A 57,671-nucleotide genomic window follows, 5' to 3' on the forward strand; every position below is an offset into this window, starting at 1 on the left:
GATTCCCTGAGTAGCGGCGAGCGAAACGGGAGGAGCCCAAACCAAAGGACTTCGGTTTTTTGGGGTTGCGGACCTGCAACAAATTTGGAACTTTAGTGGAAGTATCTGGGAAGATACGGCAAAGAGAGTGAGACCCTCGTACACGAAAGAGTGAAGAATGGGCAGGAATCCAGAGTACCACAGGGCACGAGGAACCCAGTGGGAAGCAGGGTGGACCACCATCCAAGGCTAAACATGACGAAACGACCGATAGCGGAAAGTACCGTGAGGGAAAGGTGAAAAGAACCCCGGGAGGGGAGTGCAAAAGAACCTGAAACCGTATGTCTACAAACAGTCGAAGCACTATAAATGTGCAACGGCGTGCCTATTGAAGAATGAACCGGCGAGTTGATTTATACTGCGAGGTTAAGCGGGAGACGCGGAGCCGCAGCGAAAGCGAGTCTTAAGAGGGCGAGCAGTAGTATGGATCAGACCCGAAACCACAGTGATCTATGCATGTCCAGGTTGAAGCTCAGGTAAAAATGAGTGGAGGACCGAACCGGTGAGTGTTGAAAAACTTTCGGATGAGGTGTGCATAGGGGTGAAATGCCAATCGAACGTGGAGATAGCTGGTTCTCCCCGAAATAGCTTTAGGGCTAGCCTTAAGCGAATAACCATAAAGACGGTAGAGCACTGATCGGGCAAGGGGGCGTAAAGCCTACCGACCCCAGTCAAACTACGAATGGCTTCTATGGGCAGCTTAGGAGTCAGCGTGCGAGTGATAAGACCCGTACGCAAGAGGGAAACAGCCCAGACCGCCGGCTAAGGTCCCAAATGCTGTGCTAAGTGGAAAAGGATGTAGGACTTCGAAAACAACCAGGATGTTGGCTCAGAAGCAGCCACCATTAAAAGAGTGCGTAATAGCTCACTGGTCGAGAGGCTCTGCGCCGAAAATATCCGGGGCTCAAGCACAGAACCGAAGCCGCGGCAAAGTACTAAGGTACTTTGGGTAGGGGAGCGTTCTTACTTGGAAGAAGGCAGACCGGAAGGACTGCTGGACGAGTAAGAAGTGAGAATGCCGGTATGAGTAGCGAAACGACAGGTGAGAATCCTGTCCACCGAAAGCCTAAGGGATCCTGGGCAACGCTCGTCGCCCCAGGGTAAGTCGGGACCTAAGCCGAGGCGTAAAGCATAGGCGATGGACAACCGGTGAAAATTCCAGTACCAGATAAGTTTGATTGAGGATGGAGTGACGCAGGAAGGAAGCTGAGCGCGCGAATGGAAGAGCGCGTCGAAGGCGGTAGGCTAGTACGGAGGCAAATCCCCGCACTATAAGGCCGAGAACCGATAGATAGAAGAGACTACGGAAAACCTGAATTCAGCCGCACTACACTGCCAAGAAAAGCTTCTAACGAGAACTGATCCGCCCGTACCAAAACCGACACAGGTAGGCGGGGAGAGAATCCTAAGGTGCGCGGGAAAACCCTCGTTAAGGAACTCGGCAAAATGCATCCGTAACTTCGGGAAAAGGATGGCCGGAGGTTGTGAAGTTACTAGCTAATGGAGCGACAGCCGGCGGCAGAAAAGAGGCCCAAGCGACTGTTTACCACAAACACAGGTGCCTGCGAAAGCGCAAGCTGAAGTATAGGTGCTGACGCCTGCCCGGTGCAGGAAGGTTAAGGAGAGTTGTTAGCCCTAAAGGAGAAGCAGCGAACTGAAGCCCCTGTAAACGGCGGCCGTAACTATAACGGTCCTAAGGTAGCGAAATTCCTTGTCGGGTAAGTTCCGACCCGCACGAAAGGCGTAACGATTTGGGCACTGTCTCAACGAGGGACCCGGTGAAATTGAAATACCTGTGAAGATGCAGGTTACCCGCGACTGGACAGAAAGACCCCATGGAGCTTTACTGCAGCTTGGCATTGGTCTTTGGCATATAACGTACAGGATAGCCGGGAGACTGGGAAAATATCTCGCTAGAGGTATTGGAGTCACCGTTGGGATACCGGCCTTTATATGCTAAGGATCTAACCGGAACATTAACAGTGTTCGGGACAGTACCAGGCGGGCAGTTTGACTGGGGCGGTCGCCTCCGAAAGAGCAACGGAGGCGTCCAAAGGTTCCCTCAGCGCGGCCAGAAATCGCGCGCAGAGCATAAAGGCACAAGGGAGCTTGACTGCGAGACTGACGGGTCGAGCAGGTACGAAAGTAGGGCTTAGTGATCCGGTGGAAAGAGAGTGGAATTGCCATCGCTCAACGGATAAAAGCTACCCTGGGGATAACAGGCTAATCTCTCCCAAGAGTCCATATCGACGGGGAGGTTTGGCACCTCGATGTCGGCTCATCACATCCTGGGGCTGAAGCAGGTCCCAAGGGTTGGGCTGTTCGCCCATTAAAGTGGTACGTGAGCTGGGTTCAGAACGTCGTGAGACAGTTCGGTCCATATCCATCGCGGGCGCAAGATACATGAGGGAGGCTGCTCCTAGTACGAGAGGACCGGAGTGGACGAACCAACGGTGTACCGGTTGTCCTGCCAAGGGCACGGCCGGGTAGCTGCGTTCGGAAGGGATAAACGCTGAAAGCATCTAAGCGTGAAGCCCGTCCCGAGATGAAGTATCTCATCTTTTTAAAAGAGTAAGACCCCTTGCAGAAGACGAGGTAGATAGGCTGGATGTAGAAGTGCGGCAACGCATGCAGCTGACCAGTACTAATCGGTCGAGGGCTTGATTTATGGTAGGAAAGCGCTGCGCGCTTTCCTTGATGACATGGTATTTCGCAGCTAATTTGCAAAAGAGTTTCTTCTGTCTAGTTTTGAGTGAGCAACACTCAAGTGCACAGGTAGTGTCAACCAATCGTCTGCGTCCTTTGGACTTGACTCTTGGGACACTTATGTGTACGACTTGTTACCCAATCGCATACGCACGATGTGCTATGCTCCTCAACAAGTCAGTATGCGGTGATGATGCCCGGACGGTTCCACCTGTTCCCATTCCGAACACAGCAGTTAAGCGTCCGAAGGCCGAGGGTACTTCGTTGGAGACGACGCGGGAGAGTAGGTAGTTGCCGCAATATATTCCTCGGTAGCTCAGTTGGTAGAGCGTCTGACTGTTAATCAGAATGTCACAGGTTCGAGTCCCGTCCGAGGAGCCATTTTTTGATTTCTCGCTGCGTTTGCAGTAATAGATATGAGCGGTCAACGTCCGCCAATCACACGTCGCTCACGCTCGTGTTCTTGGGACGTTTTCGCATACGACCTGTTACCCGTTCATCGTTCGCGCGCTGCGCTCCGATTTACGGACAGGGTCAGTAGTTGGGGTATAGCCAAGTCGGTTAAGGCACGGGACTTTGACTCCCGCATCCGTTGGTTCGAATCCAACTACCCCAGCCAATTTATCTCGTCTTCGGATGGGATGTGTGGCGGCTGATAAAGGTTCACTAGCTCAGTTGGTAGAGCATCTGACTTTTAATCAGAGGGTCCCGGGTTCGAGTCCCGGGTGAGCCACCACTTTTGCTTTTTAGGTTACACTGAGCGAACCGGAAGTTTTGATACATAGCTAGGAACAAGAAAAATCCAAGCTAAGCGCAAAAATCCCGACTCGCGTCACTATCATGACTCACTAGCTCAACTGGCAGAGCAACTGACTCTTAATCAGTAGGTTCACGGTTCGATTCCGTGGTGGGTCACCATTTCATGGGCGATTAGCTCAGCTGGGAGAGCGCTTGCCTTACAAGCAAGATGTCGGCAGTTCGATCCTGTCATCGCCCACCAAAGGATTATTGTTTACAGCATTTGCATCTGCGTTGCTTCTGCAAATGTTGCATAAGTGATTCGTATGTTTTAGCACTCCCTTTGGGTCTGCCGAAACTACTCACTACTTAGGCCCGGTAGTTTAGTTGGTTAGAATGCCGCCCTGTCACGGCGGAGGTCAGGGGTTCAAGTCCCCTTCGGGTCGCCATTTTTTATGCCTCGGTAGCTCAGTTGGTAGAGCAGGGGACTGAAAATCCCCGTGTCAGTGGTTCGATTCCGCTCTGAGGCACCATCCCGTTATAGTCGCCTACGGAGAACGGCGTCTGCGGCAGAGGCTGCCGAATACGAAACTGTCGCTGGCGTAGCTCAATCGGTAGAGCAGCTGACTTGTAATCAGCAGGTTGGGGGTTCAAGTCCTCTCGCCAGCTCCATGCGGGTGTAGCTCAATGGTAGAGCCCCAGCCTTCCAAGCTGGTCACGTGGGTTCGATTCCCATCACCCGCTCCATTATTTGCCGATACGCCGGGGTGGCGGAACAGGCAGACGCAGGGGACTTAAAATCCCCCGGTTGAAAAACCGTACCGGTTCGATTCCGGTCCTCGGCACCATTATCTATATTGTCACGCGGTCGTGGCGGAACTGGCAGACGCGCTACTTTGAGGGGGTAGTGTTCACAAGACGTGTGGGTTCAAGTCCCACCGACCGCACCATAAGCAGAGAACAGCATTTGCAGACATCCGAAGGATGCCGAATATGCCTCTAAATAGAAAATTTTATAGTAGTCACGCGGTCGTGGCGGAATGGCAGACGCGCTAGCTTCAGGCGCTAGTGATGGCAACATCGTGGAGGTTCAAGTCCTCTCGACCGCACCACGCGGTTGTGGCGGAATTGGCAGACGCGCTACTTTGAGGGGGTAGTGTTCACAAGACGTATGGGTTCAAGTCCCATCAACCGCACCATTTTGAAAATATACCGTTACGGGAAACCGCAGCGGTTTTTTTGTTGTCGAAACGCACCTGATGTACTTACGTCTCATCATAAATTATATTGACAGAGGAAAAGGAAGAATATAGTATAAATATATAACGTAGTAGTCTATTATAATTATTTATCATGCCTTTACTTTTATCTGTTTTGCCCGGTTGCTTTCCACAGAGGGCTCATTTTTATTTCCATGAATTAGGAGGATAGGAGGATGAAGAGGAACCGATTGGCGGCAATGATTGCCGCGGCAGTAATCATCGGCGTCGTATCGCCCGTTTTGGCCGCGCGCGGTACGCAGGCTCCGAAAGAAGCGGTCGGACATGAAGCGCGCGACGAGGCAGATCGGATTCAGATCAATTTCGAGTATCTGCGGGGCTTTTCCAGGAAGCCCGACGATGTCTTCGATGTGCCGGTGCGCAATCAATCCGTGATCATGCCCGCGTTTCGTTGGACGAGTCATATGAACCCGGGCGCATCCTTTTGGGACGGCATCACTTCCGTCGGCGGCGGGCTCGTTCCGTATGTGGCGTTCGGTTCGTATGTAGGGGCTGATCCGGTATTGGTGCGCCGCAACGAAGACGCGGAGCAAATGCAAAAAAATCATGCAGCAGGGATCAAGAATATCGGCTACACATATACGCGCCAATCCACCAGAGATCTTAATAAGGTGTACAGTGATATCGATAATTTTGTTAATTTTTACGGGCGGGAAAATATCTCCGGTTATTTTATCGACGAGGTGATGCGCGGCAATACGCAGGCGCAGGTCGATTATATCAAAAGCATCTACGATTATGTAAAGAGCAAGTATCCTGAAAAAATCGTCATCGCCAACTGCGGCGGGGAGATCCGCGATGCCGTCGCTCCGTATGCGGACATCTGGCTGACGCGGGAGGTCACGGCGGACTTTTATCTCAATCATAATCCGCCCTCTACTTCGGAATTTACCAAAAATCCCGCGAATGCCGATCGAAATTTTCACGTGATCCATACGACGTCGCCGGAACAATATGAAGAAGTTTTGCGCTTATCGCGCGAACGCAATGCCGGCTGGCTGTTTATTACGAGCGATACGAACGCGTACCCGTCCGGTTATGACGACTTGCCGACCTATTTTGAAGATCTGATGATGACGATCAATCATTTTACGCCGACGAGAGGCAGCCTGTTTACCCGAAGTCACGGCGCCGGTGCGCCGAAGCCGACGATTGAAATGCCGCGCTCCAAGGTGGATCTCGATTTGATGCGGGCTGTGCGCGGCAGAGGCTATCGGTCGCTCGAAAAGACGCGCGACGGACAGCTGAAGATCGATATTGGCTATCTGAGAAGATACGGCGGCGACTACAGCGATAAAAGCAGCAATATCAAATATCATACGCGCAGCAGCGGCGTTATGGTCAACGCATCGAAAGATTTTGGCAAGTTTGCCGCGGGGGCGATTTTCGGCTATCAGAAGTCCGACGTCGATTACCGGGAGAAGTACGGCGGCGTTCATGAAAAAGTGACGTCGTATCAGTTTGGTTTCAGCGGGAAATATGATCTAAAGAAAGATGCGGATATCACGGGGCAGCTGATCTATTCGACCAATCAACATAAATTTCGTACGAATAACGGCTTGGGCGCGATTGCCGGAGCGGAATACAGGTCCCGGATCCTGGATCTGAACGCGCGGCTCGGACGAAAGTTGTTTTTCCGTCACGGGTATATAAAACCCTACGTGGGGGCGGGGCTCACCCGCGTACAGGAAGGCGCTATCGGCAAACTCAACGTATCGGGCGCTTCGCGGAATGCGCTGAACGGCAGCGTCGGCGTGTACGGTGAAAAAAATTTCGGCAAACTCCTCGTCTTTGGCGATTTTGAGTATGAACATCGATTCGGCGGCGGCTCCTATCACGGCGTGCGCGACTATGCCGGGCGTTATGACGTCGCGCCGCTCGATTATGCCCGCGGCGTATTTAATTTCGCAGTTGGCGCCCGTTACAGCGTTTCGGATCTTTTCCAAATAGAGACGTCTTATGAGCGGCAGGAAAGTAAAAATAAACTGCTGCGCGTAGAATTGAGCGCTCAATTTTAGAATGACGAAATCTATCCATATGCCGGCGTTTTGGGAAAGACGATATCCCGTCATCGTCCGGCGTTCCGCCCGCCGTATGCCGAAGCATGCGGCGGGCTTTTTTGCGTCCGATTCTCCGCTGTGCTATAATGAAAAACATAATATTTTCGTGCGGATTCGTATGAAGATGAACGTATGCGGAGAGAGGGGGAAACGTAATGACACGGCTCCTAGTGACGGCGGCGCTCATGATGGTTGTCCTTTTTCCTCTGCGTGCATTTGCCGCGCCCGCGGAGCTGCCGTCGCTCCTCTTTGTGACGGCGGCGGCAGCTGAGGCGGCATACGGCGGAGATCTCTCGGAGATGCTGCGGGCGCGGCTTGTTGCGGCGGGCTGGCGGATCGAGGGCTATGAGACGCCGGGGCGGCGCGGGACGGTGGGGCGGTTCTTTCATATGGTGCGGACGGGGCCCGACGGGGCGGAGACGCATCTCCTCTCGTTCCCGGGAACGGAGCGCGGGAGCGACGTGTGGACGGATCTGCGCCTCGGGCGCGCCGTGTTCGGCGGGGCGACGCCGGCAGAGTTCCTTGCGGCGGCGAATGCGCCTGTTTCCGACCGCAAGGAGACGCCGCTTGTGCACCGCGGATTCCTCGACTATACGCAGGCGGCGCTCTTTACGGATGCGCTTGACGACTACGAGGGGCGTACGGCGGGCGAGGTGATTGCGGCGCAGCTGCGCGCGCATCCGTCGGCAAAGATTTACCTCACGGGACATAGCCTCGGCGGGGCGGGGGCAGTTCTTGCGGCCGCGCGTCTTGCGGATATGGGGGTGTCCCCCGCGCAGCTGGAGGTCGTGACGTTCGGGGCGCCGGCAGTGGGGAATGCGGTATTTACGCGCGCCTATAGAGAAAAGTTTACGCTGCATCGTGTGGTAATGAAGGGCGATCCGATGAAGGATCTCCTCTCGGCGCCGCTTGGGTTCCGCCAGTTCGGCGAGCGGATCGCTTGGCAGCCCGCACGGTCGGTGGCGGCTTTTCCCCACGCGATGATCGCCTATGTGGATGCGGCGATCCGGCAGCTCTATGACAGCGCGGGGACAAATAGTTTCCTCTTCCTTGCGGGGCAGCCGAATCGGACGTCGGGGCAGCCGGTCTACGTTGCGCCGATCGCGGCGGATGTGGACGGGGCGCTCACGGCGGATGCTCCGTATATGAAGGCGGTGCTGCGCGATGCGCTTTACGCGCGCAATGCGGAAACGGTGTTCTCGGCGGCCGGGGGAGGCCTTTCTGAGGAGGGGCTTCTTACGGGGCTGGATGCGCATCTTGCGGCGGCAAAAGAAGCGGGGGCGGCACAGCTCTACGCGTACCGCATTTCCGGGGCAAAGGTGCGCGACAATCGCGAGACTTATCGGCTGACGCTCGAGCGCGCAGTCTATGATACGGAGGGCAATCTTATGGCCGCTTCGTCGCGGTCGGCGACGACGGGGGCCTTGACGCCGATTGAGACGGTGCTTTATCTGTTCACGCAAGACTAAAGGCGTGAAGCAGGATTTTGGCGCATCGCTGTGTCATGTCGTCGGACACTGCGGTCGACGTAGGTTTCATCTACGCCTTCCCTTGTGTCCTCCTCATTCCTTGCGCTGCATCCAAACTTCTGCTTCACTCAGGTTACGGAATGAAGCATGAGGGGGCGGCGTCGCTACGGTTCACTGTTATGACAAGGAGGTACTTTTGTGGATGCTGCGGCGCTTTGGCGGCTGTTTGATATCATTGGGACGATTGCGTTTGCCGTATCGGGGACGCTGGTCGGGATTTCGCGCCGCATGGACATCTTTGGCATCTCGGTGCTGGCGCTTGCAACGGCGGTCGGCGGGGGGATGGCGCGCGATTTGCTCGTGGGGCTGACGCCGCCGATGGCGCAGCGTATGCCGGTCGTTCTCTATGCCGAGGTTTATGCCGCGGCATCGCTCATGGGCGCCTTTGTTTTCTGTATGCTGCGGGAATCCCTCGGCGTGGAGGCCGATTCGTGGCTGGCGTTTCTTCTGGTGCTCGCGATTCGGTTTGCCGCGATAAGGGGGAATTGGAGCCTGTATCACCCGCGCCCGCCCAGACGTAACGCGGGATCTTGAGGCTCAGCTTCGTCATTTCGCCGGACACTGCGTCGACGTAAGATGCTCCCTTCCCCGCATTCTCGGCGATGCGTTCAAGCCGCCGCGTTCGCCGGGGCGCGGCATGAGACGCGATATTTGGGACGCGTTGTGTCGCGGCGAAAAATACTGCATACATAAAAATCCCCCTGCATCCACGCGGTGCAGGGGGATTTTGCATGCGCCGCCGTCAAGCGGCAGCTTTATTTGCAGTGGTGATGATCGACGCCGACTATGACGGACGTCGCCTTGATGACGGCGTACGCTTCCCTGCCGACCTCGAGGCCGAGCTCGTCGATGGCGGAAAGGCTGATCGTCGAGGTGATGACGTCGCCGCCCTTCAGTTCGATATGGACGATGCCGTTGACGGCGCCCCTCTCGATGGAAACCACCTTGCCCTTGAGCTGATTTCTCGCGCTGAGTTTCATACCAATTTCCCTCCTTAATTCATAATACTTATTTATTATAACACAAAATCCCCGCATAATTCGTGACTAATGTCACAGCTTGCGAGGATTTTGCGTAGGAAGTGTATCAATAGAGAGGGTTAGCGAATGAATACGACGTTGGCAGCGTCGAGGAAACCGCTTGCCCCGTTCTCGATGAGGACGCGGCGCGCGTCGTCGGCAGAGAGGACGGGATTTGCCCCTGCGTCGACGGCGACGGCACGGACGACAAGCGGATTGCGGCCCGCGCGCGTGGCGTCGGATTCGCCGCGCACATAGGCGGCCATGCCGTTCTTAATAACGGTGTCGCTGTCGAGATTCTTGTAGCCGTAGATGGGGCGTCCGGATTCCGCCTTGATGACGGGGCTCATGACGGGGCGCAGGCCGAGGCCGCGGCAGTCGACGATGAGGCCCGTATAGCCGCCGACGGCGCGCCCGGAAGGGGGGCTGCCGGCGGAACTCGTCGAGGGAGACCGGCGCGCGGGGGCGGCAGGCGTCGTACGCCCGCGGTCCCAACCGCGGTCATAGGTTCCGTAGCCGGTGGTATCATAGTCGCGGTCGCCGACGTAAGGTTCGTAGACGCTGTCGGGCGAGATCCACTGTCGGCGGGTTTCGTTGCGCGTAAAGACCGAACTCGCGAGCGAACCGACGCCAAAGACGGGCACTTCGAGCGTAACGGTGTAGGCGCCGTCCTTTAGGGCCTTTTCATCCACGATGCGCGCACCGCGTACGAGGGCGCTGATGTGTGTACGGACGGTGTCGCTCGCGACCATCATATTTTCAACGGTGGTCGAGGCATCGACGTCTACACCCTGGATCTGTTCGGCGAGCTGGCGATAGGCGTCGGCGATGGCGGCGCGGCGTGCGAGCGCGCGCGCCTGCGCAGCGCTGACGGTGCGCGCGGGGGCGATGCCCGTGCCCTCGGCACGGATGCGGCCGCCGTCCCAGTCCGTCGCGGCCTCGGCCGCGGGCAGAGAGACGAGCGCAAGCGCCAGCACGAGCAGCGCACAGATGCCGGTTTTTAGTCGGTACATAAAGATCCTCCTTGGAGATATATTTTCGAAATTTGTTCACTTGCAATATCGCAAAAAAAGCATAAAGCGGCATAAAAAGGGCATTAGTATTCTGTGAGATTGCATGCCGCCGCATATGAATATTCGTATATTGTGGGAATAAGATTGCAAATAAGGTTTGTTTCCACTATAATAAATTGAGAAGAGCGGGACGCTTCCGTTCCCGCGTGAAGGTATTTTGCAGTTGGGAGGATAGCAGATGAAGAAGTTTTTTGCGGCGGCACTCGGTGCGGCACTCGGACTCGGCATGTATGCGGCGCCTGCGGACGCGCACGGGGTCTACTTTGCCAACAGGTTCGATCAAAAGGCGCTCGTTCTCGGCGAGGGGCCGATCGAGAACGCGTACAATCCGGCGTGCGCGCTCGGCATCGACGCGTATGATGTGGACTTCATGCCGACGACGGTGGAGCGCGTGGATTACGACGATCATATTGCGGTCGTGCCGTCGGATCGGCTCGGCGTGACGGCGACGTTCTTTGACTACGGGTATTTCGCAAAGACGACGGATGGCAAGGTCATCCCGACGCGCGACTATTCGAACATCGAGAACCTCGTGTCGGTGACGCACGCGCGCAAGTACAATGTGCACTATTGGAGCGAGGCGGTGAAGCCGGGCGGACTCTACAATGTGCCGATCCAGATCGTGCCGGGCGTGAACCCGTTGACGCTCCGCCGCGGCGATACGCTCGAACTGCGCATCTATAAGGACGGCCAGCCCTATGCGAACGCGCCCGTCATTGCGGATGTCATCGGCAATCTCGGCGCGGTGACGCAGGCGGATGCGAACGGTTATGTCTCCGTGCGCGTGGCGAACAACGGCCTCAATGTTGTCGGCGTCGAGGTCGGTCTGCCGACGGGCGATGCGAACGTGACGGAGAAGGTGTTTAGTTCGCTGTCGTTCATTCTTCCCGGAGAGTAAATCGTAAGGCGCGGCCTTGGCGTGTCACTGCGAAAAATACTGCGGTTGACGTAGGCCCCAACTACGCCTGCCCTTGTATTTTTCTTGTGCCTTGTTCTGCATTGAGGGTGCACGTCACTTAGGTTGCGGTGTGACGCGGGATTTTCGCGCCTAGCCTCATCATTTCGTCGAACGCTTCGTCGACGTAGGCTCTGTCTACGCTGTCCTCGCGTTCTCCGCAATTCCTAGCTATGCATCCAAACTTCCGCGTCACTTAGGTTACGGCGCAACATGGGATTTTGGCGTACCGCTGCGATCCTTTGAAAAATCCTGCGATAGGAGAAGATATTGCCGTATCAAACGGGACAGCCGCACCGCGCAACAATGCACTCGTGTGACTGTCCTGTTTGCTTTTGCATCTATTGAGACAGCGGGAGGTGTTTTGTGGAAGTTCAGCTAGATATGCGCATCCCCTTTACTGTCGACCGCCAAGCAGCGCTCGATGCGGTACGCGCGTACGTCGGGGCGTGGTGTTCCTCCGCCACAGGTGATGTCTTGCGTCCGGAATCGGTCCGCGCCGTATATGTTCCTTTTTGGCGCTTTCGTACCACTGCAACGTGCGAATATCAAGGTGCGTGGGACGAGGAGCAGGACTATGAGGACAGTGACGGTGACTGGCAGACGGACACCGATCGTCATTATATCAGCGGCACAGCAAACTATGACCTCGACGACGACATCCTTCTCTGCGGTGCAGAGGAATACACGGATTCCTTCGCAGGGCTTTTCCCCTATGACCTCTCGCAGGCAGAAGACGATGTGCCGAACAATACGGAGCGCATCGACATCGTCTCTTGTACCGTCACCGCGCAAGACGCGTGGGACGAGGCGCAGGAGGGGATACGGGACTTCCTCGCAGAGAGCATCGAGGACGATTTGTGCGGGGAATATCAAACGCAGTCGGCAGAGATACATGCACTGAATATCTCATACAGTGATATTGTGCCGGAATGTATCCTTCTGCCGCTTTGGGAGACCTCCTTCATCTATGACGGCACGACCTATACCGTCCGTGTGAACGGTCAGACCGGAAACGCCTGCGGGGATCTGCCGCCTGCCCCGCGGCGCGCAGGATGCCTGGCAGCAGCGGCGGCGATACTGTCTATATTGCTGGTTTTATGGCAGTAAAATACCAAAAAGGAGCATCGAGATGTGATGCTCCTTTTTCTATGTTGTTTTATCTCGTGTCGGGAGGTCGTGTCACTTTTCGCCGCCTTATACAAACAAATCGTTCAGCGCCTCGCTCATCGTCGGATGGGTGTAGATGCTCTGCCCGAGGGTATGCGCCGTGATGCCGGCGTCGACGGCGACCTTCATGAGGTTGATCATTTCCTCCGAACCGGGGCAGAAGAAATGTGCGCCGAGGATGCGGTCGGTCTTTACGTCGACGATTGCCTTGAGGAGGCCGACTGGATTTCGGATTACTTGCGCCTTTGGTACGGCGGCAGTTTCGAGCTTCAGCACGCGCACATCGTAACCTGCTGTACGTGCTTCTTCCTCCGTCATGCCAACGCGTGAGAGCGGCGGATCGAGGAAGACGGTATAGGGGACGGCGCCGCGGTTCTCCGTTGTGCGCGCGCCCGTGCCGACGAGCTGATCCCGCACGATGCGGAAGTCGTCAAGTGAGATATAAGTGAACTGGAGGCCGCCCGCAACGTCGCCCATTGCCCAGATGTGCGGCACGCTTGTCCTGAGGCGCGCATCCACTGCGACCGCGCCGCGCGGTGTCACGTCGACGCCCGCCGCAGTGAGGTTCAGCCCCTTGGTATTGGGCGTCCTGCCCGTTGCGAGGAGAACGGCGTCGGCGGGGAGGCGCCGCTCGCCTGCGGCGGTTCTAACGACGACGGTTGTTTCGGCGGCGCCGTCCTCAATGCGCAGCGGCTCTGCGGAGGTCAGGATCGTAACGCCGCGTTCCTCGAGCGAACTCCGCACACGGGCGGCAACCGCCGCGTCCTCGCGCGGGATAAAGTCCGCCCCGTGCTGCACGACTGTGACCTCGGAACCGAAATTCGTATAGTACGAGGCGAACTCGAGGCCGATGTAGCCGCCGCCGATGACGACGAGACGGCGCGGCAAGGCGTCCAGCTCCATCATCGTCTCGCTCGTATGGCAGCGCTTGCTCTCCGCCGCGCCCGGGATTGCGGGGATGATGGGGACGGCGCCCGTATTGATAAAGATGCGGTCGGCATGTACGCGCGTCTCCGTGCCGCCCTCGTCCGTTACGCACACGGTATGCGCATCGATGAAGGCGGCAGTGCCGTCGAGGATCGCCGCGCCCGTTCCCGCGACTTTATCGTAGTTCTTCTGCCGCAGCATGGCGGTGAGGCGCCGTTTTTCCGCGACGGCCTGCGCGTAGCGTTCCGCCTTTTCCGCGAAGCCGCCGCCTGCCGCCGCCGAGAGGCGGGCGCTGTATTCCAGCGATTTTGACGGGATGCAGGCGACGTTGATGCATGTGCCGCCGTAGCGCTCCTTTGAGCGCTCCGCAAGCGCCGTTTTCTCGCCGCGCTTTGCAAGGAAGCCCGCGAGCGTCTTGCCCGCCTTGCCGAATCCGAGGATGAGGTTTTGCACCCGCATATTTTCTGCCATAAATTATGTCTCCCTTTCTATCCATTTTTAAGATATTCTCTTTATAATACGGCGTAAGAGCCGTCTGCTCCGATCATATGCCGCGGCGGCGCTCTTGTCAAGTCGGGGCTGCCCTGTTGTTACGGCGCATCGTCTCGGCAGAGTAATCGCGGCGGATGCACGGCGATTGCGCCGCTCTCATTTTCCTGTTATAATAAAAGCGGACAATCGGGGGAGGCGCGTCTTTATGCTCGGCAATTTTTTCGTCGCACTCGGCGGAGTCGTCCCCATGTTCTGCCTCATGGCAGTCGGCCTCTTTGTGAAGCGGTCGCACATGCTCACGGATGAGGAACTCTTTCGCGTGAACCGCATGGTGTTCCGCGTGTTCTTTTTCTTTATGATGTTCTACAACATCTACGCGGCGGATCCCGGGACGGTCGTCAGCCCTCTGCTCATCGCGGTCGGCGGGGGCGGCGTGCTGCTCACGGCGCTCGTCGCGACGGGGCTTGTCTGCGTTTTTGAAAAAGACAACGCGCGGCGCGGGGTGATCGCGCAGGCGGCATACCGCGGCAACTATGTTCTCATGGGCGTGCCGCTCGTGAGCAATATCTTCGGCGAGGCGGCGGTTGCGATCCCGACAATGATGATCGCGATCGTTGTGCCGCTCTACAACGTGCTTTCCGTCTTTATCCTGGAGACGTTCCGCGGCGGACGGTTCGACCTCCCGCATATCCTGCGCGGCGTTATGATGAATCCGATGATCATCGGGGGGATCCTTGGGGCGGCGTTTCGCCTCGCGGGGCTGCATATCCCGGCGCCGCTGCTCAAGCCGGTCGCCCAGATTGCGGCGGCGACGACGCCCGTCGCGCTCATCATCCTCGGCGCATCGTTCCGGGGCGGGAGCTTTCACTCGCATCTGCCGCAGCTCATCGGGGCGGTCGCGGCGCGTCTCCTGATCGTGCCGGGCATGATGCTCGCGGTTGCGATAGCCCTCGGCATGCGCGATGTGGAGCTCGTGACGCTCATTGCGATCTTTGCCACGCCGTGCGCCGTCGCCGGCTTTGCCATGGCGCAGCAGATGCACGCCGACGCGGAGCTCGCGGGGAACTGTGTGGTCTACAGCAGCGCACTGTCTTGTTTTACGATCTTCGGTTGGGTATTCCTGCTGAAGAGTTTGGGTTATTTTTGAGAGAGGAGGCGAAGCGTGGCTAGCCTGTCGCTGTGGGAACGCTATGCTTCCTATCTCCTGCCGCTGCTCATTGTCTTTGTGGACTATGCCGCCGTGGTGGCTGCGGAGCTCCTTTCCTATCAGCTGCGCCGGCATTGGCTGCCCATCGCCGATCCGCATTTTTATATCCCCGACATTTATATCTTTGGCGTCGTTCCCTTTATCTTTCTCGGGTTCCTCTATGCGATGGGGGCGCGCAGCCGCAACATGCCCTTTTGGGTCATGGTGCAAAAGATCTTTTGGGCGTGCGTCTATGCGGTGCTCATCATCATCCTGCTGATGTATTTCGCGCAGGTGAGCGAGGTGGTTTCGCGTATCTTTGTCGGCGTAACGGGGATTCTCGCGGTGCTCTTCCTTTGGAGCGGGCGCTATCTCTACCGCAAATGCGTGCGTTCGCTGCATCTTTTCCGCGTGCCGGTACTCTTCATCGGAGCGGGGCTCACGGCGGAGCGGGTACTGCGGTCGTTTGAATATGACGCGGGATTTGACTACCACATCGTAGGCTTTCTGGACGACCATCCCGTCAGCGATAAAATCGCGGCGACGTATCCGATCCTTGGCGGATTTGACGATGCGGAACGTGTCATTCGCACTACCGGAGTGCGCGACGTGATCATCACCGCGCCCGGCATGGAACAGGAAGCGCAGGTGCGGCTCATCAACCGTATTCAGCCGCTTGTCACCCGCGTTATTGTCGCGCCGAATCTCATCGGGATCGCGATGGGGCGGCTCACAGCCATCAGCCTCGTGAGCGAGAAGATCATCCTGCTGGAGACACACAATAATCTGCGGAGTGCGTTCAACCGCGGACTGAAACGCACCTTTGATCTCGTGTGCGGCGTTTTGGGGCTCGTCGCTGTGTTCCCCATCATGGCGGTCATTGCCGTGATGATCTACCTTGACGATCCCGGACATGTGCTCTTTGCGCATCGCCGGGTCGGGCAGAACGGACGCATGTTCCCCTGCTATAAATTCCGCTCCATGGTAAAGGATGCAGAGGCGCGTCTCGAACACTATCTTGCCGAGAACCCGGAAGCGCGCGCTGAGTGGGAACGGGACTTTAAGCTGAAGGACGACCCGCGCATCACGCGCATCGGTCATTTCCTGCGGCGGACGAGTCTCGACGAACTCCCGCAGATCATCAACGTCATCCGCGGGGAGATGAGCCTTGTCGGACCGCGCCCCATCGTTGAGAAAGAGATCGAGAAGTACGGCGACCTCATCGCGGACTACTATCTCGTTCCACCCGGCATCACCGGGCTCTGGCAGGTCAGCGGGCGCAGCGATACCACCTATGAGGAACGCGTGCAGATGGACTCGTGGTACGTGCGGAATTGGTCCATTTGGCTGGATCTTGTCTATCTCATTAAGACCGTGCAGGTGGTGTGTAGAAGAGAGGGCGCGTATTGAGCCGGATTTTGTTCCTGAGACGATCGCCCGCGTGTTGCCGAAAAGAAGTAGAAGCGAAGCAAGGAAGGGTCTATGAAAGTCGCAGTCGTCTGTGATTGGCTTGTCGTTTATGCCGGTGCGGAACGGGTTCTGGAACAGATCCTAAAACTCTATCCGGAGGCCGATCTGTTTTGCCTCGTGGATTTTCTCCCGAACGACCGGCGTGATTTCATTCTTGATAAGAAGACGACCACGTCGTTCATCCAAAAACTGCCCTTTGCAAAAACGAAGTATCGCAGCTATCTTCCCTTTATGCCGATTGCGATCGAACAGCTCGACGTCAGCGGATACGATCTCGTTATATCCAGCTCCCATGCCGTCGCGAAGGGGATATTGACCGGCCCGAATCAAATTCATATTTCCTATGTCCATTCGCCGATGCGGTACGCATGGGATCTGCAGCATCAATATTTGGAACAGGCAGGCTTGCGGCGCGGTCTTAAGAGCTGGCTGGCACGCGCAGTCCTGCATTACATGCGGATGTGGGATTACCGTACCGCAAACGGGGTGGATTATTTCATTGCCAACTCCCGTTTTATCGCAAAGCGCATTAAGAAAGTATACGGGCGTGAAGCAACGGTGATCTACCCGCCGGTGGATGTGGGCGCATATACACTCTGTGAGCAAAAAGAGGATTTCTATCTGACCGCGTCGCGTCTTGTGCCGTACAAGCGCGTGGACCTCATCGTCGAGGCGTTCACCGCGATGCCGGAGAAACGGCTTGTGGTCATTGGCGACGGACCGGAATTCGGGAAAATCAAGAAAAAAGCAGGATCAAACGTCACTCTGCTGGGATACCAACCCTTTGAAGTCCTTCGCGATAAAATGCAGAAAGCAAAGGCGTTTGTATTTGCCGCCGAAGAGGATTTCGGCATTATTCCTGTGGAGGCACAGGCGTGCGGCACTCCGGTCATTGCCTACGGGCGGGGCGGGGCGTTAGAAACAGTGCGCGGTTTAGAAACAGCGGATCCCACCGGGGTGTTTTTTTATCGCCAAGATATACCTTCCGTTTGTGCAGGCATAAAGCAGTTTGAGGCGGCCGGGCAAAGGATTATCCCGAAAACCTGCAGGGAAAATGCGGAACAGTTCACATCAACGATTTTTCAAAAGACGTTTCAGTCGTTCGCAGCGCAGATTTTCCATGAATAGTGTTTTGTATAGATATTTTAACAGTAAAAGGGTATTATTGTGTATATTGCGGTAGATGCTAGAATGATTCGATCGTCTGGGATTGGAACGTTTTTAAGGAATATTTTACAACGAATCGTTCCGGCGCGTCCCGAGTGGAATTTTTTCCTGCTTGGCAACGCTGTGGAATTGCACGAAATTGATGTGCTGCAAAAAAAGAACGTGACGATGATAGATTGTCGTGCACCTATTTATTCCATTCGGGAACAGCTGGAATTGCCGCTTAAAACACCAAGCAATATAGAAGTCTTTTGGTCGCCGCATTTTAACGTCCCTATTTTCTATAACGGCACAATAGTGTCTACGATTCACGATGTGGCGCATCTGGCCGTACCGGGGATTGCCGATACGCTGCCGAAAAAACTTTACGCCAAGTTCATGTATCGCATGGCTGTGAAGAAAAGCGCGAGGATCACCTGCGTCTCCAAATTTACGATGCGTGAGGTTGAAAAATACACCGGCGCCAAAGAGGAACAAATGCGGCTCATCTATAACGCTGCGGATGCGTCATGGTCCCAAATCAAAGCAGGAAAGCGTATGCATGAACGCCCCTATTTTATCTATGTGGGAAATATCAAGCCGCATAAAAATCTGCGCCGGTTGATTTTAGCCTATAAAGATGCGGCGATCGACCTGCGGGAGGATTTGATCCTCGTGGGGAAAAAGGACGGCTTTATCGGGGGCGAGGATGGGATAGAGGATTTGCTGCAGGGATTTGAGGATCGTATCCACTTTACAGGGTATGTCTCCGACACGGATTTGCAGCAGTATATCGTTCAATCGGAAGGTCTTGTGCTCCTCTCACTGTACGAAGGCTTCGGCCTCCCCCCCCTCGAGGCGATGGCGGCAGGGAGAAAAACTCTGGTATCTGATATTCCTGTATTTCATGAGGTATACGGAGACAGCATTATGTATTGCGATCCCTATGACGTGCAGACCATTGCAAAAAGCCTGCGGACGTTTGCCAAAAAATCGTTTGACGAACGACAACTACGGGAAAAAGCAGCTGCGTATTCATGGGAGCGCACGGCACAGAAATTTATAGAGATCCTTGAGGAAGCGAATGCAATGAGGGCAGTATGACTTTTTAGCAAAGGTATTTTAACTTTTTTAGAACGAATATATGTGTTCATGTTGGGGTAGGCCTTTGGAAAAATGGTGAAAGGAATGGGCTTTGAAACGGGTATTGATTGTTGCAAGCACCAATGTGCGTGGAGGGGCAGAATTCGTTTTACAGGATTATCTACGAAATAATAATTTCCATGAGTTTTTTCTCTATACGGCTGCTCAAAAATCCCTTGAAGAAACCTATGGATCAGTGTTGCCGCCCAAGGCTATTATAGTAAGTAAATATATGCGTCTTATCAGTGTACGGAAACATCCCTTTTATGCGGCATATTATACGTTGAGAAATTTACTTCATATACATCATTACGTGAAAGAAAAAAACATAGAGATTCTCTATGGGAATAATACGCCGGATATGCTGTTATTATGTTTATATAGAAGGTGGGTAAACCGGTCGATTCGGGTTGTCCTGCATATTCATGATATCGTTACACGCGCTATGTATTTGAGGTTTATCCAAAAATTTGATGCATATGTTGATGCCTATATTGTCCCGTCGCAGGCCGGAAAACGATCAATTCAAGCCGTCATATCAAGTAAAGAAAAAATTCATGTTATTTATAACGGAGTCGATATTGCCTCAAAAGGAAAGTTTGAGGCTGCCGGCAATATTCGTAGAAGATATAATATTCCAGATGGAGCAGTAGTTTTAGGCTTCGTCGGGAGTATTTCTGAGATAAAGCGGCCAGATATGTTTATACGAATTGTAAAAGCATTAAATAAAAACAACAATCGATACTTTGGTTTAATTATAGGTGCAGAGGCGGAGAATAACTGGGTAAAATACATCAAACGGAACATAGATGAAAATTTCTTATACTTAGGGGAGCAAGAAAGAGAAACGCTGTTTTGTAATATTTATCCTATCATGGACGTGTTGCTATTAACTAGCGATCATGATACTTTTCCTACCGTTATTTTAGAAGCAATGGCCAATAATGTGTTAGTCTGCGCTCGTAGAGTTGACGGAGTACCGGAGATGGTAGAGGATGGCATAACCGGTGTATTGTGGAATTATGATGCCGATATTGATTGTATCGTTGATAAAATACAAGCAGTTTTAGAAGATAGACAGAAAGTCCAATATATGAAAGAGCAAGGGGAACTTATCGTAGGGAAGAGATTCTCTCCCCAAAAAAAGAGAAAGGAAATCGACTGGTTACTTGAAAACCTAGATGATGCTCAAGAAAAATAAGTCGTTTTGTGATACGGCGCATTTACTTTATAAAATAAGAGGTGGTGGGGACGTATTTTGGAAGATTTGCTAAAAATCACTGTTATTACAGCATCATATAATGCGGCGAATACTATAGAGCAAACCATATCGAGCGTTATTCAGCAGGATTATCCTAATATTGAGTATATTATCGTGGATGGGAAATCAACGGATGGTACCGCAGAGATTATAGAGAAATATGAATCCTACGGTATTAAATGGATCAGCGAATTGGACGACGGCCTCTATGATGCACTGAACAAAGGCGTCCGTATGGCGTCGGGGGATTATATCCAGATCATTGGAGCAGATGATGCTTTGACAAGCACACATACTATTTCTAGGATTGTCCAATCTATTGATTCTGGTGTAGATATTTTATGTGCGCAGGAATGGTTGGTTAATGATAACGCTAAAACCCAATGTGCGTATACCAATAAATATGCCAGAGACCAAGCAATGTACCGCGGCGGCATGGTTCCGCATGCCGCGATGTTTGTCCGTAGGGAACTCCTTCTGCGATACCCTTTTGATATGCATTATCGGATTGCCGCAGATTATAAGTTCTTTTTGCAGTGTTATTATGACAAGACCGTAAAGATTCGCTACAGTGATGAAATGGTTGTATTTTTCTCTGCATCGGGCATTAGTTCGGATATGAAAGGCTGCTGGGAAGAAAATGATCGTATTTACCGAGAACTTGGTTTGCCGTTTCAGTCGCCTGACGATGCCTATTCAAGCCCGATCAAACGGAAAATCAAGAGATGCCTTATTGCCATAGGGCTGTTTTTTCCCGCAAGAGCATTATGGACAATGATCAATACGCGACTGCGATGGCAGAAACATACGTGTGAGAACAAGATCTGCCGCTGGTGCGGAAGGTATGAATAATCCCGGGGGAAAGGATTTTACGGACATCATGAAAAAAGCACTGATTACAGGCATCACGGGGCAGGACGGATCGTATCTCACAGAACTTCTGCTTGAAAAGGGCTATGAGATTCACGGTGTCATACGCCGGCATAGTACGCCCTGCACAGACCGCATAGATCACCTTTTGGAAGATCAACGGCATGACGGCCGTATCATCCTTCATTATGGAGACCTAACCGATTCGAGCAATGCGCATGCATTGATCCGAGAGGTTCAGCCGGACGAGGTGTATAATCTCGCCGCGCAGTCCCACGTCGGCGTTTCGTTCGAGGTTCCGGAGTATACGGCGGATGCAACCGGTGTCGGGACGATGCGCCTCCTTGAAGCAGTACGTCAGAGCGACCTGTCGATACGGTTCTATCAGGCGTCCACCTCGGAGCTCTTTGGCGGGATTCCGGAGACCGCGCCGCAGAGTGAGACAACGCCGTTTTATCCGAAGTCGCCTTATGGCGCGGCAAAGCTCTATAGCTACTGGATCACAAAGAATTACCGCGAATCGTACGGCATGTTCGCGGTCAACGGGATTCTCTTTAACCATGAGTCTCCGCGCCGTGGGGAAACGTTTGTGACGCGAAAGATTACGCTGGCACTTGCAAGGATTCTTGCGGGAAAACAGGAGAAACTATCGCTGGGGAATCTCTCGGCAAAACGTGATTGGGGCTTCGCCGGCGATTATGTCGAAGGGATGTGGCGGATGCTCCAGCAAGAACATCCCGACGACTATGTACTCGCGACCAACGAGACGCATACAGTGCGAGAGTTTGCGGAGCTGGCGTTCCGTGCGGCAGATATTGAGCTTGAATGGCGCGGCTCGGGTCTGGAGGAAAAAGGATATGATCGAAAGACCGGGCGTCTGCTGATCGATGTGGATCCACACTATTTCCGTCCGGCGGAAGTTGAACTTCTGTGGGGCGATGCGACAAAGGCGGAGAAAGAACTCGGATGGAAACGCAAGGTGTCTTTCGAGGCGTTGATCCGGATGATGGTGCGTGCCGATATGGAGCGTTACAGACTGTAATACCGGTTTGAGGAGATGTATGATGCATATCGTCTTGCTTTCCGGCGGTTCGGGGAAACGCCTGTGGCCGCTGTCGAACGATATTCGATCCAAACAATTCATTCCGTTTTTTCGACAGGCGGACGGCACGCGGCTCTCGATGGTACAGCGGGTCTGCGGACAGATCCGAAGGGCGATTCCAACGGCGGATATCACTGTGGCAACATCGAAGGCACAGGTCTCCGCGCTGCGCAATCAACTGGACGAAACGGTCGATATCTGTGTCGAGCCGTGCCGCCGTGATACATTCCCGGCGATTGCGCTTGCCAGCGCTTATTTACATGATGTGAAGGGCGTTAGCCGCGATGAAGCGGTCGCGGTCTGCTCTGTAGATCCTTATGTTGAGGAGGACTACTTTCAGTCGGTACAAAGATTGGCAGAGTATGCGGCAGACGGTACGGCTGCACTCATGCTGATGGGGATTGAGCCGACGTATCCGAGTGAGAAGTACGGTTATATCCTGCCGCGGGACAAAGCCTCCGTGAGTCCCGTCGTTTCCTTTCGAGAAAAGCCGGATGCCTCTGCGGCGGAGCGTTACATTGCTCGCGGAGCGCTGTGGAACAGCGGTGTATTTGCATATCGTTTGGGTTATGTTCTTGACCGCGGCCGGGATCTATTGGGAACGTCGCGCTATGACGAGATGCTTTCGAATTATGCCGGCCGCACAAAGATTAGTTTTGATTACGCGGTGGTTGAACGGGAGAAAGATATTGCCGTTTTCCGTTATGCGGGTGCGTGGAAAGATCTCGGCACATGGAATACGCTGACGGAGATTATGGAAGAGCCGACCCTCGGAGCCGTCACCATGGACGACGGCTGCCGAAATACACATGTCGTCAATGAGATGGATGTGCCCATTCTCCTCATGGGGACGCAGGATCTGATCGTCGCGGCAAGTCCCGAAGGCCTCCTCGTTGCGGATAAGACCGCGTCAAGCCGAATGAAGCCTTATGTTGAGCAGATCACGGGACCCGTCATGTTCGCTGAGAAATCATGGGGGGGCTTCCGCGTGATCGATGTTGAAGAAGACAGCCTCACAATCAAGGTGACCCTCAACAAAGGGCATGGGATGAATTATCACAGCCACGCATACCGGAGGGAGATCTGGACCGTCGTCAGCGGCCGCGGTACAGTATTGCTGGACGGCAAAGAGCACCCCGTTGTTCCGGGAGACGTTATTCATATCCCCATCGGGATGAAGCATAAAATCTGTGCCAAGGAACGTATGGTAGTGATCGAAGTCCAAATCGGAACGGATATATCGAATGCGGACAAGATCAAGTGGCCGGAAGAGGACAGAGGAACAGTACAATGATGGAACAGAATGCGAAGATCTACGTTGCCGGGCATCGCGGTATGGTGGGCTCCGCGATCTGCCGTGAACTCCGGCGGCAGGAGTATTCCAATATCGTAACGCGGCCGCATGATGCGCTTGATCTTTGCCGACAGGATGCGGTCGAGCGATTCTTCGCTACAGAGAGACCGGAATATGTTTTTCTCGCCGCGGCAAAAGTCGGCGGGATTGGCGCAAACAGTACGGCACCGGCGGACTTCATGTATATCAACATGATGGTTGAGATGAATGTGATTCATGCGGCATGGAGGAACGGCTGCAAGAAGTTGGAATTCCTCGGATCGTCCTGTATCTATCCGCGTATGGCGCCGCAGCCGATGAAGGAAGACTGCCTGTTGACCTCGGCGCTCGAGGAGACGAATGAGGCGTACGCGCTGGCAAAGATTTCGGGGCTCAAGTATTGCTCCTATCTGAATCGACAATACAGAACGGATTACATCTCGGTGATGCCGACGAATCTCTATGGGCCGAACGATAACTACCATCCGGAGCACAGCCATGTCCTGCCCGCGTTCATACGTCGCTTTCATGAGGCGAAGGAAGCCGGCGCGCCCTCCGTTACCTGTTGGGGAGACGGATCGCCGCTGCGCGAGTTCCTCTACGTGGACGATCTTGCGAACCTCTGCGTATTCCTCATGAACAACTACAGCGGCGATGAGACTGTCAACGCCGGGACGGGGAAAGAGCTTTCGATTCGGGAACTAGCGGAGACCGTTGCATCTGTCGTCGGTTATACGGGCGAGATCCTTTGGGATACGACGAAGCCGAACGGCACGCCGCGGAAACTGCTTGACGTCTCCAAGGCGGAAAAACTCGGGTGGCGTTATAATACTGAGCTGGAGGACGGCATTAGATCAGCATATCAGGATTTTCTCACGCATTCCCGTCGCGCCGAGCGATAAGACTGTCAACATCGATTTTTGTGAGGGACTGGTCTTTTGTTGACAGGATATATGCGTGCGCCTATACTATTTATAAAGTTGTTTTTGTGTGACCCCATATTCTACAATAGGGAGTCTTTTTCTATATGAAATTGCTGCTTAAGATTTTCTCCATCTTTACGCCGCAGGAGCTGCGCTATTGCGCATTCCTTGTGGCGGTGATGGTGTTTGGTGCTATACTGGAAGCCGTCGGTATCGGCGCGATCCTGCCGCTCATCTCTCTGATGGGACAGCCGGACTTTCTCCTTCGGCATCAAGACATTGCAGTTTACGCGGGGAAATTAGGCATTTATACACATACGGAACTCATCATTGGGCTCGCAATTCTGCTCATTATCCTCTATATCTTAAAAAATATCTATCTCGCATGGCAGATGCGCCTGCAGATCAAATTTGCACTTTCCAATCAGATTCAATTCTCAAAAGAGTTGATGGCAAACTATCTTGCAAAACCATATCTCTTCCATTTGAATCATAATACTGCGACACTGCTGAGAAATGTGAGCAGCGGCGCTTCCACAGTGTTTTCTGGCATTTTAATTCCAACCTTTCAGCTCTTAACAGAATTAATTACAGCAATCACCATCTGGATCATGTTGGTTGCAGCAGATCCCTTCACGGCCATTATAGTTGCCGGGATTATAGGGGGGGCAATCTATGCATTACTCCGGTCTTTTCGGCGCAGTATCGATGCAGCCGGACATGTGCAGAATGACTATGCAGTGGCATATATTCAGGCTGTCAATCAAGGGTTAGGGGCAATCAAGGAAACAAAGGTGATGCGAAAAGAAACGTTCTTTTTGCAGGAATTTGAACAGAACTACGAAAAATTCGGTGCGGCGAACCTGCATTTCCTTTTTTTGAATCAGCTTCCGCGTATGATCATTGAGACCTTGGTCGTATGTGCGTTGCTGTTTCTTATCATCGGAAAGCTTGCCGTTGGCAATGAGCCAATGGACATTGTACCGCTTCTTGGCGTCCTTGCCCTTGCGGCATTTCGACTCATGCCAAGTGCGAACCGTATTGTTAGTATCTCAAATGGGATAAAATTCCAAATTCCATTATTTGATGAATTATATCGTGAGCTTATCGCCATAAAATCTCGGAAATATCACCGGCGCACACTTCAACTCGCCGATATGCCGCCTCCGCTTCCTTTTACAGATGAGATACATGTTGAGCACCTTGGTTTTTGTTATCCGGGGAGAGAGGAAGAGGTTCTTTCTGATGTTTGCTTTTCCATTCCGAAAGGGAGTTTTATAGGTGTTGTAGGTCCTTCAGGCGCGGGAAAAACGACTTTTGTCGATATCCTTCTAGGACTTTTTAACCCTACGCGTGGAATGATTACTGTCGACGGTGTGGATATTCGCAAGGAACTCCGCGCATGGCAGGCAAATATTGCCTATGTTCCACAGAGCATCTATTTGATCGATGCCTCTGTACGCGAAAATGTGGCGCTCGGCGAATCTCCGGAGGCGATTGATGATGCACGCGTTGAGAAGGCCCTGGCTATGGCTGAATTGGATACATTTGTGAATACACAGCCCAAAGGTGCATATACGATGGTCGGTGAACGAGGCGTTAAGCTTTCCGGCGGACAGCGGCAGCGGATTGGTATCGCACGGGCCCTTTATCAACAGCCGGCTATTTTAATTCTTGATGAAGCAACTTCAGCTCTTGATACGGAGACAGAGAAGAGCATCACGGATACGATATTGAAGTTCAAGGGGCAGCTTACCATCATTGCGATAGCACATCGTGTCAGCACATTGGCAGGATGTGATTTTAAAGTAAAATTTGAGAATGGGACAGCTGTGATTCTATGATGGAAGCTTTATACACCGGCTATGATATAACATTTAGATGCGGAGTACTTAAGGTTACGAGAAGGTAGAGTACCGCGATATGGTGTGTTTATCGAAATTGAAAGAGTGTGGGAGAAGAAGGGGCCTTATAGATATGGAATCAGTCGGACAGAAGATGTATGATCTATGTGAGAAATTATATCCAATTTGCCGCAGCATTACAGGTGATGGCGTGAGGCAGACACTCGCGATTCTGCGGGATGTTTGTGCTGCATTGCAGATCCATGAAGTTCCCACAGGAAAGCAGGTATTTGACTGGACCGTGCCAAAGGAATGGCGAATAAGAGATGCTTGGATAAAAGATGCAAGCGGCAGGAAGATTATAGATTTTAAAAAAAATAATCTACATGTCGTTGGTTACTCAACACCCGTAGACAAAATAGTGTCTCTGAAAGAATTAAAACAAATTCTATATACACAGCCTGAGCAGCCGGATGTAATACCTTACGTTACTTCCTATTACAAAGAACGTTACGGTTTTTGTATGTCGGAAGAACAGAAAAACTCTCTTGCGGAAGGAATGTATCATATTTACATAGACAGCGAGCTCTTTCCAGGGAGTTTAACATACGGGGAAATTATTTTCCCGGGAGAAAGCAAAAAGGAAATCTTTTTATCAACGTATATCTGCCACCCATCTATGGCAAACAATGAACTTTCCGGTCCTGCAGTGACAATTTTTCTCGCGGCATGGCTGCAGTCTTTGAAGCAGAGAAGATATACGTATCGGTTCATTTTTATTCCCGAGACGATCGGGGCTATCGTATATCTAAGCCAACATTTGCGTGAACTTCAGCAGAATGTAGATGCAGGGTTTAACGTCTCATGTGTGGGAGATGATCGGACATTTTCCTACGTAGCTTCACGCTATGGGGATACGCTCGCAGATAAAACGGCAGAGAATGTCCTGCATTTTTTTTATCCGCAGTATAAGAGGTATTCTTTTCTTCAGCGAGGCTCGGATGAGCGGCAATATAATGCACCGGGGATCGACCTGCCGGTTTGTGCGATTTGTCGGACAAAATACGGAGAATATCCCGAATATCACACATCAAAAGACGATATGAAGTTGATTTCTCCCACCGGCTTATCGGGAGCTTATGAGGTTTACCAACAGTGTATTGAGGCATTGGAACATAATATGAAATATAAGGTACAATGTCTTTGCGAACCTCAGCTTGGAAAGCGTGGATTATATCCGACTGTGAGTCAAAAAGGGAGCTATGACGATATACGTACAATGACGGATCTTATTGCCTATGCGGACGGGAAAAATGATCTCATCGATATCAGTAATATCATCGGTGTACCAATCAAACAGCTCATACCAATTGTGGAAAAACTGCAGGAAAATGGATTGTTGGCAGAACAGGACGAGAAAAGCATATAAAAACAGGACGCTCATAAAGACTCCGTACACGGAGTGCAGGTCTCTCATACAGAGGGGGAAGTTATATGGAACATTTAGGAGAAAATGATTTTGATATCCTTACTGCATGTCCTTGGGACGGTGTAGATGCAGGGCAATCTGAATTTTTATATACAGACAATATGGGGTGTGATGTTGTTAGATGCAGCTCCTGCGGGGTCGTATATGCAAGACGCAGATTAAATCAAAATGGACTGTCTAAATATTGGGCGGACTATCTATCTCGTGTGCATGCGTATGATAAAGGTGATGTTGCCAAAAGGCGGAAAATGTATAATATCGATTATGCATTTTCCCAGTTATATGTTTCGAAAGGAACTGTGCTTGATATCGGATGTAGCGATGGAGCGTTTCTTTCGCTATATGAAAAGAACGGTTATAGCACACGTGGAGTGGAGTATGGTAAGGAAGCTGCAGAACAGGCGGCTAAATCTCATAATGTAAGATATGGGTGTTTCCCCGACTTGGACTTTGGCGAAGACCGATTCGATTTGATTATTTTTCGTGGCGTATTGCAATATGTACCGCAGCCTAAAGTATATTTGAAAAAAGCGGCAGAACTTTTAACGGATAAACTATCTTCGTCTGCGGGAGGGGGACATTTGTTCATTACGGCGCAGCCCAATATGGAGTCGGTGGGGTTTGAACTATTTGGAAAGAATTTTACACAACCTGTAACGGGGGCGGATTTTATGGGCTTTTCAGAACGGCTTCTGACAAGTTTTTTGAGCGAGTTGGGGCTGCGTAAGGTAGGTGAACGTTATTTCTATACGGAAACACCTTATGCAGATGTGGAGAATGATATCCTGTGTATGGCGGAGGCGATTCGAAAAAAACAATGTGGAGAGAAAATTGATTTTTCGGCGCCGCCGTTTTGGGGGAATATGATGAGCCTAATCTATACCAAAGCGACATAGGGTTTATCAATCAAGAGTAGGAGTGATCGCGTGGAAGAGAAGAGACTTTTTCTGCCATTAACAATTGAAAAGAAATATTGGGATCTCACGCAGAAAATGGTCTTTCTTAACCAAGTTTACGCGGAGCAACTAGATAAAGAAGAACTCTATACCACACAATACGAGATGTGTACGGTCGAATATCCAGATTGTCAAAGTTTACAGTTTAAAGATCAGATAAAGGAAATAGCGGAGAGCCTTGGAGAATATATCAACCAGTATAGCAGAATAGACCAAAGCGGATCTTGTTGGGAGAAAGTGCTGTATCGGTGGCTTACTTATGCTGTATCGGATATTCAAGTAAAAATTATGCAGCTCGAAATGTTAAAAAAGCAGTATCCAAATTATACATTTTACACCTACAGCAAGAAACAATTTCAAAATATTAGGATATTCCCATCTAAAGGAGCAGAGTCTTTGTGGGAAGAAGAATACCATTTTTGGCTCTATACATATTTGGCACATAAGTATTATGATGTTGAAGTTTGTTTTGTTGACCGTGAAGAACGCAATGTGGAAAAAAATGTATTGGATAGTTCCTGTCATGAAAAAAGGACAGGTATAGACCGTATTTTATGTGAATTTGGGCGAGCCTATAGAAAAATTTCTCATGTTAATATAAATAAACTAAAAGTACATGGATACACGCATTTTTTATCAAGAACCGCCGAAGTGCTTTACTATGGCGTCGATCTTCCAAATACGACAACTAGCAATTGGATTTTACAATCAAAAGGTAAGATCCAGCCATTTAGTATACAAGAAGATCAAGATGTTACGGAAATAGATGAAGCCGCACGTAATCGATTTAGCAAGTACTTAATAAATACCTCTGTGTTATTACCGCTAGCGGCGGATCTTTTGATACGCGTATTGCCAAAGACATACTTTGAAGAGTATCGAAGTCATTATGCGGCAAGTATGTCGTTTCTCCATGCACATCCGAGGTTGAAAACGATATTTTCTACGACAGGCGCCTTATCGTGTTCTCGGTATGCAATTTGTTCGTTTTTGGCACAGGAAAGAGGGATAAGGCTTTTAGGATTTCAACATGGTGGCGACCATGAAATTAATTCCGGGATATTTGATCACCCAGAGTTTTTTTATGATGTTTTCTATTTTTGGGGATCGGGTAAAAAGCAGATTTTTTCATCGGAATGTGAAATAGCAAATGGTCCTTCGTATAAGTTTTACTATTATCATGGGATGGCGTTAAGGGAAGAAAATATTTTATTCGTAGGAACCACAGTCCTTGCCTATCCACGCTATGATGAATGCGGAGAGGTCGATAAAAAAAAGGAAAGATATATACAAAAGCAAATAGAATTCTTTGAGGCGTTATCTAGTCAAGCCCGAAATGAAATGAGTGTGCGGGAGTATTATGTGGATTCAGGATGGCATATTGAACGAAAGATTGCCGATAGATTTCCGGATATACGGTTTTCGGGGGCTGAACAGATATCGGATAATTATGCTGTCGTTGATATAGCGAAAAGAAATTCTTCCTTTGCGGAGGCCTTGGCTATATGTAAACTTATGGTTTGTGATCATTTATCAACGACATGGATGGAAGCGTTATATCTCGACAAGCCTTTTATTTTTCTGTTAAACAAAGACGATGCGCAGTTTCGTCCGGAAGCGCTGCCGTATATACGGAAATTAGAATCTGTGGATGTTGTTCTTTATGAAAGTAAAAAAGCAGCCGCCTTGATAAATAAGATCCATAATGATGTTTTAACTTGGTGGAATCAAACGAAGAGGAAAGCGGTTATCAGGGAATTGCGTAGAAGGTATCTTTTTGAAGTAGAAAATATCGATGATTGGTGGAGAGAGGAATTGTTGGCGCAGGCGAGGAGATGAATATACAGGTGATCACTGAAGAGCAATATATGAAACGGTTAGACTTAACAAAATATGAAGGAGTAGATAAGTATAGTGACGGCAGTGTAGAAGATGATCTTCTGCAATTTGTTCAACAAGAGATCTCAATAGGTGAAATTTTGCAAAAGGATGATCGGTGGGCTGTATTCTATCATTTAACACCGATGCGTAGAAATCTTTTGGAATGGTACCCTTTTGCAAAAGATGCATCCTTATTGGAAATTGGCTCAGGATGCGGTGGAATGACAGGCGTATTTCTAGATAAAATAGATGATGTTCAGTGTGTAGAACTGTCAAAACGTCGTGCGTCGATTGCCGCTTGTCGATATTACAATAATGAACACCTAAAAATTCATGTAGGCAATCTGAACGATATGGATTTTTGTGATAAATTCGATTATGTTACATTAATCGGCGTTTTGGAATATGCGGGGAAATTTACGGAAGGGGAAGAGCCATACGTTTCTTTTCTAAGGCAATGCAAAAACTATTTAAGAGAACACGGTATATTGATTATTGCAATAGAAAATCAGTATGGCCTTAAATATTGGTCCGGAGCAGTAGAGGATCATACGGGACGCCTTTTTGACAGCATAGAAAACTATCCGAACAACCGCGGGATACGAACTTTTGGCAAGGCTGAATTAGAAAAAATGCTTTTGGGATTGGGGTTTCAGAAGTTGGAATGGTACTATCCTTTGCCTGATTATAAAATTCCTGAATATGTTTTTTCGGATGCCTATTTGCCAAGTCCTGAAGATGTGGCGGCAGTATCCCCCGCCTACTCTGATGAAAGACTTTCTTTTTTTAATGAAAGTGTCGCCGCGAAAGGTCTTTTGCAAAATGGATATTTTGATATCTTTGCAAATTCTTTTTTGATTTTTTGTCATTTGTAAGGAGAGTGACGCCAATGATTGTATATAGTAAATATAATCGTGGCCGGAAACCAGAATATCAAATCGTGACGTTCATTGAAGAAGATGGACAAGGAAAATATATATATAAGACAGCATTGACTCCGACAGCAAGAAAACATATAACAGCTATGTTTCATAACTATGAGATACTCTCGCTTCTTTACGGGAAAGCGCATGTGGCAAAAGTTGAGCGGATTGATGAAGATAGCCTGAGGTTTGAATATATTGAGGGAGTCCCTTGGGGACGCAGGATCATGGAACGCACGGCCAATAAAGGTCGAAAAGCGTTTTTTTCCGAGATGGAAAAATATTACAGCTTTTTACAAAAAGAGGATATTGGGAGAAAAGCATGTGCTTTTGTTGATTTTTCCGGGAGTGCACAAGAAAGCCGAAATGTAGATATAGATTTACATCCTAATAACATCCTGATCGTTGGAGATCGATTTATTATTATAGATTATGAGTGGCTTTATCCCGATGCGCCTATAACTTTTGTATTTCAAAGATGTATATTGAATTTTTATTATAACTACTATTATACATGCTTGAAAGATATAATATCTATTGATGATATTTGGCATGAATTTTGTGTCAACCAAAATGATATTAACTGTTATAAAGAATTAGAAAAATCTTTTTCAGAAACTGTGGGCATGGAACTCTTTGTAAATAAATACCAAAAAAAGATCCGAACATTTGAGGAGATGATGTCGATAAAGAAACAGATAAAAATGCGAGGCCAAAGATGGCTGCGTAAACTATCTCTATCGTGACTTGTTTAGATAAACATACAACAGTAAAAAAGGAAGATCATTATAATGCCGTTTTTTTCTATTATTGTCCCCACAAAAGCAAGGCCCCGACTAATAGATATTGCACTTTACTCCCTACATCATCAAACGTTTTGTGATTTTGAAGTAATCGTTACGGACGACTATGATGATCCGAGGGTATCTTGTAAGGATATTGTTGAGAATTATCATGATAGTAGATTCATCTATGTTCATCCACCGGATATTCCCGTGCTTGGGATGTGCGGCAACTGGGAGTATGGGCTGCAATTTGCATCAGGAAAATATATCGGCTTTATGCAGGATAAAATGTATATGTATGCCGATTCCTTAGAAAAGCTATACAAGAGCATGCTTTCAGCGGATATGCCGGATATGGCAAATTGGGGATGGGATTTTTATGATTTGATACATAAGGATAGCACGTCATTTCAAGGCGTTTTGCATATGAAAGAGAAAACGTGCACGTGGGAAAAGAAGAATCCGGAGGAAGAGATCCAAAAGAAATTGGAATTTCGAGATGGGAATTATCAGTTTGAAGGGGGGATTCCGGGGACGGGAAGCCCATTAGCCGGTGTGCTCAAAAAGGAAATACTATATAAACTAAAGAATACATATGGGGCGATTTTTAACTACTTTAATCCGGATTATGGCCCCCCCATACTAATTCTTAGCGCCATAAAAACATTAATTTTCATAAAGGATAATCTATATGTATTGATTCCTACAAGAGATTCCGAAGGTGTGCGGCATTCTATTTCGTATGCTGCGGCATGTAAATTTCAAGAACTAAGTCCGTGTGGTGTCGAACGGCTAAAGTATGCGACAGTTCCCGGTTTACGTATAACGAACACGAATATGATTTCAGCAGACTATAACTATACAATGCAACTGCTGCATCGAAAACAGAGGTGTAACGAACAAAATGTTCTTTTAGGAATCGTGATAGATGCTGATTTAGTGAAGTATGAGCATGACAATGACTATGAAGCAGAGACCGTAAGACTACGACAACATTGTATTGACAGACAAATTTCTCTTTCTAGTCTATATAAACAAAAGGCCGCCATTCAAAAAGAGGAGTGGACACTAAAAACTCTTTTGAGAACAATGATTTTTAAAGCAGTTCCTAAGAGATTCCAACCGTCTGTTAGAGCGTTTCTGCTGAGAAAGAACGACGACAAATACTACAGTTCGCCTAAAAAAAGTGTTTTTAGACAATAGTATATTTTATATAAGAAACAAAGAAGGGAAAGTAAGTATTAAGTGTTCTTGGTATACAAATATACTGTTAAAATAATGGAGGGGATATATATTGAAAATCGCCGTCGCAGGACTAGGTTATGTGGGGCTGTCCAATGCAATATTGCTCGCACAGCATCATCATGTGACTGCTCTGGATATTATTCCTGAAAAAGTTGCTATGCTGAATCGAGGAGTTTCACCGCTCCATGACCCGGAAATAGAAGAATATCTTTCCATGGGAGCATTGGATTTTCATGCAACGGTAGATGAGAAGGAAGCTTTTTCAAAGACCGACTATGTTCTTATCGCAACGCCCACAGATTATGACCCTGAGCAGAATTTTTTTGATACATCGTCTATCGAAGCGGTGTTGGAAAAAGTTGCGGAACTTGCGCCGGCGGCAGCCGTTGTTGTCAAGTCTACGGTACCGGTCGGCTATACGAAGGAGATCCGAAAAAAATATCAAGGAGTAGAGATATTTTTTGTTCCGGAGTTCCTGCGTGAAGGGCGGGCACTCTATGATAATCTTTACCCTTCGCGGATCATCATCGGATCGTCGTCAGAGAGGGCGCACGTATTTGCAACGCTTTTGCTGGAAGGGGCGAAAAAAAAGGATGTGCCGGTGCGTTTCTTGGATTCGACAGAAGCGGAGGCTGTAAAACTTTTTTCTAATACCTATCTTGCGCTGCGTGTCGCATATTTTAATGAATTAGACAGTTATGCGGAACTGAGAGGGCTTAACACCGCGCAGATCATTGAAGGTGTATCGCTTGACCCGCGCATTGGCGGAAACTATAATAATCCTTCCTTTGGATATGGCGGATATTGTCTGCCGAAGGATACGAAACAGCTGTTGGCGAACTATCATGATGTCCCTCAAAATCTGATCACGGCGATTGTTGAGGCGAACCGTACGCGCAAGGAGCATATAGCGGAGATGATTCTGGCACGTCGTCCAAAGACGGTCGGCATTTATCGTCTCACGATGAAGAGCGGTTCGGATAATTTTCGTGCCAGTGCGATTGAAGGCATCATAAAAAGACTAAAAGAGGCAGGGATAGAAATCCTCATTTACGAACCTATGACAGAAAGAACAGAGATTTTTTGCTGCCCGGTGACAAAGGATTTTGAGACGTTTGTGACCTCTTGTGATTGTATCGTGGCGAACCGTTGGGCAGATGAACTAGCGCCTGTCCGGGAGAAGGTTTATACGCGGGATATTTTCCATAGAGATTAATTTAGCTTCTGTAATTTATTAAGATAGGGACTTAGGGGAAAAGTTCGAGTATATGATTGATAAAATGCTCAAAGGGAGGCTTGGTATGAAATACCGCGATATGCCATGGGATCATGATGAAGAGGCACATAAAGAGTTTATATCACAGTTAGCACCTGTCGTTCTTTTTACCTATAATCGTCTTGCACATACTCAAAAAACAATTGAGGCATTAAAGGCGAATATCTACGCGAAGGATACTGAGCTTTTTATCTATTCGGATGCGGCAAAGAATGACGAAGCAAGCGTTGCGGTTCATGCGCTGCGTGAATATCTTCATAGCATAAAAGGCTTTCGCTCTGTCAATATTATCGAACAAAATGAAAATCAAGGGCTTGCCAAGAGCATCATTACGGGAGTAACAGAGATTGTTAACCGTTATGGCAAGGTTATTGTTTTAGAAGATGATATCGTAACATCACAATATTTTCTCAAATATATGAATGATGCGCTGAAGCTGTATGAGAAAGAGCCCGCAGTAATGGAGATCTCTGGCTATATGCCGGAGATCGAGCGAGCGGGGCTTGGCGAGACGGCTTTTTTACGGTTTGCAGACTGTTGGGGATGGGCGACATGGCGGGATGCATGGTCGTACTTTGAACGAGATCCGGAAAAGCTAATATCGTCGTGTACCAGAGAAGATATTAGGAATATCAATTTTGATGATTCGACAGATCTTTGGCAGCAGGTCGTTGATAATAAAGCGGGGCGTCTCCATACGTGGGCGATCTTTTGGCATGTTGCCGTTGTGCTGCGGAATGGGCTTATGCTTGCTCCAACACAAAGTCTGACGCAGAATATTGGTATGGATGCGACAGGCGAACACTGCGGGATAGAGACTGCCTACCATACAAGACTGTATGACCGACCTATTAGCAAATTTCCTGTTGAAGTTTTAGAAGACCCACAAACACGTAAAGCACTGAAAACTTTTTTTTATGGTATTCGACCTTCTTTATGGCGTAGAATGTTAAAACGGTTATGGCGTAGAATAAAGGGATAGGTGATGGTAATGAGAACTCTCATACAGTATGCATTGTGTAACTATTTTTCACAAAAGATACTATCATGTATCAGTTCTATTTGTCGTAAGGTTACATGCTTTGTCCACCAAGTGCAGTTCTTTGCCTACTGGGGGGGGACAAGCACGCCCGAGTGGTTTGATCATGAATTGGATCGCTATGCACAGTGGGGCGAGCCTAAAGGGAACTGTTTTTGGGTAGAACGAGGAGTCTTTTCGTTGCTCGCAATAGAACCGGGGGCTAAGATACTGGAGCTATGCTGTGGTGACGGATTTAACGCAAAGCATTTTTATGCTTATAAGGCAAGCAGCATCGTGAGCTGTGATTTTGATCCAAGTGCGATTACATATGCAAAGAGTGAGCATGCTAATAAAAAGACAAAATATATTGTAGCAGATATTCGCTATGATATGCCGCAAGGAAAATTTGATAATATTGTGTGGGATGCGGCAATTGAGCATTTTACACCGGAGGAGATTGAGTCCATTATGAAGGGGATTAAAGAAAGGCTTGGTGATAATGGGTGTTTGAGCGGGTATACGATTGTTGAACGAGCCGATGGGCATAAAAGTCTGGAGCAGCATGAGTACGAATTCAAATCGAAAGAGGACCTTATGCGGTTCTTAACACCGCACTTTGCACATGTGAAGGTATTCGAAACAATTTATGAAAACCGGCATAATTTATACTTTTATGCATCTGACAGAGGCCTTCCCTTTGATCCGGGATGGGAATTTATGGTGAATAAATGAGGCTGCTATGAACTACTTCTGCACACTGTTTGATTCGAACTATTTGACGCGGGGATTGGCTCTATATGATTCATTGGAGAACACCGGGACGCCGTTTATGCTCTATGTTTTTGCTTTTGATGATTTGGCTGCCGATATTTTGGACAAACTTTCATTCGCGCATCTCACGGTGATACGGTTGCAGGAGTTTGAGGATGAGCGGCTGCTTGCCGTAAAATCTACGAGAAGCCGAGGCGAGTATTGCTGGACATGCGCTTCGTTCTCGATTCTTTATGTGCTTCGGCATTTTGATGTGCCGGAGGTAACCTATCTCGATTCTGATTTGTATTTCTTTCAGTCCCCACAAATCCTGCTGGATGAATTTCATGCCTCGGATAAAGACGTATTGATTACGGGGCATAGATATACGCCGGAATATGATCAGTCTGCGACATCTGGGATTTACTGCGTGCAGTTTATGACGTTTCGGAATACGGAAAATGGACTGCGGATATTGAACTGGTGGTGTGATCGCTGTGAGGAGTGGTGCTATGCGCGGTTTGAAGATGGTAAATTTGGCGATCAAAAATATTTGGATGATTGGCCGACACGGTTCCCCGGCATGATACACGAACTGAAACATATCGGCGGGGGAGTCGCGCCGTGGAATATACAGCAGTATCACTGTACAGAAGGCCCGCGCATAGATCATGTGCCCGTCGTTTTTTATCATTTTCATGAATTAAAATGGTTGAGCCTGCATACCTTCGACATGGGACCATATCGGCTCTCTAAGGGCGCAGTGCAATATATCTATACCGATTATTTTAAGGCATTAAAAAAGGCGCTGAGAAATGTACAAGAACGATACGATATAGACTTTTCTCGAGGCCTTATTCCCGTTGAGCCGGGTATTCTATCCGCGCTTCGTCGATGTAAACGAATGTTGTCTAGAATGAGGAAAGGAAATTATAATGTCGTTTGCAGGTAAAAATGTCCTCATTACAGGGGGCGTCGGATTTATCGGCAGTAATTTAGCGCTCCGCCTTGTCCGGGAGGGCGCCAACGTTACGCTGCTTGACTCCATGCTCGACGAATACGGCGCAAATCTTTTTAATATCAAGGATATCAAGGACGATGTCGTACTAAATTTCTCCGACATGCGCGACGAGCACAGTCTGCGCTATTTGGTACGGGATAAGGACTACATCTTTAACCTTGCCGGTCAAGTGAGCCATCAGGACAGTATGCGGGAGCCCTTTATGGATATGGAGGTCAATACGAGGGCGCAGCTTACGCTCCTGGAGACGTGCCGTTATTATGCTCCTCAGACAATCATTGTCTTTTCAAGTACGCGGCAGATCTATGGGCATCCGCAGTACCTGCCGGTGGATGAGAATCACCCGCTCGCGCCTCCCGATGTGAACGGCATCAATAAATTGGCTGCGGAACACTATCATCAGCTTTACACGAAGGTCTACGGCGTGCGCACCGTGTCGCTGCGGCTTACGAACACATACGGCCCCGGACAGCTGATCAAAAATGCGCGGCAGGGCTTTATCGGCTGGTTTGTGAATCGTGCGGTTACGGGGGAGACGATTCAACTCTTCGGTACGGGAGAGCAGCTGCGTGACTTCAACTATGTTGATGATGTTGTGGAGGCGATGTGCCTTGCCGCGCTCCATGAGGATGCCTATGGAGATGTGTTTAACCTGTCCGGAGAGCGGGCTTCTCTGAAGACCGTTGCCGAGACGCTCATACGCCTCTCGGGGAAAGGTGATTTGCAGATTGTTCCATTCCCCGAAGAACGAAAAAAAATTGACATCGGAGATTTTTACGGCACCAGTGAGAAGATAGAAAAACGTATCGGTTGGAAGCCCAAAGTTGGACTGGAAGACGGCCTTCGGCGTATGGTAGAATACTATATGAGATATATGGATGAATATCTGAACTAACGGCAGGGAGGATATGATACAATGATTATGGCGAATAACCTTCTGCGGCAGTTTTCTCTCCATGCGGAAGAATATGAAAAGAAGGCGGTCGAGGTTCTGCGCTCGGGATGGTATGTTTTGGGCAATGAGGTGACTTCGTTCGAAAACGAGTGGGCAACCTATATCGGAGCTAAATATTGTGTCGGGCTTGCAAGCGGTTTAGATGCTCTTTGGATTTCTTTTCGTTTACTGGGGATCAAGGAAGGCGACGAAGTCATTGTATCGGCTAACGCGTATATCGCGTGTGTGATGGGGATTACCATGAACGGAGCGACCCCCGTCTTTGTCGAGCCGGATCGTTATGATAATATTGATGCGGAGAAAATCGAGGCTGCCGTTACGCCGCGGACGAAGGCGATCCTCGCCGTGCATCTCTACGGTCAGGCGTGCGATATGACAAAGATTATAGATATTGCTCGGCGACATCATCTGGAGGTCGTAGAGGACTGTGCACAGAGCCATGGCAATCGGTGGCAAGGAAAAATTGTCGGCACATTTGGGCGTGTCGGATGTTTTAGTTTTTATCCGACGAAAGGATGTGGAGCATTCGGCGATGCCGGGTGCATCGTGACCGATGATGAAGACCTGGCGAAAAAGTTCCGGGTGTTTCGCAACTATGGGAGCGAAAAGAAATATCATAACACCGTAGTCGGTTGCAACAGCAGGTTGGATGAACTGCAGGCGGGACTATTGCGCGTCAAATTGGCGCATATGGACGAATTAAATGCGGAAAGAAACCGGATTGCAGACCGATATTTAGAGGGAATTACAAATCCTCGCGTGAACTTGCCTCAAATGCGGCCGGGCGCAGATTCCACGTGGCACCAGTTTGTGATCCACACGGCGCTGCGGGATGAACTGCAAGAATATCTTACCGCACGCGGCATTGGCACCATGATCCACTATCCGATTCCGCCCCATCTTTCTGAGGCCTATCGGTACCTGGGGCATCAAAGAGGCGATTTCCCCATCGCCGAGCGGTATGCCGACGAAGTGCTCAGTCTCCCTATGTATAACGGCATGACGAAGGATGAACAGGACGAAGTGATTCGTGCGGTTAACGAGTTCTATTTTTCCTAAAAATCAAAAGAAAAGATGATGGGCATCATAACGAGGTCCGGCTACCAGGAAAAGTTTCCATTGGGATTATTTTGATCGTATATTCGTTTGGAATCAGCGGGGGACAAATAGGGAATATCCCTCCTCTCTAGGGGGCAATGGCGCGTGTATAGGGGAAGAACCGATCTTTTTGAGGGGGGAGTATGATGAAACCTAAAATATCTATCATAACGGTGTCGTATAATGCCGTCCGCACAATTGAGGAAACGATAAAAAGCGTCGTGACGCAGAATTATCCGGACTTAGAATATATTGTCATTGATGGCGGTTCGACTGACGGCACAGTAGATATTATAAAAAAATATGAACGTAAAATTTCCTATTGGATGAGTGAGCCCGATCAAGGAATGTACGATGCCCTGGCAAAAGGGTTTCGGTATGTTACAGGGGATATTTGCGCCTATATTAATGCGGATGATTATTATCAGCCGTATACCTTTGATGTCGTGAGCGAGGTTTTTCAAAATATTGACGTAAAATGGATTACGGGAATTCAGACGACTTATAATGCTAAATCTCAAATAACGGCGGTGAAAATACCCTATAAGTATCGTAAGCGGTTTATACAAAATGGATTGTATGACGGACGATTTTTATCATTTATTCAGCAGGAGTCTACTTTTTGGCACACAGATCTCTTTCAACACGTTGATATGGATATATTTCGATCTTTTAAACTAGCCGGAGACTATTATTTGTGGTCAGTATTTTGCCGGGAAGCTAATCTGGATATTGTTCAATCAGTGTTATCCGGCTTTCGTATAGGGCGGAATCAACTTTCCTCAGATATCGGGAGATATAGGGAAGAACTCCGATCGTTCACGTCAGGGCACATAGGGATACAAGATGCTATAAGAATCTTTTGTGACCGATTATGCGGCGGATTTCCCGGAAGACTAAATCAGGATATTATTCAATATAATTATGTGAAAGAGAAGTGGGAACGCAAGCGTGGTGCAGATAAAGAAATAACCTAGATTTCCCCCATGGACAGCATTAAGATATAGGGGGGAGAAGTTCAGCCTATTGTTTTTTGCTTGTTTGGGCTCCCTATAAAGTGTAATATGACAGACGAAACGAGAGGGGTAGTATTTTGTTCAACGATAAATCCATTTTAATTACCGGCGGCACAGGCTCATTCGGCAAAAAGTTTATTGAAATCCTGCTTGCACGGTACACGCCAAAGAAAGTGATTGTATTTTCCCGTGACGAGCTGAAGCAGTTCGAGATGCAGCAGGTGTTTAACGACGCGTGTATGCGGTATTTCATCGGCGATGTGCGCGATGAGGCGCGGCTGAAGCAGGCGATGTATAAAGTCGACTATGTTGTACATGCGGCGGCGCTCAAGCAGGTGCCGGCGGCGGAGTACAATCCGATGGAATGCATCAAGACGAACGTGAACGGCGCGCAGAACGTCATCAACGCGGCGATTGCGTGCGGCGTGAAAAAGGTCATCGCGCTCTCGACGGATAAGGCGGCGAATCCGATCAATCTGTACGGCGCGACAAAACTCTGCTCGGATAAGCTCTTTACGGCGGCAAATAATCTGGTCGGGGATCGTGAGACGCGGTTTTCTGTCGTTCGTTACGGCAATGTCGTCGGATCGCGGGGCTCGGTTGTCCCGTTCTTCAAGAAACTTATTGCAGAGGGCGCTTCGGAACTGCCCGTGACGGATGAACGCATGACGCGCTTTTGGCTGCGCCTTGAGGACGGCGTATCATTTGTCCTAAAGAATTTCGAACGCATGCATGGCGGCGAACTCTTTATCCCAAAGATTCCATCGATGCGAATCACAGATCTCTGTGAGGCGATTGCGCCCGGTGTGCCGACGAAGGTGATCGGCATTCGCCCGGGGGAAAAACTGCACGAGGTGATGTGTCCTGCCGACCTCTATTACGATACGATTGAATTTGACGATCATTTTGTTATTCAGCCGTCGACACCGATCCTTGGCGTTGACTATACAAAGAATGCACTTGGAGAAGAGGGGCATCTGGTTTCCGACGGCTTCGCCTACGATTCCGGTTCTAACCCTCACTTTTTGACAGTAGAGGAACTCCGGGAGATGAATCCATGATTTACTATGGGCGGCAGAGTGTTGATGAAACGGATATTGCGGCGGTCGAAGCCGTTCTCCATTCGGACTTTCTGACGCAGGGGCCTGCGATCGAACAGTTCGAGCGCTGCGTTGCGGATTACTGCGGCACAAAATATGCGGTCGCGGTCTGCAATGCGACGGCAGCGCTGCATATTGCATGCCGTGCGGCAGGACTTGGTGCGGGCGATATCCTCTGGACGAGTCCGATCACCTTTGTCGCGTCGGCGAACTGTGCGCGGTATTGCGGTGCGGATGTCGATTTTGTCGACATTGATGAGCGTACCTATAATATGAGCGCATCGACACTTGAGGAAAAGCTCCGCCGGGCAAAGGCGGAGAATAAGCTGCCGAAGGTCGTCGTTCCGGTTCATCTCGCGGGACAGTCCTGTGAAATGAAACGCATCCGTGCGCTCGCCGAGGCGTATGGTTTTACTGTCCTTGAGGATGCCTCACATGCGGTGGGCGCGGATTATCTCCATACGAAGGTCGGCGGCTGCGTCTTTTCGGATATGACGGTGTTCAGCTTCCATCCCGTGAAGATTGTCACGACGGGCGAAGGCGGCATGATACTGACGAACAATCGGGATCTCTACGAGAAACTTACGCTCTATCGCAGTCACGGCATCACGCGTGATCCGGAGAAAATGACGCATGCCGCTGACGGCCCGTGGTATTATCAGCAGATCGACCTCGGATATAACTATCGGATGACCGATCTGCAGGCGGCGCTCGGATACAGTCAGATGCAGCGGTTGGATGCGTTCGTTGCACGGCGCAGAGAACTTGTCGCGCGTTACGACGAATTGCTCCGGGATCTGCCGCTGACGACGCCGCATGTCATGGAGGGAACAGTGCCCTCTTGGCATATCTATGTTGTGCGGCTTGATTTTGCACGGATTGATAAAACCAAAGAGCAAATCTTTAGCGAGATGAAAAAGCGGGGCGTTGTACTGAATCTGCATTATATCCCCGTCCATTTACAGCCCTATTATGAGCAGCTTGGCTTTGTGAAGGGCGATTTCCCTCACAGCGAATCTTACTACGAGGAAGCTTTGACGCTGCCGCTCTACTATGATTTGACGGATGCACAGCAGGATGAGATTATTGCGGCACTGCGGGAAGTGTTGATGTGAATAGGGCACAACTTTGCCTCGGAACCGTGCAGCTCGGTATGAACTACGGGATCAAGAATGTACTGGGGCGCCGGCCGACGTATACGGAGAGTTTTGCAGTGCTTGATGCGGCACTGGAGGCAGGCATCCGTTCCTTTGACACGGCGCGTGTTTATGGTATGGCTGAGGAAGTATTGGGCTGCTATGGGCTGGCGCAGGAAGAGAATGTGCGGATCATCTCTAAATTACGTCCCGATCTGCCGAATGATGCGGGCGCAGTACTCCATGAGGTCAAGGAATCGCTGTATAGACTCAAAGCGCAAAAGCTAACATGTTTGATGCTGCACCGGGCCTCAGATATGGACCGCTCCGCCATCATGGAGGCGCTTTGCCGTGCAAAGAAACTAGGGCTGACGGACACGATTGGCGTTTCTGTCTATGAGCCGGAAGATGCTGTTAGGACAGTAGAGGACGTACGCTTCGACGCGATACAGATCCCTTATAACGTGCTTGATCGGCGACTCGACTCGTCCGGCTTTTTTCGTAAAGCAAAAGAACGGCGTATCACCGTATATGCGCGCAGCGCGTTCCTGCAGGGACTGCTGCTTATGGAGCCGGAAAGCGCGGAGCGTAAAGTTCCGGGAAGCGAAGCATTGATTCGGTTGTTTCGGGAGATTGCAGAGAAATACGGATTTATACCTGCAGAGGCGGCGATGCTCTATAGTCTTACACATCCGAGCATTGATTATGTCGTGTTCGGCGTCGATACTGCAGAGCAGCTTAAAGAAAATATAAAGATACTGCAAAAAGCAGAGCAATTTGATCATTGTTGTGAAGAACTTCGCAGTGCATTTCATGACGTGCCGCGTGAGATCATCACACCAAGTCTTTGGTAAGTCCGCACCAAGAGGATGCTGAAAGAGAACCGGAAGGAGTCGCAACATGATCCTTGCCATCGTGCAGGCACGCCTTTCATCAAGCCGGCTGCCGGGGAAGGTGCTGCGGCCGATTATGGGCCGCGCCATGATTTTATACGAGTTGGAACGGCTCTCCCGTAGCAGGCGTATTGATAACATCGTGCTCGCGACGAGCGAAGATGAGAGCGACGATCCTTTGGCAGAGACCGTACGTGATGCAGGTTTTACCGTCTTTCGCGGGAACCTCGGCGATGTGCTCGGGCGGTATGATGCGTGTGCAAAGGCGTTCGGAGCGGCGCATGTCGTGCGCATCACAGGCGACTGCCCGCTGATTGACCCGGCGATCGTAGATGCAGTTATTGACCGTCACCTTAGCGAGGGGAACGACTATACGAGCAATACGCTCGGGGAAGCGACCTATCCGGACGGACTTGACACCGAGGTGATGCGATACGCAGCGCTCGAACGTGCATATCGGGAGGCGCGGCTGCCCTCGGAGCGCGAGCATGTCACGCAGTACATCATCAAACACCCGGAACTGTTCAAACAAGGCGGACTTCGGTATGCAGGGGAGAGCTTAGGCCGGCTGCGCTGGACGGTGGACGAACCGGAAGATTTCCTCTTCGTTGAGAGCGTATATGAACGGCTGTACCTCGAGCGCAAGGATTTTGCCATGCGGGATATTCTCGACCTGCTCGAAAAACAACCTGATTTGACACATTTGAACGAAGGATTTACACGCAACGAGGGAATGAAAAAATCGCTCGAAGAGGATAAATTGTGGAAAGGTGAGGTATCGTCATGCCGGAAATCAGAAAAAGAAGTTTAGAAAAATCCAATGTCCTATGGCAGGAAGCGCAGGATAAAATCCTTTCTGGCTGCCAGCTCTACAGCAAGGGGCCTGAGACACATATTGAGGGCGTGTCGCCCATCTACATCGATCATGGCAAGGACGCGCATGTATGGGATGTGGACGGGAACGAGTACATCGACTACGACATGGGGCTGGGTCCCATTCTGCTCGGCTACCAATACAAGGCGGTCGACGATGCCGTCATTGCGCAGCTGCGCCGCGGCATGGGCTATTCCCTCGTCGCGCCCGAAGAGGTCGAATACGCGCGGCTTTGCGTAAAGCATATTCCGAGCGCGGGCAAGGTGCGATTCCTCAAAACCGGATCAGGGGCGACGGAAGCGGCGGTACGGATCGCACGCGCCTACACGGGGCGGAAACATATCCTGCGCGGCGAGTACCACGGCTGGCACGAGTGGACGGCGGCGGCAGAGAGCGTCAGGCAGGGCGGACTGCTCCCGGAGCTGCGCAGCTATGTACACAAATTTGAATACAACGACCTTGACAAAGTACAGGAATACTTTGAAACCTATCGGGGCGAAATCGCCGCAGTCATCACCGAGGCCGTGGAGAACGAGGCGCCCAAGGGGGATTTTTTGCAGCAGCTGAAGGAAATCTGTCATGCCAGCGGCGCGCTCCTCATCTTTGACGAGGTCGTCAATGGGTTCCGCTTCAGCATCGGCGGCGCACAGGCGTATTTCGGCGTGACGCCCGACCTCTCTACGTTCGGCAAGGCGGCGGCGAACGGTATGCCACTCTCGGTGGTTGCGGGACGCAAGGACATCATGGAGGAGGTCGATAAGAAAATCTTCATCTCCACCACGTTCGGCGGCGACTGCCTGTCGCTTGCCGCGGGCATCGCCGTGATGAAGGAACTCGAATCCGGCGAGGTGAACCGTGCCATTTGGGAAAAGGGGCAATATCTCCAAGACAATTTCCGCAAACTTGCCAAAGATATCGACGTGCCGATTGACCTCAAAGGGTACCCGTGCCGCATGAGTCTTGAATATACCGATTACGAGGGCAAACGCGACTGGCTTTACAACTCCATCTTTATGCAGGAGAGTGTGAAGCGCGGCGTCCTGCTCGGTTGGAATGTCTTCCCGTGCTATACGCATACGCAGGAAGACCTTGACTTCACACTGAACGTGTTTGAGGATGCGATGAAGGTCTACCGCGAGGCGCTGAAGAGCGGGCACCCCGAAACCTATATGGAGGGCAAGCCGCTCAAGATCGTACTTGGATAAAAGGTTATAAATATCACGGTGAAACAAAAGAGCGCAGCGATTCAATGTGCTGCGCTTTTATGTTATAATAATAGACGAATTTTGTGCGGCTTGTAAGTGAGGGGGCGACGTATGAACACTGTTATTCGTGTGGACTCCTCCGAGCGGATCGGCAGCGGGCATCTCATGCGCTGCCTGACGCTTGCAGGTCGTATGCGCAGGGAAGGAAAAAACGTGCATTTTATCTGCCGCGATCTTGCCGGCAATCTATCGCGGCTTGTTGCGGCGCAGGGCTTTGCACTGCATCTGCTGCCGCCGCATGAGCATGACGCAGCGCTCGCGGGCTATGCGGCGTGGCTCACAGTGCCGCAGGAAGTCGATGCTCGGGAGAGCGTTGAGATCATCCAGGAATTGCAGCCCATTGAACGACTCGTCATTGATCACTATGCGCTCGATGCCGCGTGGGAGCGCAGGATGCGCCCCCTTGTACGGGAGATTTTTGTCATTGACGATCTCGCAAACCGCCCGCATGACTGTGACATTCTGCTTGATCAGAATTTTTACCGAGATATGGAGCGCCGCTATGACGGGCTTGTGTCGCCACAGTGCAAACTTCTTCTTGGTCCGAAACACGCGCTCCTGCGCCGAGAGTTTTACGAAGTGCGGGAGAACATGCGCCCGCGGACGGGCGAGCTGCGGCGTATCCTCATCTTTTACGGCGGGAGCGACCCGACTGGAGAAACGGAAAAGGCGATTCGCGCCTTGCTGATGTTTGGATGCTCGGATATTGAGGCGGACGTTATCGTCGGCGGCAGCAATGCACGCCGACAAGAGATCGAGCGCCTTTGCGCGGCACATGATTTCCTCCATTATCACTGCCAAGTCGAGAACATGGCGGAGTTTATGGCGGCTGCCGACCTTTGTCTCGGCGCGGGCGGGACGACCACATGGGAACGGTGCTTCCTTGGACTGCCCGCCATCGTTACTGCCATTGCGGAGAATCAGTTACAGATCTGCCGAGACTGCGCGGAGAGGGGATTGATCCGTTATTTAGGAGCCTGGACGGATGTGTCGGCGGAGGATATTTTGCAGGCGCTGCGGGAACTTTCTGATCCGGAGGAACTGCATGCACTTCGGCGATCCTGCCGTTTAGAGGAGTGAGGCTGCGATGCAACATGTCATTTTGACAGGAATATCGAGAGGCTTGGGCAAGGCTCTTTTTGAGAATCTTGTTTCCCGGGAGGATACGCATCTGATCGGCATGGGGCGTACGTTTTCTAAGGAGTTGGAAAAATCGCAGGTTTCCCTTGTTGCCTGTAATTTATCAGATACCGAGAACTTGCCTGTTTTGAAGAATCTTGTTCCCAAGGGTGGAGATGTCGTTTTCATCAATAATGCGGGAACGGTTGAGCCAATCGGTGCGGTTGGGGGCCTTTCTGTGGACAAACTCCGGTATGCGGCGGCTGTAAATTACATTTCGCCGATGCTGCTATGCAATCAGCTCATCGCACTCTGCAAGGAGAACGGACGGAAACTGCGGATCGTCAACATCTCCTCGGGGGCTGCACATTATCCGATCCCCGGATGGGCGGCGTACTGCTCGAGCAAGGCGGCGTTCAAGATGTTTTTGGATGTTGTCGCGGAGCAGGAAAAGACCGACAGTATGGTCGAGGTCGTTCATGTGGATCCGGGTATTATGGACACGGGGATGCAGGAACAAATCCGTGCAGCAGACGCAGCCGGGTTTCCACGCTTGGCTGAATTTCAAGCGTATAAAACGGCAGGAAAACTGCGTACGCCGGAAGAGACGGCACAGCAAATTATCCGGGACTATATCCCATGAGCAGGATTGCCATACTCTCGGACATCCACGGAAACAGTGCGGCTTTGGCGGCAGTATTGGACGATATCAAGCGGCAAAAGATCGCCGCGTGTTTCTTCCTCGGTGATTTCGTTGGCTACTACCATCATCCGCGCGAGGTTTTGCGGCTCCTGCAGGAATCGGGAGTAGCGTGTACGATGATTCGGGGAAACCATGAGCGGATGCTGGAACGTGCATTGCAGGGGGGTATTCTATGGGAAGATATACGCAGAAAATATGGCAGCGGTCTTGAGATCGCCGCGCGTGAACTGCCGAGAGATACGCTGGAGGGATTGTTGTCCCTGCCGGATGAAAGGCTTGAGGAGAGCGGCGGCAGGCGGTTTTTGCTTTGTCATGGGGCGCCGAGCGATGCGGATCGCTACATTTATCCGGATGCGCCGCCAGAAGCATTTGACTTCCCGGGCGCTGTGGCAGATTATGTCCTGCTGGGGCATACGCATTATCCGATGCTGCGCTTTAGCGGAAAATATTGTGTTGTCAATCCCGGCTCTGTCGGGCAGGCACGCACGCGCGGAGGCGTCGCAGACTGGTGTGTTATCAACACGGACAACGATGTCGTTACCATGCGGCAGACACCGTATGATGCCGACGATGTGATTTGCGACTGCATACGATATGATCCGGATGTGCCATATTTACAAGAGGCTCTTCGGCGCTGAGAAGTGAGGAAAAATATGCTGTTTCATAAAATACTCGTTACCGGATGCGGCGGAGACATTGGCCTTGGCATCGGACGTATCCTGCAGGAGGAAAAGATCGCCGATGCCGTTGTCGGCTGCGATATGGAAGAAGACCACGCCGGCAAAGTTTTTTTTGACCGATGCTTTGTCGCGGAGCGTGCGTCGTCGGAACGGTATATGGATGCGCTTTTGCAGCTGGTTGTGCGGGAACAGATTGACCTTGTGATACCGACATCGGAGCCGGAGCTGCGCCTCTTGTGTGCAAATGATTTTTTTGGCAGGAAAGAGTTGTTTCTCACAGCAAATCAAGAGGCGATGGATATCGGCTTTGATAAATACCGGACGGCAGAGTTCCTGCGGGGGCATCGTCTGCCGCACCCGTGGACGCAGCCCGCGGACGCAGGAGAGCCTCCGCGGCAGTTTCCTTGTATCCTCAAGAGCAGGACGGGATGCGGCAGTAAAACCGTTCGCGTCCTGACGGAGGAAGGTTATCATCGTGGGATGAATTTTTCGCAGGATGATATGTTTCAAGAGCTGATTCCGGAGGACGAGGGGGAATATACCTGTGGGCTTTTTCGCGGCAGAGAGGGCGAAATTCGTACGATTATTTTTCGACGGAAACTGCGCGGGGGACTTACGGGCAGCGGCGTCGTTGTCGAATCTCCGGCGATAGAAAAACTGCTGAATGTAATTGCGGAGCGGTTAAACCTCTGCGGCAGTATCAACGTGCAGCTGAGACTGAATGCCGGCGTGCCATATGTATTCGAAATCAATCCGCGTTTTTCGAGTACCGTTCGGTTCCGCCACCAACTTGGCTTTTCGGACGTCTTGTGGGCACTGCGGGATTGTGTGCGAGTAGAGATTGGGGATTATATTGTTCCCCCGGAGGGACTTCGCTTTTACAAGATTTTCGATGATGTGATTGATTGGAGCAATGTCATGGGGAAAGAGCAGCAAATGTGTTATGTAGATAAACTAAAATCCGCGGGGGGGGGGACACCTCTAAGCCCTTTCAGCGACGATATTTGTTCCATGCATCCGCGCCCTTATGCGCAGGCAGCGTGAGGAAACGGACATGGAACAGCATAAAATTACCATCGCCGTAAATGAAGAATTATTGGATAAAACTCATATAGAAGCGTTTTTTTTACGAGAGGCGACGACGGCGGATGCAGAACTTTTGTATCAATGGCGCAATGATGCGGCGGTGCGCCGATATGCATTTCACAGTGGGCAGATAAATTTCGCAGAGCATTTGCATTGGTTAGAGAAAACTCTAAATGATGGAGCCGCGCACCTTTTTATCATGATGCACGGTATGATCCCCGTGGGACAAATTCGGGTCAATAGAAGAGATGAAGAATATGTTATTTCATACAGTATTGATAAACATTTTCGTGGACACGCTTTTGGAAGATATATGTTGACTTTGCTTGCACAGTGGATGAAGGAAGAATATGACAGGGGAATTTTATCGGCACTGGTGAAGAAAGACAATAGGGCATCGCAGCGTATATTTGAAAGACTCGGTTATCAATGTATGGAAGAAGATGATTTTTATCGCTATACAAAGAAGTTTTGAAGGAGTTTTTTCATGGAGCTTTATGATTTATGTCATACTAACAAGAGCCGCCCTTTTATCATCGCCGAGATGTCGGGCAATCACAATCAATCGCTCGAGCGGGCGTTGGAGATTGTGGATGCGGCGGCAGCGGCGGGGGTGGATGCGCTCAAGATTCAGACGTATACCGCGGACACGATGACGCTCGACATCGACACAGGTGAGTTCTTCATCGCAGACAAAGACAGCCTGTGGAAGGGCGAATCTCTCTATCACCTCTATGAAAAAGCCCATACGCCATGGGAATGGCATAAGCCAATCTTTGATCGGTGCAGGGAGCACGGCATTATCGGCTTCAGCACGCCGTTTGACGACAGCGCGGTGGATTTTCTGGAAGAGCTGGGCGTTCCGTGTTATAAGATCGCATCGTTTGAAAACGTCGATTTGCCGCTCATCAAGAAGGCGGCACGCACGGGCAAGCCGATGATTGTTTCCACCGGAATGACGAACCTCGCGGAACTCGAGGAACTTGTGACGACCGCGCGGGAAAATGGCTGCACAGATCTCACTCTGCTGAAATGCACGAGCAGCTATCCTGCGACGCCCGAGGGGACGAATCTCATGACCATCCCCCATATGCGAGAGCTTTTTGGGTGCAAGGTCGGACTTTCGGATCATACGCTCGGCATCGGTGCGGCGGTGGCAAGCGTCGCACTGGGCGCCGATGTGATCGAAAAGCATTTTACACTCTCTCGTGCGGAGGGCGGCGTGGATTCGGCGTTTTCCTTAGAGCCGCGGGAGATGGTGCGGCTTGTGCGGGAATGCGAGACCGCTGCGCTTGCGCTCGGTACGGTCAGCTATGCCATGCAGACGCAGGAAAAAAAATCTCTTCAATTCCGCCGCAGCCTCTATATCGCGGAGGATATGAAGGCGGGCGACGTGCTCACCGCACAGAATATGCGGCGCATCCGTCCCGGGTTCGGGCTTGCACCGAAATACTATGATGCCTTGTTAGGGCGGAAGGTGAAACGCGATGTAAAACGCGGAACGCCGCTCGCGTGGGATTTGGTAGAGTAAGGTTTGTTGGGATGATTGGATGATAAACGAGGGGGGCGCATATCCACGGTATTTCGTAATCATCAAGTATGCACATCAGGGGATAGAAGAGGATGTTTGCCAAACAAATCGAGGTATATAGTCTTATATCATTGAAGATTATGAACCTACTTTTACAAAAAGTAGGTTTTTATTGTATAAAGAAAACCACGCGATAGTCGCGTGGTTCCAAAGAGTTTAAGCGGTGAAAAAATAGACCCTAGTATGGTAAGCTAGAGCCGAGCCTGCCAGCTTAGCAAGAGCAACCGTACTAGGGAGGTCACATAATGTCAAAACAACAAAATGCAGACAGACATAGTTTAGCACATACGAGGTGGAATTGTAAGTACCACATAGTATTTGCCCCGAAATATCGGAGGAAAGTGTTTTATGCAGAGAAACGGACGGCAATACGAGAGATATTGCGGACGTTATGCCAGTGGAAAGGTGTAGAAATAATCGAAGGAGAGGTGTGTCCAGATCATATCCACATGCTGATAAGTATCCCACCGAAAATGAGTGTATCGGGGTTTATGGGGTATCTAAAAGGCAAGAGCAGCTTAATGATATTCCAGAAGTTTGGGAATATGAAATTTGCATATAGGAACCGGGAGTTTTGGTGTAAAGGTTACTATGTGGATACGGTAGGGAAAAACACGAAGGCGATAACAGAATACATCGAAGGTCAACTGAAACGAGACAGGGAATCTGATCAGTTGAGTTTATTTGACCCGAGAGACCCATTTATGGGTAGCAAGGAGTCTGTGAAGAAAAGTCTGTAAATCGGATCTTCTATGATGTGTGCAAGTGTTAATCAGGCAATCTGTTAGGATACATAATCGCCAGTTCGCCTCGGATTTTACCCCAGTTCTTTATCGGCATCGTCCATTTCTTAGTGGCTTCAAACGTCGTCAAATAAAGAACCTTTAATAACGCTTGTGCACTAGGAAATACGCTCCGTTGTCGATTTAATCTGCGGTATGATGCATTAAGACTCTCTATGATATTCGTGGTATAAAATGCGGTGCGAACACCCATAGAGAACTTGAATATCGGTGTTATGACGTCCCAATGATCATACCATCTCCGCATGGCCGCTAGATAATGGGAACTCCATTTTTTATCTGCCTCTTCCAGTCTTTTGAGGGCGGTCTTTTCATCAGGAGCCGTGTATATACTGCGAAGATCCTTGGCAAAGAATTTCATGTCCTTATGCGCCACATATTTCAGGGTATTGCGTACCATGTGTACGATGCAGCGCTGATGCTCCGTTTCCGGAAAGGCCGCCTCTACCGCTTCCTTGAGCCCGCTAAGCCCGTCAGAGCAAAGGATAAGAACATCTTGAACCCCTCGATTTTTTAGGCTGTTAAGAACGCCAAGCCAATATTTGCTGCTCTCATTTTCTCCAATTTCAATGGTTAAGACTTCTTTTCGCCCGGCATCGTTAATCCCTACAACGACGTAGGCCGCAAGTTTGCTTACGATGCTGTCCTGACGCACGGAAAAATGGATGGCATCAATGAAAACGATCGGGTAAACGCTGACAAGGCAGCGGTTCTGCCATTCCTCAATGTGGGGCAGAATCTTATCGGTTACGTCGGATACAAATCCTTCCGATGCCTCAAAACCGTAGATGTCATTGATCGTTTCGGAAATCTGTCTCGTAGTCATTCCCTTGGCATACATGGATATGATTTTCTGATCAATCGCAGAGATATCCTTCTGCCGCTTTTTTACCACCTGTGGTTCAAAAGAAGACTGTCGGTCTTGGGGGACTTCAATCCGAACGCTCCCATAGCTGCTGTTTAATGTCTTGGATTTGTACCCATTGCGAGCGTTCTCATTGGCGGAGCGTTGGGATTTTTCGTAGCCTAAATGGCTGTCCATTTCCACCTCCATCATTTCCTTGATGGTTCCACCCAGCAGGTCTTTTAGTGCTTCTTGGATGTCGGATGTGCTCTCAATGTCATACTCTTGAAAGAGCTGCTGAATGATCGCTCTTTTCCTATCGGTCATTTTGACTTTGTGAACTTCTTTTTGTTGTTTTGCCATAAACAAAGACCTCCCATGATTTGATTTTACCATAGAAGTCCTTATTCCTTCGAGTCGGAAGTTTTTACAGAATTTCTTTCACACACTCGTAGCAAGTAACAAACGCATGGCTGGCAGGCCAATAAAAAGCGTACTTGTACGCCGCTAGTAATATTAGGGCTATGCCCGAAAAATCAAAACCACCCGCTACGCGGGTGGATATTTATTTTTTTTATATATAAAATTTGAATCTAGATATGCTTTTTACTGATACCCAATCTGAAATCAGCTATGATGTCTCTGCGCATCGCAGCTCTCCGGGAGGATGTACCGTATTTTTCTGGGGTAGGTGAACTCGATGCCCATGAGGTGGAGCGGCGCGGCATCCGTGCGCTCGGCCTCGGTAAGGAGCTGCGAGACGGCGCGGAAATAGTCGGGGGCGACGTAGGGGGCGGCGGGGCAGATGGCGACGGCCTCGGCGAGCGGGATGCCGCACACCTCGTGCAGATAGGAAGAGACGAGGGCGATGGCGGGGAAACCTTTCTGCAGATCAAAAAGCGGGTGCTTGCTATATTAATGAAGGAAATGTATAATAAAAAGACGATCATGTGGGGAATGTTTGACGACGTAGGCTCAATCTAGTTATGTAAGGAGGATACGTTCAGATACTTAACATCATCTATCTCGAGGCTTGTTAGGTTTATTTGGATACCTATCGAAAATCGAGTAGAAGGAGGTCCGAAGTGGAATCTCTACTGGACGCCATCGATCGGAAAAAAATGGAATTGGATGCCAAACGGCCGCTTACGCCGGGGGAAGTTGACCGCTTGACGGAAGCCTTTGCCGTGGAGTATACGTATAATTCCAATGCGATCGAGGGAAATACGCTGACGCTGCGCGAGACGGATATGGTGCTGCGCGGCCTCACGATCGCGCAGAAGCCGCTCCGCGAGCATTTGGAAGCGGTGGGGCACAAGGAAGCGTTTGACTTTGTGCGGGAATTGGTGCGGGATCACACGCCGCTCTCCGAGACTGTGATCAAGCAGATTCATGCCCTCGTTTTGGAAGATAAGCGGGTGGATCGGGGCGTCTACCGCAAGGTCCCCGTGAACATTATGGGGGCAAAGCATGCGCCCATACAGCCGTATCTCATACAACCGGAGATGGAGCGGCTGCTGCTTTCGTATGAGAAGAGCGCGGAGCATATCGTTCCACGGCTGGCACGGTTCCATATCGAGTTTGAGGCGATTCATCCCTTTATTGACGGGAACGGGCGTACGGGACGCCTGCTCGTCAATCTGGAGCTGATGAAGGCGGGGTATCCGCCGATTGATATTAAGTTCACAGATCGCATGAGTTATTATCAAGCGTTCGACGAATATCATGAAAACGGCAAGCTTGATGCGATGGAGGCGTTATTTTCGAACTATGTGAACGCTCGGCTGGACGATTACTTAGCGATGCTCTAGGCTCTTATTATTGTCGGTCTGTTACGCTCATATGATGAATCTATATATCCTATTCAAAAAACAGCCGAGATTCACAGAAAAAACGGGGCTGCCGTACAGATGCGTTTTATCGCATCTGTACGGCAGCCCCGTTTTCGTATCGTCGTATGAAGCTCCGCGGAGAGAGGGTCAGGTGATCGAGGCGGCGTAGATGCCGTCGACGGCCTTTTTGAGGATGCCGTCGAACTCGGCGGCACTCTGGCCTGCGCGCAGATCTTGTGCAAGGGCACGGGAGAAGCTGGCGATGAGCCCCCGGTTGCGCGCGAGTTTTTCGTTCGCCTCGTCCTGCGAATAGCCGCCGCTGAGGGCGACGACGCGGACGACGTGCGGATCCTTCATGATCCCCTCATAGAGGTTGTCCTCGGTCGGGATGGTGACCTTGAACATGATCTTTGCGTTTGCCGGCAGTTTTGCAAGGTGTTCCTTCATGAACCCAAGCATAATTTTCTCCGCCTTTGCCTTCTCGGGGCAGTGGATGTCCACCTCCGGCTCGAGGATGGGGACGAGACCTTTGGCGACGATCTGCATGCCGATCTCAAATTGCTGATCGATGACGGCTTTGATCCCCGCTTCATTCGCCTCTTTGATGACGGAGCGCATTTTCGTGCCGAAGATGTGGCGCTCGTTGGCGCGGTCCAGGAGACTGCCGAGGTTGTCGATGGGCTTCATGAGCTGGACGCCGTTCTTTTCGTCGGCAAGTCCTTTGTCCACTTTGAGGATGGGGATAATCCCCTTCTTCTCCCAGAGGAAATCTGCGGTGAACATACCGTCGATCTTGCGGTCCATCGTGTTCTCAAAGAGAATTGCCGCGAGTATCTTGGACTTGTCGAAGGACGGGCTCTTGATGATGCGCGTGCGCATCTCGTGGACGCGCGTGAACATCTCCTCTTCGCCGTGATAGGCGCTCTCGTCGACGCCGTAGGCTTTCAGTGCCTTGGGCGTGGAACCGCCGCTCTGATCGAGCGCCGCGATGAATCCTTTGGCATCGGTCATGCGTTTGAGCTGTTCTTGATTCATGGGACATGCCTCCTTTTCTCTAATACTTCTATTATAGCGCAGGCATAATGGAAATTCAACGGAACTGAAAATAAATTTCATGATAGGGGCGTTATAGAAATTCAAAGATATCGCACGCTAGAAGGCGCGAGGGCGCGGTCGTTGTCGGGGATAAAGAGTGAGGTGGAAGGCGCCGCAGGCATTGGCTTTATTTGCGTTTAACGGGGGCGATAGGCCGATATTGCCCTGTGAACATAAATCCGATGAGGTTCTAAAAAAATACTTTTGCAAAAGATATAACATAAGAATACAAAATGGAGCCGGCGCAGAAATATGCCGGCTCCGTTTTGATTCCGTAACCGCTTACAGTCCCTTGTTGATTTCTCTATCCCTCGAATGTCGTCTCAGCAGGTGTGGCACTTTTCGTAGAGACCCTTCTCCTTGAGGAGGCCCACCATGGTATCGCCGATATGGGCGACGGTCTCGGCGACGGGGATGCCCGCCGCGTTGAGCGCGGCGACCTTATCCGCGGCGGTTCCCTTGCCGCCGGAGATGATGGCGCCCGCGTGTCCCATACGTTTGCCCGGAGGCGCCTGACGGCCGGCGATGAACGCGGCGACGGGCTTTTCGGGCATGTTCTCTTTGATCCATTTCGCGGCTTCTTCTTCCGCGGTGCCGCCGATCTCGCCGATGAGGAGGACGGCGTAGGTCTCGGGGTCGTCTTTGAATCGTTTCAGGACGTCGATGAAGTCCATATCCTTGACGGGGTCCCCGCCGATGCCGACGGTGGTCGTTTGACCGATGCCCGCGTTCGTAAGCTGGAACGCCGCCTCATAGGTGAGGGTGCCGGAGCGCGAGACGAGGCCGACGTGACCGGGCTTGCTGACGCTGGCCGGCGTGATGCCGAGTTTCGACTGCAGCGGGGTGAGGAGACCGGGGCAGTTCGGGCCGACGAGACGGGTCTTCCTGCCCTGCATATAGCGGCGCACTTTGACCATATCGAGAACGGGGATGTGCTCGGTAATGCAGATGACGAGCGGCAGTTCCGCATCGACGGCTTCCATGATAGAGTCTGCGGCAAAACGCGCGGGGACATAGATGACGGAGGCGTTCGCGCCCGTCGCCTTCACGGCGTCGACGACGGTGTTGAAGACGGGGACGCCCTCGACGACCTGTCCCGCCTTGCCCGGAGTGACACCCGCGACGATCTGCGTGCCGGCGTCGAGCATCTGACGCGTATGGAAGAGGGCGGCTTTGCCCGTGATGCCCTGTACGATGGCTTTGGTATTCTTATCAATCAAAATGGACATGGCTGAACCTCCCTTACGCCTTCGCCTTTGCGACGAGTTCCACGATCTGCTTCGCCCCGTCTTCCATGGAGGCTGCGGTGAATACGTTGCCGATCGGCGTGTTCTTTAAAATCTCGCGCCCTTCCGCAACCTTTGTGCCCTCGAGGCGGACGACGACGGGGACGGGGAGGGATTTGCCGTCTTTGGAGATGAGTTTGGCGGCTTCGATGATGCCGTTGGCGATGTTGTCGCAGCGGTTGATGCCGCCGAAGATGTTGACGAAGATGCCCTTTGCCTGGCCGCCCTCGAGCATGATGTTAAAAGCGGTGGCGATCTTCTCGGGGGCGGAGTCGCCGCCGACGTCGAGGAAGTTTGCGGGCGCGCCGCCGCAGTGCTTGAGCATGTCGACGGTCGCCATCGCGAGACCCGCTCCGTTGACCATGCAGGCGACGTCTCCGCCGAGGTTGACGTAGTTGAGCCCGTGGGCGGACGCCTCAAGCTCCTTCGGATCCTCTTCGCTGTCGTCGCGCAGCTCCGCGATGTCGGGATGACGGTAGAGGGCGCTGTCGTCGAAGTTGAGTTTGGCGTCGAGGGCGATCACGTCGTCGTCCTCTGTGATGACAAGCGGGTTGATCTCAACCTGCGAGCAGTCTTTGCCGATGAACGCGGCGTAGAGGTTCCGCATCAGCTTGGCCGCCTTGCGGACGGCCGGCGCGGGGATGTTGATCGCATACGCCATGCGCGTTGCCTGGAACGGCAT

49 protein-coding genes, 13 tRNA genes and 2 rRNA genes (2 of these 64 running past the window's edge) are annotated in these 57,671 nt (G+C 50.7%); 56 read left to right on the forward strand and 8 right to left on the reverse strand.

Going from position 1 to position 57,671, the window contains the following annotated elements; translation table 11 throughout:
* The 18 genes from HMPREF9161_RS06765 to HMPREF9161_RS06850 all read left to right on the forward strand — a co-directional run.
* Positions 1–2,707 (forward strand): 23S ribosomal RNA (locus tag HMPREF9161_RS06765) (it extends 193 nt beyond the left edge of the window).
* A gap of 221 nt (positions 2,708–2,928) precedes the next feature.
* Positions 2,929–3,045: ribosomal RNA gene (rrf, locus tag HMPREF9161_RS06770) — 5S ribosomal RNA — on the forward strand.
* Between the two features lie 5 nt (positions 3,046–3,050).
* Positions 3,051–3,126: transfer RNA gene (locus HMPREF9161_RS06775), tRNA-Asn, on the forward strand.
* A gap of 161 nt (positions 3,127–3,287) precedes the next feature.
* Positions 3,288–3,364, forward strand: a tRNA-Gln gene (locus HMPREF9161_RS06780).
* Between the two features lie 41 nt (positions 3,365–3,405).
* Positions 3,406–3,481 (forward strand) — tRNA-Lys (locus tag HMPREF9161_RS06785).
* Between the two features lie 106 nt (positions 3,482–3,587).
* Positions 3,588–3,663: transfer RNA gene (locus HMPREF9161_RS06790), tRNA-Lys, on the forward strand.
* Positions 3,664–3,669: 6 nt separating this feature from the next.
* Positions 3,670–3,745: transfer RNA gene (locus tag HMPREF9161_RS06795), tRNA-Val, on the forward strand.
* A 110-nt stretch (positions 3,746–3,855) separates the two neighbouring features.
* A tRNA-Asp gene (locus HMPREF9161_RS06800) sits at positions 3,856–3,932 on the forward strand.
* Positions 3,933–3,940: 8 nt separating this feature from the next.
* Positions 3,941–4,016: transfer RNA gene (locus tag HMPREF9161_RS06805), tRNA-Phe, on the forward strand.
* Positions 4,017–4,079: 63 nt separating this feature from the next.
* Positions 4,080–4,155 (forward strand) — tRNA-Thr (locus tag HMPREF9161_RS06810).
* Between the two features lies 1 nt (position 4,156).
* Positions 4,157–4,230, forward strand: a tRNA-Gly gene (locus HMPREF9161_RS06815).
* A gap of 14 nt (positions 4,231–4,244) precedes the next feature.
* Positions 4,245–4,331 (forward strand) — tRNA-Leu (locus tag HMPREF9161_RS06820).
* 16 nt (positions 4,332–4,347) lie between these two features.
* Positions 4,348–4,433, forward strand: a tRNA-Leu gene (locus HMPREF9161_RS06825).
* Between the two features lie 76 nt (positions 4,434–4,509).
* Positions 4,510–4,595, forward strand: a tRNA-Leu gene (locus HMPREF9161_RS06830).
* Between the two features lies 1 nt (position 4,596).
* Positions 4,597–4,682 (forward strand) — tRNA-Leu (locus HMPREF9161_RS06835).
* A gap of 236 nt (positions 4,683–4,918) precedes the next feature.
* Positions 4,919–6,781, forward strand: a complete 1,863-nt coding sequence (locus HMPREF9161_RS06840; RefSeq protein ID WP_009728942.1) for a spherulation-specific family 4 protein — start codon at positions 4,919–4,921, stop codon at positions 6,779–6,781.
* Positions 6,782–6,978: 197 nt separating this feature from the next.
* Positions 6,979–8,292, forward strand: a complete 1,314-nt coding sequence (locus HMPREF9161_RS06845) for a hypothetical protein (RefSeq protein WP_009728943.1) — start codon at positions 6,979–6,981, stop codon at positions 8,290–8,292.
* 198 nt (positions 8,293–8,490) lie between these two features.
* Positions 8,491–8,886 (forward strand): trimeric intracellular cation channel family protein, encoded by a 396-nt coding sequence (locus HMPREF9161_RS06850; protein WP_009728944.1) that lies wholly within the window; start codon positions 8,491–8,493, stop codon positions 8,884–8,886.
* A gap of 221 nt (positions 8,887–9,107) precedes the next feature.
* Here HMPREF9161_RS06850 and HMPREF9161_RS06855 read toward each other — a convergent pair whose 3' ends face one another.
* Both HMPREF9161_RS06855 and HMPREF9161_RS06860 read right to left on the reverse strand, forming a co-directional pair.
* Positions 9,108–9,332 carry a molybdopterin-binding protein gene (locus tag HMPREF9161_RS06855; RefSeq protein WP_009728945.1) on the reverse strand — a complete coding sequence of 75 codons (225 nt, stop codon included), beginning with the start codon at positions 9,330–9,332 and terminating at the stop codon, positions 9,108–9,110.
* 119 nt (positions 9,333–9,451) lie between these two features.
* Positions 9,452–10,384, reverse strand: a complete 933-nt coding sequence (locus HMPREF9161_RS06860) for an LPP20 family lipoprotein (RefSeq protein ID WP_009728946.1) — start codon at positions 10,382–10,384, stop codon at positions 9,452–9,454.
* 238 nt (positions 10,385–10,622) lie between these two features.
* On the opposite strand from HMPREF9161_RS06860, the gene HMPREF9161_RS06865 reads away from it, so the two are divergent.
* Both HMPREF9161_RS06865 and HMPREF9161_RS06870 read left to right on the forward strand, forming a co-directional pair.
* Positions 10,623–11,342 carry a DUF4198 domain-containing protein gene (locus tag HMPREF9161_RS06865; RefSeq protein WP_009728947.1) on the forward strand — a complete coding sequence of 240 codons (720 nt, stop codon included), beginning with the start codon at positions 10,623–10,625 and terminating at the stop codon, positions 11,340–11,342.
* 423 nt (positions 11,343–11,765) lie between these two features.
* The gene (locus HMPREF9161_RS06870) at positions 11,766–12,509 is read left to right on the forward strand and encodes a hypothetical protein (protein ID WP_009728948.1); all 744 of its coding nucleotides are present in this window, start codon (positions 11,766–11,768) and stop codon (positions 12,507–12,509) included.
* An 87-nt stretch (positions 12,510–12,596) separates the two neighbouring features.
* Here HMPREF9161_RS06870 and HMPREF9161_RS06875 read toward each other — a convergent pair whose 3' ends face one another.
* On the reverse strand, positions 12,597–13,967 hold the full coding sequence (locus HMPREF9161_RS06875) for an FAD-dependent oxidoreductase (RefSeq protein WP_009728949.1): 1,371 nt from the start codon (positions 13,965–13,967) through the stop codon (positions 12,597–12,599).
* A 226-nt stretch (positions 13,968–14,193) separates the two neighbouring features.
* On the opposite strand from HMPREF9161_RS06875, the gene HMPREF9161_RS06880 reads away from it, so the two are divergent.
* The 35 genes from HMPREF9161_RS06880 (at position 14,194) to tnpA (ending at position 51,869) form a co-directional block, all read left to right on the forward strand.
* A complete protein-coding gene (locus tag HMPREF9161_RS06880; protein WP_009728950.1) occupies positions 14,194–15,135 on the forward strand; it encodes an AEC family transporter in 942 nt (313 codons plus the stop codon).
* Between the two features lie 15 nt (positions 15,136–15,150).
* Positions 15,151–16,584 (forward strand): undecaprenyl-phosphate galactose phosphotransferase WbaP, encoded by a 1,434-nt coding sequence (gene wbaP / locus HMPREF9161_RS06885; RefSeq protein WP_009728951.1) that lies wholly within the window; start codon positions 15,151–15,153, stop codon positions 16,582–16,584.
* 72 nt (positions 16,585–16,656) lie between these two features.
* A complete protein-coding gene (locus HMPREF9161_RS06890) occupies positions 16,657–17,772 on the forward strand; it encodes a glycosyltransferase family 4 protein (RefSeq protein ID WP_009728952.1) in 1,116 nt (371 codons plus the stop codon).
* Between the two features lie 63 nt (positions 17,773–17,835).
* Positions 17,836–18,894, forward strand: a complete 1,059-nt coding sequence (locus tag HMPREF9161_RS06895; protein WP_037348846.1) for a glycosyltransferase family 1 protein — start codon at positions 17,836–17,838, stop codon at positions 18,892–18,894.
* A gap of 91 nt (positions 18,895–18,985) precedes the next feature.
* Positions 18,986–20,134, forward strand: coding sequence for a glycosyltransferase family 4 protein (locus HMPREF9161_RS09790; RefSeq protein WP_009728954.1), 1,149 nt, complete (start codon positions 18,986–18,988; stop codon positions 20,132–20,134).
* Between the two features lie 57 nt (positions 20,135–20,191).
* Positions 20,192–21,046 (forward strand): glycosyltransferase family 2 protein, encoded by an 855-nt coding sequence (locus tag HMPREF9161_RS06905; protein WP_009728955.1) that lies wholly within the window; start codon positions 20,192–20,194, stop codon positions 21,044–21,046.
* Positions 21,047–21,074: 28 nt separating this feature from the next.
* Positions 21,075–22,106 (forward strand): GDP-mannose 4,6-dehydratase, encoded by a 1,032-nt coding sequence (gene gmd / locus HMPREF9161_RS06910; RefSeq protein WP_037348847.1) that lies wholly within the window; start codon positions 21,075–21,077, stop codon positions 22,104–22,106.
* Between the two features lie 22 nt (positions 22,107–22,128).
* A complete protein-coding gene (locus HMPREF9161_RS06915) occupies positions 22,129–23,460 on the forward strand; it encodes a sugar phosphate nucleotidyltransferase (RefSeq protein ID WP_009728957.1) in 1,332 nt (443 codons plus the stop codon).
* Positions 23,457–24,401 (forward strand): GDP-L-fucose synthase, encoded by a 945-nt coding sequence (locus HMPREF9161_RS06920; RefSeq protein WP_009728958.1) that lies wholly within the window; start codon positions 23,457–23,459, stop codon positions 24,399–24,401. The genes HMPREF9161_RS06915 and HMPREF9161_RS06920 overlap by 4 nt, the downstream gene beginning before the upstream one ends.
* Positions 24,402–24,526: 125 nt before the next feature.
* Positions 24,527–26,266: an ABC transporter ATP-binding protein gene (locus tag HMPREF9161_RS06925; protein WP_009728959.1), complete on the forward strand. Its 1,740-nt coding sequence runs from the start codon at positions 24,527–24,529 to the stop codon at positions 26,264–26,266.
* A 133-nt stretch (positions 26,267–26,399) separates the two neighbouring features.
* Positions 26,400–27,695: a DUF4910 domain-containing protein gene (locus tag HMPREF9161_RS06930; protein WP_009728960.1), complete on the forward strand. Its 1,296-nt coding sequence runs from the start codon at positions 26,400–26,402 to the stop codon at positions 27,693–27,695.
* 65 nt (positions 27,696–27,760) lie between these two features.
* Entirely contained in the window at positions 27,761–28,651 is an 891-nt protein-coding gene (locus HMPREF9161_RS09795; protein ID WP_084786797.1) for a bifunctional 2-polyprenyl-6-hydroxyphenol methylase/3-demethylubiquinol 3-O-methyltransferase UbiG, read from the forward strand.
* 30 nt (positions 28,652–28,681) lie between these two features.
* On the forward strand, positions 28,682–30,550 hold the full coding sequence (locus HMPREF9161_RS06945) for an LIC12162 family protein (protein WP_009728962.1): 1,869 nt from the start codon (positions 28,682–28,684) through the stop codon (positions 30,548–30,550).
* Positions 30,547–31,467, forward strand: a complete 921-nt coding sequence (locus tag HMPREF9161_RS06950) for a bifunctional 2-polyprenyl-6-hydroxyphenol methylase/3-demethylubiquinol 3-O-methyltransferase UbiG (RefSeq protein ID WP_009728963.1) — start codon at positions 30,547–30,549, stop codon at positions 31,465–31,467. Before HMPREF9161_RS06945 ends, HMPREF9161_RS06950 begins: the two co-directional genes overlap by 4 nt.
* 14 nt (positions 31,468–31,481) lie before the next feature.
* Positions 31,482–32,261 carry a hypothetical protein gene (locus HMPREF9161_RS06955; protein WP_009728964.1) on the forward strand — a complete coding sequence of 260 codons (780 nt, stop codon included), beginning with the start codon at positions 31,482–31,484 and terminating at the stop codon, positions 32,259–32,261.
* Positions 32,262–32,306: 45 nt separating this feature from the next.
* Positions 32,307–33,503: a glycosyltransferase family A protein gene (locus tag HMPREF9161_RS06960; protein ID WP_009728965.1), complete on the forward strand. Its 1,197-nt coding sequence runs from the start codon at positions 32,307–32,309 to the stop codon at positions 33,501–33,503.
* A 91-nt stretch (positions 33,504–33,594) separates the two neighbouring features.
* Complete coding sequence (locus HMPREF9161_RS06965) at positions 33,595–34,761, forward strand: nucleotide sugar dehydrogenase (protein ID WP_009728966.1); 1,167 nt, start codon at positions 33,595–33,597, stop codon at positions 34,759–34,761.
* 85 nt (positions 34,762–34,846) lie between these two features.
* Positions 34,847–35,803: a glycosyltransferase family A protein gene (locus tag HMPREF9161_RS06970; protein WP_009728967.1), complete on the forward strand. Its 957-nt coding sequence runs from the start codon at positions 34,847–34,849 to the stop codon at positions 35,801–35,803.
* A 168-nt stretch (positions 35,804–35,971) separates the two neighbouring features.
* Positions 35,972–36,574 carry a class I SAM-dependent methyltransferase gene (locus HMPREF9161_RS06975; protein WP_198002161.1) on the forward strand — a complete coding sequence of 201 codons (603 nt, stop codon included), beginning with the start codon at positions 35,972–35,974 and terminating at the stop codon, positions 36,572–36,574.
* A 7-nt stretch (positions 36,575–36,581) separates the two neighbouring features.
* Positions 36,582–37,544: a hypothetical protein gene (locus tag HMPREF9161_RS06980; RefSeq protein ID WP_009728969.1), complete on the forward strand. Its 963-nt coding sequence runs from the start codon at positions 36,582–36,584 to the stop codon at positions 37,542–37,544.
* Entirely contained in the window at positions 37,528–38,508 is a 981-nt protein-coding gene (locus HMPREF9161_RS06985; protein WP_009728970.1) for a GDP-mannose 4,6-dehydratase, read from the forward strand. The genes HMPREF9161_RS06980 and HMPREF9161_RS06985 overlap by 17 nt, the downstream gene beginning before the upstream one ends.
* Positions 38,509–38,529: 21 nt before the next feature.
* Entirely contained in the window at positions 38,530–39,627 is a 1,098-nt protein-coding gene (locus tag HMPREF9161_RS06990) for a DegT/DnrJ/EryC1/StrS aminotransferase family protein (RefSeq protein WP_009728971.1), read from the forward strand.
* Between the two features lie 185 nt (positions 39,628–39,812).
* Positions 39,813–40,643: a glycosyltransferase family 2 protein gene (locus HMPREF9161_RS06995; RefSeq protein ID WP_009728972.1), complete on the forward strand. Its 831-nt coding sequence runs from the start codon at positions 39,813–39,815 to the stop codon at positions 40,641–40,643.
* A gap of 116 nt (positions 40,644–40,759) precedes the next feature.
* The gene (gene pseB, locus HMPREF9161_RS07000) at positions 40,760–41,743 is read left to right on the forward strand and encodes a UDP-N-acetylglucosamine 4,6-dehydratase (inverting) (protein WP_009728973.1); all 984 of its coding nucleotides are present in this window, start codon (positions 40,760–40,762) and stop codon (positions 41,741–41,743) included.
* A complete protein-coding gene (gene pseC, locus HMPREF9161_RS07005; protein WP_009728974.1) occupies positions 41,740–42,897 on the forward strand; it encodes a UDP-4-amino-4,6-dideoxy-N-acetyl-beta-L-altrosamine transaminase in 1,158 nt (385 codons plus the stop codon). Before pseB ends, pseC begins: the two co-directional genes overlap by 4 nt.
* Entirely contained in the window at positions 42,894–43,772 is an 879-nt protein-coding gene (locus tag HMPREF9161_RS07010; protein ID WP_009728975.1) for an aldo/keto reductase, read from the forward strand. The genes pseC and HMPREF9161_RS07010 overlap by 4 nt, the downstream gene beginning before the upstream one ends.
* A 46-nt stretch (positions 43,773–43,818) precedes the next feature.
* Positions 43,819–44,622, forward strand: coding sequence for a cytidylyltransferase domain-containing protein (locus HMPREF9161_RS07015; protein WP_009728976.1), 804 nt, complete (start codon positions 43,819–43,821; stop codon positions 44,620–44,622).
* Positions 44,595–45,890: an aspartate aminotransferase family protein gene (locus HMPREF9161_RS07020; RefSeq protein ID WP_009728977.1), complete on the forward strand. Its 1,296-nt coding sequence runs from the start codon at positions 44,595–44,597 to the stop codon at positions 45,888–45,890. The genes HMPREF9161_RS07015 and HMPREF9161_RS07020 overlap by 28 nt, the downstream gene beginning before the upstream one ends.
* Before the next feature lie 111 nt (positions 45,891–46,001).
* Complete coding sequence (gene pseG, locus HMPREF9161_RS07025; RefSeq protein WP_009728978.1) at positions 46,002–47,030, forward strand: UDP-2,4-diacetamido-2,4,6-trideoxy-beta-L-altropyranose hydrolase; 1,029 nt, start codon at positions 46,002–46,004, stop codon at positions 47,028–47,030.
* A gap of 7 nt (positions 47,031–47,037) precedes the next feature.
* Positions 47,038–47,712, forward strand: a complete 675-nt coding sequence (locus HMPREF9161_RS07030; protein ID WP_009728979.1) for an SDR family NAD(P)-dependent oxidoreductase — start codon at positions 47,038–47,040, stop codon at positions 47,710–47,712.
* Entirely contained in the window at positions 47,709–48,410 is a 702-nt protein-coding gene (locus tag HMPREF9161_RS07035; protein WP_009728980.1) for a metallophosphoesterase, read from the forward strand. The genes HMPREF9161_RS07030 and HMPREF9161_RS07035 overlap by 4 nt, the downstream gene beginning before the upstream one ends.
* Positions 48,411–48,425: 15 nt before the next feature.
* Positions 48,426–49,496, forward strand: coding sequence for an ATP-grasp domain-containing protein (locus HMPREF9161_RS07040; RefSeq protein ID WP_009728981.1), 1,071 nt, complete (start codon positions 48,426–48,428; stop codon positions 49,494–49,496).
* 10 nt (positions 49,497–49,506) lie between these two features.
* Positions 49,507–50,013 (forward strand): GNAT family N-acetyltransferase, encoded by a 507-nt coding sequence (locus HMPREF9161_RS07045; protein ID WP_051010570.1) that lies wholly within the window; start codon positions 49,507–49,509, stop codon positions 50,011–50,013.
* Between the two features lie 12 nt (positions 50,014–50,025).
* Positions 50,026–51,069: a pseudaminic acid synthase gene (pseI, locus tag HMPREF9161_RS07050; RefSeq protein WP_009728982.1), complete on the forward strand. Its 1,044-nt coding sequence runs from the start codon at positions 50,026–50,028 to the stop codon at positions 51,067–51,069.
* Positions 51,070–51,374: 305 nt separating this feature from the next.
* Positions 51,375–51,869 carry an IS200/IS605 family transposase gene (tnpA, locus tag HMPREF9161_RS07055; protein WP_009728983.1) on the forward strand — a complete coding sequence of 165 codons (495 nt, stop codon included), beginning with the start codon at positions 51,375–51,377 and terminating at the stop codon, positions 51,867–51,869.
* A gap of 28 nt (positions 51,870–51,897) precedes the next feature.
* Here tnpA and HMPREF9161_RS07060 read toward each other — a convergent pair whose 3' ends face one another.
* Positions 51,898–53,139, reverse strand: a complete 1,242-nt coding sequence (locus HMPREF9161_RS07060; RefSeq protein ID WP_009728984.1) for an IS256 family transposase — start codon at positions 53,137–53,139, stop codon at positions 51,898–51,900.
* A gap of 264 nt (positions 53,140–53,403) precedes the next feature.
* Positions 53,404–53,616 carry a hypothetical protein gene (locus HMPREF9161_RS09800; protein WP_369791784.1) on the reverse strand — a complete coding sequence of 71 codons (213 nt, stop codon included), beginning with the start codon at positions 53,614–53,616 and terminating at the stop codon, positions 53,404–53,406.
* A 245-nt stretch (positions 53,617–53,861) separates the two neighbouring features.
* Between HMPREF9161_RS09800 and HMPREF9161_RS10170 the strand changes: the two genes are divergently transcribed.
* The gene (locus HMPREF9161_RS10170) at positions 53,862–54,587 is read left to right on the forward strand and encodes a Fic family protein (RefSeq protein WP_009728986.1); all 726 of its coding nucleotides are present in this window, start codon (positions 53,862–53,864) and stop codon (positions 54,585–54,587) included.
* Between the two features lie 168 nt (positions 54,588–54,755).
* Here HMPREF9161_RS10170 and HMPREF9161_RS07075 read toward each other — a convergent pair whose 3' ends face one another.
* The 3 genes from HMPREF9161_RS07075 to sucC form a co-directional block, all read right to left on the reverse strand.
* A complete protein-coding gene (locus HMPREF9161_RS07075; protein WP_009728987.1) occupies positions 54,756–55,643 on the reverse strand; it encodes a fructose bisphosphate aldolase in 888 nt (295 codons plus the stop codon).
* 383 nt (positions 55,644–56,026) lie between these two features.
* Entirely contained in the window at positions 56,027–56,932 is a 906-nt protein-coding gene (gene sucD, locus HMPREF9161_RS07080; RefSeq protein WP_009728988.1) for a succinate--CoA ligase subunit alpha, read from the reverse strand.
* Between the two features lie 13 nt (positions 56,933–56,945).
* On the reverse strand, positions 56,946–57,671 hold the 3' portion of the coding sequence (gene sucC, locus HMPREF9161_RS07085; RefSeq protein WP_009728989.1) for an ADP-forming succinate--CoA ligase subunit beta. Its footprint extends 465 nt past the window's final position; only the last 726 of its 1,191 coding nucleotides appear in the window; its start codon lies off the right edge, out of view — the gene reads right to left on this strand; its stop codon occupies positions 56,946–56,948.

It is taken from the genome of Selenomonas sp. F0473 (genome assembly GCF_000315545.1).
GTDB lineage: Bacteria > Bacillota > Negativicutes > Selenomonadales > Selenomonadaceae > Centipeda.

What these genes read in the sequence shown, in the direction of transcription:
- HMPREF9161_RS06840 (WP_009728942.1), top strand. Translation starts at nt 4,919, where the DNA reads ATGAAGAGGAACCGATTGGCGGCAATGATTGCCGCGGCAGTAATCATC.
- HMPREF9161_RS06845 (WP_009728943.1), top strand. Translation starts at nt 6,979, where the DNA reads ATGACACGGCTCCTAGTGACGGCGGCGCTCATGATGGTTGTCCTTTTT.
- HMPREF9161_RS06855 (WP_009728945.1), bottom strand. Translation starts at nt 9,332, where the DNA reads ATGAAACTCAGCGCGAGAAATCAGCTCAAGGGCAAGGTGGTTTCCATC.
- HMPREF9161_RS06860 (WP_009728946.1), bottom strand. Translation starts at nt 10,384, where the DNA reads ATGTACCGACTAAAAACCGGCATCTGTGCGCTGCTCGTGCTGGCGCTT.
- HMPREF9161_RS06865 (WP_009728947.1), top strand. Translation starts at nt 10,623, where the DNA reads ATGAAGAAGTTTTTTGCGGCGGCACTCGGTGCGGCACTCGGACTCGGC.
- HMPREF9161_RS06875 (WP_009728949.1), bottom strand. Translation starts at nt 13,967, where the DNA reads ATGGCAGAAAATATGCGGGTGCAAAACCTCATCCTCGGATTCGGCAAG.
- HMPREF9161_RS06880 (WP_009728950.1), top strand. Translation starts at nt 14,194, where the DNA reads ATGCTCGGCAATTTTTTCGTCGCACTCGGCGGAGTCGTCCCCATGTTC.
- HMPREF9161_RS06890 (WP_009728952.1), top strand. Translation starts at nt 16,657, where the DNA reads ATGAAAGTCGCAGTCGTCTGTGATTGGCTTGTCGTTTATGCCGGTGCG.
- HMPREF9161_RS06895 (WP_037348846.1), top strand. Translation starts at nt 17,836, where the DNA reads ATGATTCGATCGTCTGGGATTGGAACGTTTTTAAGGAATATTTTACAA.
- gmd (WP_037348847.1), top strand. Translation starts at nt 21,075, where the DNA reads ATGAAAAAAGCACTGATTACAGGCATCACGGGGCAGGACGGATCGTAT.
- HMPREF9161_RS06915 (WP_009728957.1), top strand. Translation starts at nt 22,129, where the DNA reads ATGCATATCGTCTTGCTTTCCGGCGGTTCGGGGAAACGCCTGTGGCCG.
- HMPREF9161_RS06920 (WP_009728958.1), top strand. Translation starts at nt 23,457, where the DNA reads ATGATGGAACAGAATGCGAAGATCTACGTTGCCGGGCATCGCGGTATG.
- HMPREF9161_RS06925 (WP_009728959.1), top strand. Translation starts at nt 24,527, where the DNA reads ATGAAATTGCTGCTTAAGATTTTCTCCATCTTTACGCCGCAGGAGCTG.
- HMPREF9161_RS06930 (WP_009728960.1), top strand. Translation starts at nt 26,400, where the DNA reads ATGGAATCAGTCGGACAGAAGATGTATGATCTATGTGAGAAATTATAT.
- HMPREF9161_RS09795 (WP_084786797.1), top strand. Translation starts at nt 27,761, where the DNA reads ATGGAACATTTAGGAGAAAATGATTTTGATATCCTTACTGCATGTCCT.
- HMPREF9161_RS06950 (WP_009728963.1), top strand. Translation starts at nt 30,547, where the DNA reads ATGAATATACAGGTGATCACTGAAGAGCAATATATGAAACGGTTAGAC.
- HMPREF9161_RS06955 (WP_009728964.1), top strand. Translation starts at nt 31,482, where the DNA reads ATGATTGTATATAGTAAATATAATCGTGGCCGGAAACCAGAATATCAA.
- HMPREF9161_RS06960 (WP_009728965.1), top strand. Translation starts at nt 32,307, where the DNA reads ATGCCGTTTTTTTCTATTATTGTCCCCACAAAAGCAAGGCCCCGACTA.
- HMPREF9161_RS06970 (WP_009728967.1), top strand. Translation starts at nt 34,847, where the DNA reads ATGAAATACCGCGATATGCCATGGGATCATGATGAAGAGGCACATAAA.
- HMPREF9161_RS06980 (WP_009728969.1), top strand. Translation starts at nt 36,582, where the DNA reads ATGAACTACTTCTGCACACTGTTTGATTCGAACTATTTGACGCGGGGA.
- HMPREF9161_RS06985 (WP_009728970.1), top strand. Translation starts at nt 37,528, where the DNA reads ATGTCGTTTGCAGGTAAAAATGTCCTCATTACAGGGGGCGTCGGATTT.
- HMPREF9161_RS06990 (WP_009728971.1), top strand. Translation starts at nt 38,530, where the DNA reads ATGATTATGGCGAATAACCTTCTGCGGCAGTTTTCTCTCCATGCGGAA.
- HMPREF9161_RS06995 (WP_009728972.1), top strand. Translation starts at nt 39,813, where the DNA reads ATGAAACCTAAAATATCTATCATAACGGTGTCGTATAATGCCGTCCGC.
- pseC (WP_009728974.1), top strand. Translation starts at nt 41,740, where the DNA reads ATGATTTACTATGGGCGGCAGAGTGTTGATGAAACGGATATTGCGGCG.
- HMPREF9161_RS07015 (WP_009728976.1), top strand. Translation starts at nt 43,819, where the DNA reads ATGATCCTTGCCATCGTGCAGGCACGCCTTTCATCAAGCCGGCTGCCG.
- HMPREF9161_RS07020 (WP_009728977.1), top strand. Translation starts at nt 44,595, where the DNA reads ATGCCGGAAATCAGAAAAAGAAGTTTAGAAAAATCCAATGTCCTATGG.
- pseG (WP_009728978.1), top strand. Translation starts at nt 46,002, where the DNA reads ATGAACACTGTTATTCGTGTGGACTCCTCCGAGCGGATCGGCAGCGGG.
- HMPREF9161_RS07030 (WP_009728979.1), top strand. Translation starts at nt 47,038, where the DNA reads ATGCAACATGTCATTTTGACAGGAATATCGAGAGGCTTGGGCAAGGCT.
- HMPREF9161_RS07035 (WP_009728980.1), top strand. Translation starts at nt 47,709, where the DNA reads ATGAGCAGGATTGCCATACTCTCGGACATCCACGGAAACAGTGCGGCT.
- HMPREF9161_RS07040 (WP_009728981.1), top strand. Translation starts at nt 48,426, where the DNA reads ATGCTGTTTCATAAAATACTCGTTACCGGATGCGGCGGAGACATTGGC.
- HMPREF9161_RS07045 (WP_051010570.1), top strand. Translation starts at nt 49,507, where the DNA reads ATGGAACAGCATAAAATTACCATCGCCGTAAATGAAGAATTATTGGAT.
- pseI (WP_009728982.1), top strand. Translation starts at nt 50,026, where the DNA reads ATGGAGCTTTATGATTTATGTCATACTAACAAGAGCCGCCCTTTTATC.
- tnpA (WP_009728983.1), top strand. Translation starts at nt 51,375, where the DNA reads ATGTCAAAACAACAAAATGCAGACAGACATAGTTTAGCACATACGAGG.
- HMPREF9161_RS07060 (WP_009728984.1), bottom strand. Translation starts at nt 53,139, where the DNA reads ATGGCAAAACAACAAAAAGAAGTTCACAAAGTCAAAATGACCGATAGG.
- HMPREF9161_RS07075 (WP_009728987.1), bottom strand. Translation starts at nt 55,643, where the DNA reads ATGAATCAAGAACAGCTCAAACGCATGACCGATGCCAAAGGATTCATC.
- sucD (WP_009728988.1), bottom strand. Translation starts at nt 56,932, where the DNA reads ATGTCCATTTTGATTGATAAGAATACCAAAGCCATCGTACAGGGCATC.